The organism is Candidatus Nomurabacteria bacterium (genome assembly GCA_023898645.1).
Classification (GTDB): Bacteria; Patescibacteriota; Saccharimonadia; order Saccharimonadales; family Saccharimonadaceae; genus UBA2112.
On sequence record CP060232.1, the window covers coordinates 920,127 to 977,797 of the forward strand.

Below are 57,671 nucleotides of genomic sequence, written 5' to 3' on the forward strand. Positions count from 1 at the left end.
ATCAGCAACCAGACGGTCGACTTCTTTTTCAACTGACTTCAAGTCATCTTCGGTAAGAGTTTTTGCTTCTTTTTGTCGTTTGGCTTCTTGCAATGCATCTTGTCGAGCTGCACGTAGCCCTATGCGTGCCTCTTCGACTTTTTCGCCTACTTGTTTAACCAATTGCCTGCGACGCTCTTCAGTTAGCGCAGGAATTGGCACACGCACAACACGACCGTCATCTGAAGGATTCAAGCCAAGTGACTGATCATTACGGATTGCAGCTGAGATAGCAGGAATATTTGTTGGATCAAATGGTGTAATTTGCAACTGTTGAGATTCCGGTGCAGTAACGTTAGCCACCTGATTAAGCGGCATATGCGTGCCGTAAGCCTCGACCTTGATTCCATCAAGCATACTAGGCTGAGCACGACCGGTCTGCACTTTGCGTATTTCTGCCTCAAAGTGCTCTAGAGCACCTGCCATCTTTAATTCATACGTATCTATATCAAACATATTTCTTCTATTAATCATACCAAAAAGTTATGCATTTGGCTTTAGTAAATTAAATCGTTCTGATTACAAAATAAAAACGCCCCTAGTTTGTGGGGCGGTTTTATTTTCGTGAATTCTATTCGTTAACGCCAAGTTCAATACGTTTGAACTGTGACACGCGAATGTTTTCACCGGCCTTTGTAATTTGCTCTTTGATGCGTTCACCGACTGTCTTGCTATCATCAAGTACAAAAACTTGTTCGTTTAAAACTTGTTCGGCGAAATGTTTTTTCAACTGGCCTTCAACAATTTTCTCGGCCATTTCTGCAGGCTTGCTTTTTAGTGAGTCGCTTTCCAGCAATTCTTTCTTCTTAGCTTCCATAACATCAGCAGGAACGTCCTCCATTGTCGAATATACAGGAGACATAGCTGCAATCTGCATAGCCATCTGATGTGCAAATTCCTTAAATTCAGGAAGCCTTGCTACGAAGTCTGTTTCACAGTTTACTTCCACAACTACACCGATGCGTCCAGAGTGAACATAGCTTTCGATGATACCTTCACGCGTCTCACGATCGCCCTTTTTCTCAGCCTTAGTCAACCCTTTTTTGCGGAGTGCCTCAAGTGCCTTCTCGAAATTACCGTCAGCTTCGACAAGTGCCACCTTGGCATCTGTTAGACCGATGCCAGTCAACTCTTTAAGCTTCTTTATGTCTTCAATAGTAACGGCCATTATGCCTCCCCCTTCTTTGTCTTACCTTCAGCTACAGCAGCACTAAAATAATCGAGTAACAACTGCACGCCCTTTATTGCGTCGTCATTTCCTGGCACAACGTAACTGATTGGTGTTGGATCGGCATTAGTATCGACGATACCTACAACTGGGATACCAAGCACATTCGCCTCTTTAACTGCGTTATGATCAGTCAATACATCAACGACAACAATCGCGCCTGGGCGACCGTTCATGTCTTTGATGCCACTATATTTATGATTAAGCTCTTCAATCTCCTCACCAAAACGCTGAACTTCCAACTTGCTATAGCGCTTTTCTAGATCACCGCTTTCCATTCGTCGCTCAAGATCCTTCAGTTTTTTGACTTGCTGATTAACGGTACTGACGTTTGTTAGCATGCCGCCAATCCAACGCTCGTTGACATATAGCTGACCAGTCTTTTCTGCAGCAGCTTTAACGGCATCCTTTGCTTGCTTTTTTGTACCAACAAACAAAACTTGTTTGCCACTTGCCACTACATCAGTAAGAAACGGTAGTGCAACATCAAGCGCGGCTACTGTCTTAGTCAAATCAATAATGTGACTATCCTGACGCTTACTATGAATATATGGCGCCATCTTTGGGTGCCATCGGCTCGTTTTGTGTCCAAAATGAACACCAGCTTCGAGCAGCTGTTTAATATCGACTGATACAGTCATTGAAACTCCTTCTTTCCTCACCGCTGGCCCTGATATTTCAGGAGCGTGCTAACGGTTGTGTCATTAAAACTATTACTGAGTAATCTTAACAGAGGTGGTCAATTTCGTCAATATATAGATAAATACATATCAATCCCTCTGGTACACATATTGCCATAAGTGCTATACTGAGCTCGTTATGAAAAATACTTTCCGTATCGCAGCAAATAGAATTTCAGTATGGACAGGTAGCGCCATCGTTTTTTTGGGAGCAGTCGCAATTGTTATTATCTGGGCGTTAACCGGTCCAATTTTTCACTATTCCGACACCTGGCAATTAGTCATAAACACCGGCACAACAATCATCACGTTCTTAATGGTTTTCCTTATTCAAAATACGCAAAATCGTGACAGCAAGGCGGTGCAATTGAAGTTAGACGAACTTATTCGTGCAACAAAAGGCGCTCGCACTACGTACGTAGGCCTGGAAGACTTAAGCGACACTGACCTAGAAGAACTGGAAAAAGAATTTAAACTCCTCGTACAGAACCCCGGTACTGTCCGTGCTCTCAACAAACTACACGCTAGGATTGAAGCAGAAAACGCTCGACGCATGAGCCTACGCGGCGCCGCTTCACGTATGCTGCATCACACACAGACAGTTACCGTCGTTGACGACGCTGAACTAGTAAAAAAATAATTCGTGTACCAACCCTTTGACTTTTACCCCTAAAAGCGCTACAATACATCAGATATGAAGAGTAACCTACACCCGGCAACGTACCGACCGGTCGTTTTCAGAGACGACACGGCAGACTTTGCCTTCCTCACCCAATCGACCGCTGCCAGCGACGAAACCGTAAAATGGGAAGACGGTAACGAATACCCTCTGATCAAGGTACACATTTCAAGTGCCTCTCACCCATTCTTCACTGGCGAAGAAAAAATTATCGACACCGAAGGTCGTGTCGATCGCTTCAAGGCCCGCGCCGCCGCAGCTGAAGCACGCAAGGAACAGCTTGCGAATAAAGCCAAGAAAGCAAAAGCAGCCTCTGACAAAAAAGCTGCCGCTTCAACAGCTGAAAAATAGCGTACAAAAAGAGGCCTCAGACAGAGGTCTCTTTTTGTTACAATAAGAATATATGCCAAAAATTGATTTGAATATAAATGACCTAAACACCGAGAAAAAAGAGCTTGGCGAATTTTTGGCATCCCCCGACGCATATAGCGCCTCAGACTTCACGGCAAAAAATAAACGCTTCACTGAACTCGAAAACATCATAAAAATGGTCTCTCTCCGTGACACCTTAGAACAGCAATTTACTGAGGCAAAAGAACTAGCCAGCGGTAACGATGAGCTTGCCGAACTTGCTAAAACTGAGGCGGCAGACATCGAAGAAAAGCTTTCTAAACTCGAAGACGAGCTCTTTATCATGCTCGCCCCTCGCGACCCCAACGACGATAAAAACGTAATCGTAGAAATCCGTGCCGGTGCTGGTGGTGACGAAGCTAGTCTATTTGCAGCCGAGTTATATCGCATGTATCTTCGTTACTGCGAAGCTCATGGTCTAAAAACCGAACTCATCAGCGAAAGTGCTAACGATACAGGCGGCTACAAAGAAGTTATTTTTAAAATTACAGGCGCTTCACCATATGCGCAATTAAAGTTCGAAAGCGGCGTACATCGCGTACAGCGCGTCCCGGCCACCGAATCACAAGGTCGTATCCATACTAGCACCGTCACTGTCGCCGTATTGCCTGAAGCCGAAGAAGCCGATATCGAGATTAATCCAAGCGACCTAAGAATTGACATCTACCGAGCCAGCGGTCACGGAGGCCAATCCGTTAACACTACCGACAGTGCCGTACGTATCACCCATATTCCATCTGGCATGGTGGTGACGAACCAAGACGAAAAATCTCAGCTCAAAAACAAAGATAAAGCAATGAGCGTGTTGCGCAGTCGACTGCTACAACAAAAAATCGATGAAGAAAACGCCAAATTAGACGCTGAACGCCGCGGGCTTATCGGCACTGGTGATCGTAGCGAAAAAATCCGTACGTACAACTTTCCACAGGATCGTATCACCGACCATCGCATTGGCTATAGTCGTAGCGCCATTCCTGCCGCTTTGAACGGCCAAATTGATGACATAATTGAACACCTCCAAACCTATGAACGAGAACTTGCTGCCAAAAACACCAACATGTAACAGTTGGCTTCACGGAGCAACAATGCTTCTCAAGCAAGCAGGCATAGCGTCAGCCCGATTGGATGCCGAACTCATTCTTGCTCATACTATACGCAAGCCCCGCACATACTTACACGCACACGGCGATATGAAGTTAAGTGATAAACATAATGAAATTGCCAGCGCTCGATTGGAATTACGCTGTAATCATACACCAATCGCGTATATAACCGGCCACAAGGAATTTTATGGTAGACAATTCAAGACAACACCAGCCGCTCTAGTGCCACGTCCTGAATCTGAGGCCATCATCACCCTACTTAAGGACAAAGTACTACGTAATATTACACAGATATCAGGGAAAAAAATTCATCTCGTAGATGTTGGAACCGGAACGGGCTGCCTAGGGATTACCACTAAGCTTGAATGGCCGGAGCTAGAAGTTGTAATCATCGACAATAGCATTCATGCGCTCAATTTAGCAAAAGAAAACGCCGCGCTGCTCAAAGCAGATGTCCGTACTTTAAAAAACGACCTTCTCGGTGACTTCGGTATGCCAATTGATATTATTATCGCTAACCTCCCCTATGTCGACCATGGTTGGGAAGTATCTCTGGACACCCAAGCAGAGCCGCCCGAAGCTCTCTACGCCGGAAACGGTGGCCTAACACTCATTTATAGACTACTTGACCAAGCAGCATTACTACTGAAACCGAACGGATATATCCTTCTAGAATCCGATCCGCGCCAACAAGATGAAATTATAAATCACGCTAAGTCACTGAAACTAAACCACGAATATACTGAGAATTTTATTACAGTATTTAGTCGTTCGTAGAACTTGGATACGTTTCGAGAGTTACGTTCAAACTTAACGTTTTGCCGTTTCGAAGCACCGTAAGAGGAACGGTTTCACCACTACCATATTCTGATATAAGACTACCTAAGCTACCCTGTTGACCCACTTCAATGTCACCAACCTTCGTGATAATATCCTTATCTTTGATACCAGCCTTGTCCGCCGGGCTACCACTAATAACACTCGGACCGCTGTCTGAATTGACATATGCGCCCTTCTTCACTGACAAATTGTAATGTTTTGCCACTTCTGGTGTGATAGTAATGTAGTTTACGCCCAGATAACCACGTTCGATTTTGCCCGTTTTCTCTAGATTTTTAATAATTCCCTTTGCTGAGTTAATGGGAATTGAAAATCCTATACTTTGAGCATTTTGTGCAACGGCAGTATTAACACCTACTACCTGACCGCTCAAATTTACAAGCGGCCCACCTGAATTGCCGGGATTAATAGCAGCATCGGTTTGTATCAAATCAGTCAAATTCTCAACAGAACTACCGTCGCTAGCAGAAACTGGTCGCCCCGTTCCCGAAATAATGCCACTCGTGACGGTATTTTGATACTGGCCAAGTGAATTACCGATGGCTACTACATTCTGTCCTATACGTACGGAGCTGGAATCACCTAGTGTTGCAGGCGTTAAATTACTTACACCATCCAATTTAATGAATGCAAGATCGTTTAACGGATCGGTTCCAACGACGTGCGCTTTGTCATATACGGTACCGTCACTTGTAATGACAGAAAGCTGATCACTACCGGAAATCACATGCTTGTTCGTAAGAATATAACCATCCTTACTGATGATAATACCGCTACCAGCACCCTCTTGGGTTTGAGTGCCGAGGTACGATTGCGTTACTCCCTTTGTAATAATAGAGACGACGCTCGGTCCGACCTTACTAGCAACCGCCGATATGTCTTTCTCATTCTTACTGACAATCGCGTTACCATCTGACACCGTACTGCGGTCTAATGTACTAAAGCTATTGAACTGCGAGCCAACATAACCGCCGCCCAAACCGGCGGTGAAACAAGCTGCGAGCAAAAGTATTAAAGCAACACTTTGCTTACCAGCCCCAAATCCCTTCTTACGAGTAACTGCTTTATAACTCGTCACCGCTTCCTGTGATGACTGTTTTTCGTTCTTAACTTCCATATTCCCACTCTACCTTGATTAACTTATATTTCTCTTAAACGCTTCCGATTGCCGCATGGTTAAGACGAGTTAACAACAGAGCTGCCAATAAAACCACCGTGAAAATAAGCGGTAGCATAATATCGTTACGTCTGATAGTTTCATGTTTTATGTACGAATGATACGCCCTCTCTACTAGAAAACTCAGTGCTGTCAAAAGTAGGGTTGCCTGAGGCACTTTAATTTGCGGTGCAAAGAATAGAGGGTACGCTATAGTCCAGTGATACACTAACCATCCTATCTCTGCAAAAACAAATCCCCAGAGCAAACTCAGAAAACGAATGTCGCTCTCTGAATGCGATACAAGCACGTGTCGTGCACACGAATAACCAATAAGCCACATAGCGATAACAACGACTGATGAGGGCCACTCGTAAGAAACACTTGCAAGTGCCATGGTACCGACAACAACTGCCACACCCGCCTGAATAGCGATATCGTTCACCTTAGTGCGTGGCTTTAAGAAAAGAAGCCAAAGACTATAAAGTACAGCAAGGCTAATCTGTACAGTCAGTCCATTGCCATCTGTTGTCTGACCCGCAAGATATATCAATACGACCGTTCCCGCACTAACAATCATGTCTACCATATTTGCCTCAACATGCGCGAACCAATATCGCGGACGAACAGCAAGTACCCGCCATTTACTCAGCAATACCAGCGCAAGCGCCAGCCACGGCGTACCGGTAGCGAGAACAGATATTAACACCGCTACCGCAAGCCCAACATTCAAAAGGATATATATCCCCTCACTCAAAAACGATCGTCGTCTGACTATTCGCAGGAATTCCATAAGTATTCTTAGTATAGCATGTATCAGTTGGAAGACGCTGGCTGTTTGCCGACTATAAGTACGAATTTTGTTGTCGAGTCGACAGTAACAGGAGGATCGCCCTTGGTGATTTTAACACCGTAAAGTTGCTTAAGCTTATTGGCAGTAGCGCTATTACCCGAGCCGATTTGGTATAAGGCGTAACGCGGATAATTTCCACTCGGTGCATTGCCTATCGTACCAATCGTAAATTTGTCCGCTTCCAATTTATCAGCCTCTGTCTGGGCCATACCAGCAACACCTGAGGCGTTATAAACAGAGACTACCGCCGCTTCTTGAATAATGGGGTCAGAGGATAATTTTTGATGAACAAAGGATTGTAACTGACTGTAATCATAAGTGCCTGCCGACGGTTCAACGACACTTTGACCATCAACATTACCCGTCGTCATAATAAGGTCATTAGGATCATTGAGACTGATTGATTTAATGTCGCTACCCTTAATATCCTGCGCCAGCGAGACAAGTGTTCTAAATTCTTTTGCCTGGAATGTCGTGCGGAGGTTATTACCGAGAGCGTCAATAATAGCCGATACCTTGCTGAAATCTGATAGCACGCCTGCGCTGAGAGCCTTTTGCTGAAGTGCAACGATAATTTTCCGCTGGTTATTTTCACGATCAAAGTTTGATTGAGCAAGCCCCCACGTTGGCGCCGCATCCCCACGTGCCTGCGCAAGATAAAGTACATGCTCAGCATCTAGAACTGCTGGTCCTGGGGGATAATCAATAAAGTGTCCACGCGGCGGGCAGCGCCTTAATCTTTCCGCGTAACTAACCCTCCAGTTACCCGCACCACACTTCCAGTCAAAATTACTATCCATGATGCTACCTGGCTTAACGCCGTATGGCACTGCGCCATCGCCTTCAATATTGACAGTAATCTTGCCCCCAACGGCCTTAACGAGTTCTCGCATGACCGTGTAATTAACATTAACGCCATATTGAATATTTAACCCGAATATTTTTCCTATGAAAGCACCCGCCTCTCCTAAGGCTTTCCTATCTGCTGCAACGCCGGTGCCATCATGAACACACGAATAATAGACGTTTATCTTACCCCGATAACCGGACGCACAAGCTCGATCATATTGCACATAGAGATCTCGCGGTATGCTTACCATGTAAGCGTTCTTTTTGTTTTGATTGATGCTCAAAATCATCATTGAGTCAGTTAAATTACCGCCTTGATGACCGGGATCGTCTTCGGACGTACCCAGTATCAAAATATTACTACGCCCATTCGCATCTTGTTTAAGTGGTTCGTTTCTAAAGAGATCTAAGACACTTCCCTGAAATACATTACCGCTCGCAACAATCGTCTTGAAGCCGACATAAGCACCTATGCCCACTGCCAGTATAAGCAGGACGAGTGCGAAGCGCTTAACCCACTTCACACGATTAGATTTTTGTGCCGGACCTACCTGCCGCCGGTGCCTCCGTTTAACCGGTTGCTGATTTTTCTCTTCTTCATCTAAACCTCGCAGAGAGGCGTCTATCTCCGCGCGACTAATACCACTCCTGGTAATTTTCGAAGCCTCCTCCTTGTGAACAGACTCCTTCGGCTGCCCCTCAAGACTCTGAGGGCTTTTTTCGCCGCTAATAATACCACCGACCCTTCGCTCAGGTCGGCGAGACACAAAACCATCCATTGATGTCTGACGTTTCGCCATAAATACTTAGTTTATCATACAAAACTTTGACGCTTATGGATAGCTCTATGACTGGAGTATTCCAAAAAATTCATATATAGTAGATAGGCATGAACCAAACAATTAGTCAGAGACACCCCTGGATAAAAGACTTTTCTAGTCTATTATTTTTTGTTTTGGCCGTTATTCTAGGTACAATCCTCATCAACACCTTCGTTTTTCGTAGTTTTAACGTTGAAGGCCCTAGCATGGAAAAAACTCTTTACACAGGCGACCGTCTGATTGTCGACCGCTTACCTGTCACATGGGCTCAACTGCAAAACAAGCAATATTCTCCAGAGCGTGGCCAAATAATCGTGTTTAAGAATCCTCAATACACTGCCGGCAATCCGGATGAATACATCGTAAAGCGTGTCATAGCTTTCGCAGGTGAACATGTCGTCCTAAAAGATGGCCACTATACAGTATATAACTCCGCTCATCCAAACGGATTTAACCCTGACGACGCAAATCACGGCGAGCCTGGAAGTCCAACAAGCGGTAGCACGGATGTTATAGTCCCAGACGGTACCCTATTCGTCAGTGGTGACCATCGCCAGGGCAATTATTCGTTCGATTCAAGAAACGGACTCGGTTTCATACCCCTATACGACGTCATCGGACCAGTTAGCGTACGAATTTTCCCATTCACCGCCGTTAGGACGTTTTAGTCCAGCTGCTCTATCTGAGTAATTTTGTTATTCGATCAAAGTCGCCGTCATCTTTAAAAGCTATGACAATTTGCCCTGCGCCATGAGTGTTAGAACGTATTTGAACCTTCGTTGAAAAGCGTTTCGTCAGGCTTTCTATGGCTTCGTCGTGACCGTGCACAGTAACGTCATCAGGTTTGTCTGACTTTTTTGTCTTTTTTAAATCTACTACATATTGTTCAATCTTTCGAGCGCTCCACTCATCGCGCAAAATCTGTGGCAAAATTGCTTCTATAATTTCAGGGTCAGCATTAATAAGCGGACGCGCCTGGCCTTCAGTAAGGCTACCCTCTCGCAGGGCCTTCTTCACACTTTCAGGCAAACGCAACAGACGTAACGTATTGCTAATTGCACTGACTGACTTTCCACCCACACGATGACCAATTTCATCTAACGACAAGTTAAACTGATCACGCAATTTTAAGTACGCCGTAGCCGTCTCAAGCACATTAAGATCTCGTCGCTGCAAATTCTCAATCAATGAGATCTCTAGCTTGTGCTGATTACTCATAGTCCGCACTATAGCGGGTACTGTCTCCAAGCCTGCGCGACCAGCGCCCCGAAAGCGTCGCTCTCCAGCAACGATCTCATACTTTCCGTCCTCAATCGGCATAACGACTATCGGCTGAATAATGCCATGTTCTTTAATCGACTGGGCCATTTCTTCTAATGCCTGCTCGTCAAATGTCCGACGAGGCTGGTCAGGATCAGCTACGATATCTTCAAGCTTGATATCACGTAAGCGACTCAACTGACCATCTACCGCAGCCGTTGGGTCCAATGATTCATCTATCAAATCCGTAGGAATAAGTGAGTCAAATCCCCTACCGAGACCCTTCTTCATAATCATTGCCTCGCCTCCACGCGATCAATTACTTCCTTGGTGACAGCCTTATACGCCCTTGCGCCCTTGCTCCAACGATCGTATGCGCCAATGGGCACGCCATGGCTCGGCGCTTCGGCTAAACGAATATTTCGTGGAATCGTAGTGGTGAACACTTTGTCGGCAAAATGCTTTTTAATCTCTGCGTGTACTTGATTACTTAATGTTGTGCGTGAATCCATCATAGTCGGAAGCACTCCTAGTAGCTCCAGTCCGGGGTTCATACCCTTTCGAACCAGTTTCATAGTCTCTAGAAGCTGTCCAAGGCCCTCTAGAGCGTAAAATTCCGCCTGCACCGGCAGCAATATGTACTTTGCCGCGATTAGTCCATTTACCGTAAGTAAGCTGAGACTTGGTGGATTGTCAACGATAATGTAATCGAACTGACCCGCAACAGTAGCGAGCGCAGTCTTCAGTCGTGTGAACTTGTTTTGCGAACTAGCCAACTCCACTTCGACATTCGCTAGATGCGCGGTAGTAGGTGCAAGCGACAAATTTTTATGCTCGGTCTTCAGTATCGCTTGCTCAAGTGATGCATTTCCGAGCAATACTTCGCCCACCGTGACCTGTAAATTAATTTTATCTATTCCTAGTCCGCTAGTAGCGTTGCCTTGCGGGTCAAGATCCACAAGTAGTACGCGGTTACCTGATTTTGCCAGGTAGTACGCAATATTCACAGAGCTCGTCGTCTTACCGACGCCGCCCTTCTGATTCGTAACCGCAATAACAGTAGTGCTATACCCCTCGCTCATTTGTTCCAGTATAGCATGTGCGTATACAAAAATCCCCGCTTAAGCGGGGATTTTTGATGTTATTTGATCGAAGTTACTTCGATTTTACTATACTTTTGGCGATGGCCCATTTCCTTGTGAACGCGCTTTTTCGCTTTGTAGCGGATTACACGGATCTTGTCGCCTTTAACTTCAGCTTCAATCACCTTCGCGCTTACCTTTACGCCCTTTACTAATGGCGTGCCCACTTCGGTCTTGTCACCGTCAATGGTTAGGAGTGCATCAAGTGTGAGCTCTTTAGTTCCATCCGGGAGGCGATCCACCAGGAGGGTCTCTTTTTCGGTGACAATATATTGCTTGCCGCCGACCTTGATTACTGCTTTCATACTGTTTCCTCGTATGTTAATTTATACAATCTAACCAATTTTAACAGATAAGGCGCCTCTTTACAAGTAGGAGCTATAGTGCGTAGTTTTTCTATTGCCGATTCACAATAAGCTGATTTGCGTGCAACCAACCATGTACATTACCACAGTCCAAATACTCACCCTGCGCCTTCACGACATTCACCACTCCCTTATCAAGCACGTATTGGCTTATGACCATAGTTAGGTAGTATTCACCCGATACGTCCAACCGGGAGTAATTATACGCCCTCGTCATGACTTCATAATTCAGCACATAATTGCCGTGGTTTATCTGATTGCTCGGCGCTTGATCTGGTCGTGGGTAGTCTACGATGCCGCTGAATCCACCGGTGTCTTCGTCAAAATCTATCACACCATAGCGACTAACTTGATCCATGGGCACCTCGGATGACATCAAGCCCACACCGCCTTCTGGCGTATCGGCGAGCAGCCGGGCAAACTCCGAACTACCGTCAGGATTATGGCAAAATGCATCACCCATGACAAACAGTACAGATTCGTCTTTCTTCAACTGCGGATACACCAAACCAACCGGTATTGCTGTCCCATATTTGTCGCTTGAGTCTTGCTCCACATAGTGAAATGTGACGTTTTGCGGAGGTCGAGCCAACTCTATAAGGTCTTGTTTGCGATTGTACTCCAAAAAAGTGTTCAAACGCTCGTTGTTCGAATAGTAGTCCTGTATTTGTCGACTTCCTTTGTTTACTACGAAGAATATTTCTGTTATGCCTGCTTTTATACAATCACGAACCACGTAGTCTACAATTGGCCGATTGCCTATAGGCAGCATGCACTTCTCGATTGCTTTAGTAATTGGCAGGCGTCGGGTCCCCCAGCCTGCGACGGGGATAATGGCTTTTGTGACTGTACTCATGTGTGTCAGTATACAGGACTTCCGTACTTGAATGCAGTACTAGATTTGTCCCCCCGAATACAAAGTAACGAGTGCGACTGCAACGAGCGTCAAACTAGCAGCTTTATACAAGCCCTGATGATACCTCCATGATTGGCGAATAGGACGCGGCAATTGTCGTCGATATGCATAAGATGCAAGTGCTACAAAAGCTACAAAAACCAACAGCATAAACGAGCTCAAGACCGCAGAATTCATTGATTGCAATGCGACACCAAACTTCGCCATGGGACTTATAGCGCCAAGAATTGGCGCATTCGTATTACCGGTCGTCGCCGCTCCAGCCACTTGCGGCGCATCGGCCGGTTCGCCGTATAGAGCCACAATGAGCGTTGTAGCCTTCCCGTCAAGGCGCCCGTCGACAACCGCAAATCCAACATCCGTATAATTCTGACTAAGTATATTGCTCCGGTGCTCAGGAGACGCCATCCAGGCTGCAATTGCCGCGTCTGCCGAAGCAAAATTCTTTGCCAAATTCTCACCAGCAAATGCATAGTTGTACCCCACTTTGGCAAACCAATGCCATGGCGTCGTACCATCTGGTGCAACGTGGGCCCAATACTGTTCATTGAACATATTCTGAGCTTTCAAAAATGCCGCTTTCGAAAGTGTCGTGCTATACGACAACCCTGGCTCGTTGTATTGATGCCGTTGATTGTTTGTATCATTCAAAAGCCCAACGGGAGTTATAGGGGCCTTTACTCCCAAGATCGACCCAGATGCAGACAAGTTAGAACTAAATAATGAAAATGTGACGACAACCAAAAGTACGGTCAAGCCATACCACCGTACCATGTGCGGCCGAAACTGATTCCCCTTGTGGGGAACAACAGCCATTTTGACATGGTGTTTCATCTGATGATGAAGTGGGACTCTTTTTTTCGATTTTTTTGTTTTTTTCATACTGGTGTACTACTTAATTTTAAGTATAGCATTTACACATAAAAAAGCGAGAGGCGTTACACCTCTCACTTTTTATGGCTTATCTAGCCTTGTTATGCGTTAGCTTGGCTAAAGCGACCGTATAGCCATCGTCCTAGTGCAGCAACTGCTGCCAAGATCAGTAGCCACCAGTACCAAGCAAGTCCGAAGATGTTCCATACACCATCACTATTTTCAGTCGATGTACCCAGAACATTCTTGTTTGAGTTTGAATTGCTCTTGCTGTCAGTTTTCTGTGTCTCCGTACCCAGGACATCACTATTGTCAGCCGTGTTTGTACCGTTTGCAGAACTGGCACCAGTTGTTACTTGGTACACAGGAGTGCCATTGTCGGTACTACCCTTCTTTACTACCTTAGTCGTCGTACCGTTCACCTCATCACTAACAGCCACAGGAGAACCATGTGATACCGTACGGAAGTAGTATGTCGTACCAGGAGTAAGGCCAGTAACTAGTACAGAGTGGTGTGTTACTCTGTTGGAATCTTCCACCGTAGAGAAAGCGTAACCATAGTTCACATTGTTATCTACAAGGGTGCTGTGCGATACCGTATCGTAAACCACACGAGACGTCGTAGCTTCATCGGTATCCCATTCGAGAACAAATGAATTTGTTGTCGCATGAACAGATGCCTCGTTGGTAATGATGGGAACACTTGGGGCAAATATGCCGCTATGATTACCAGCTTGGTCGTATGCGATAGCCTGGAAGCTAGTGCCTTGCGTTAGTACGAATGCGCCAGTGTATTCAGTACTACTTTGATTCGGCATAGTTCCGTCTGTTGTGTAGTAAATCGTATCGGTAGCATCACCCGTACTCAGAGTTACGTTTTGGGTGCCATCTCCATTATCACTATATGTTGCGGATGGAGTTGATGGATCGATACGATCTAATGTCACGCTTACCCAGTCCGACCATTGACCGACATTTCCAGCCGCATCAATAGCGCGAACACGGTAGTTATACGTTCCATCTTGGTCGCGTATGGAACCTGATCGTTCCGAAGCACTAACAGTGGTCGTAAAGTCATATGGAGTGGCCTTGTCAGCATCTGCTTGGTACTGATAGTGGTCAAAATTCGCATCAGTACTATCATTCCAATCAACAGTGACATCACGCTCGTTGACAAATGCATTCGTGCCAAGATCTACGCTATTCTGCAAGATATGAACACCGCTCACTTGTGCTGGAGGTGTGTTATCCACAGTCACAGTCACGGACTGCTCAGAACCACCGTCCCTATTGCCAGCAGCATCACGTGCAGCGAGGAAAATCGTGTAGGTGCCATCTGGCAAGCTAGAGGTATTCCAGTTATAGTCTGCAACGTTGGCAGTATTTACAACTCCCGGACCAGCTACGACATGGCCGCTAGAATTTTTAATAACGAGATAGTAGTGATCAGGATTAACATCGGTTACCGAACCGGATACCGTGACTGTACCCCTAACAACGTCACCGTTACTTGGTGAAGTGATAGCAACTACTGGAGCCATGCTATCGATAGTAAAATGCTGCGTAACAGTCCTGTTATTACCAGCATTGTCATTAGCGCCCGCCTTTACATAATAGTTGCCATCCGTAAGACCCGACGTGTCACACGTTGTGCCATTACAGAATACAGCTGGGTCACCATTGTTGTGATACACATGAATAACTGGCGTACCGCTAATGCCGCTTGTACTGTCAGTTGCTGAAATTTTAATTTGAGACAGTAAACTCAGTGGTGCGCTAAAGTCGGTTGGAACCACGAAGCTTACATCGGGACGAGTCTTATCTATAGTAAACGTATACTCGGTTGAATTACCCGCCTTGTCACGTACAACCATGCGGTAGTTGCCATCTTGCAGCCAGAATAAGCCAAAGTATGCACCCGTATACGTCTTAAACGGTGTCGAATCGCTGCCATGATACAAATCCGTCTGTGCATAGTTTGTATCAATTGCATGCACACTTATCTGTGTTGCGTTATTGTAATACGCTTTTGGAGCTGCATTATCAATAGTTGCCGTTGGTGCAGTATTGTCGACAGTTACTTTCCATAGTTCGCTCCACGGGCTTGTATCGCCGTAAGCGTCTATGCCGCGGACTCTCCAGTAAAAGACGGTGCCGCCAGCAACATGGTTAGCTGTTTTATGAGTAGTTGAATATTCATGATCCCAACGTAAACTAGTTAAATTATCGTAATCGTAGCTCTGATACTGATACTTCACCGCACCTGGTACCGAAGACCAAGAATTCGTAATTAATGCGCCTTTAACAACAGCATTGTTCGACGGTGAAATTAGCGTCGGAGCCACTTCGCACTTAATTTTATTGAACGGACCAGGGTTACTGTATAGATTTGTGGTGACATTCATAAACGTGTTGTCACAAGCGTCCAGTACAAACGATGTCGTATCATTTTCAACGCCGACAGGTCCGCTCTCAAATGTATTCCCAGAGATAAATGCACTATTTGGCGCCGTAGATGCGTTTTGACTAAATTTAACACCATTTGTTGAGCAGCTAATAAACGTATTATCTGATACGACACTATTACCTACACTATCCAGCTTAACGCAACTTTCGGCATTCTTTACGGTATTTCCATTTACAGTCACCGTCGTACCGGGTACATAATACACACCCATACCGGTACCTTGGTGAACTTTTACAATATTATTACTGAGATTGACGGAACCAAGTGAAAACGAATCATCCGACCACACGAGTAAGCGACCAGTTTGTGCATTGATGTTGTTTCCCATATAAGCTACGTCCATCCAGCGATAAGCCTCTAAAAAGTTTGAGGCGGTGGAATGAGTCAGCCTATTGCCGGTAGCGGTGTAATTTTGGCCACTTGTACCTCCTTGTGCTTCAGCGAAAACAACAGAATACACAGTGCCGACAGCGGAACCATCGTAGTTTTTGAACGTATTGTTCTGCAGAACAAAGCCGTCGAAGCCTTGGTTTAGGAAGATAGCCCCACGGCCAGCGACACTCTGACCATCAAAGACATTACCCACAAACGCGAGATCCTTATAATTACCGTTGTCGCTGACGGTAACATCGTAGTTACCGTAACCATTTGAATCTCCTGTAAAAATAAAGTTCTTGAACGTTAGACCATCAAAAGTTGCATTCGATAGGTCTAAACCATTAATTGTTGGTCGATCATAGCCTTTGACGGTTATATCATTCTGATAAGTGCCCGTAGCCCGTACATCGTTGTATGCGCCAGATTCTACCAATACAACGCCTCCAGCGGATACATGAGATAAGCCATCTTCTACTGTAGAAAAGGCATTGATGCCATAATAGTAGTACTTGCCATGGAAGTATAGTTCTGGATAAGTGTCCGGATGTGAAGTAAGATATGTATCTAGTACACTCCATGAGCCATTAACCGCAACGGTATCCGTAGAATTTGACGCTTGATGGCCACTGAAAGAATCACTCGTCATACCCGTAGTCAAAGCGCCTGAGTTAGATTCAAATTGATACGCTATCGAATCAAGACCACCCTTATGATCAGTCAGATATTTTGCACTATTGTACTCTACGACGGCGCTAGGTGTATTTGCTTCAAGGCCATATGCATGCGCCCATAGACCGTCAAGATTTCGTACGACATTATGCGTAAGAGTAAGACCAGTCACCTGGTGATTCACTAGAACGCCGTACGCACCATGTCCGGCAGGCCATGCGGACTGACTAGCCACAACACCATCGATAGTATTGTGATCAATGCTAATGTTAGCACTAGGGCCATTATTACTATCACCGACGTAAATAGCCTTATTACTGCTAGTATTTGTGTCTTCGCCAATGTTATTAAAAGTATTATGATCTACTGAAATATTAGAAGAAGTCTTGAGAATATAAACTGCCTGGATTGCACTACTGCCGGTATAGGTCGTACCTATGTTTTCAAAGGCATTTCCAGTTACTACAACGCCGTTGACATCGTTAATAAGTACACCAGCCGTACCTGTTGGGTTCGTAATGGTTAGACCACGGATAATCGCATCGTCGTGTGAAACAGTAATCTGGCCGTTAACTGTAACGTTGTTTTTGCCGTGATCCGATTTAATAGTAACTCCACTTGCGACAGTAAAGTTCTCGTTATACGTACCGTTGGCAACGTGCACAGTACCACCATCGGTTGCCACTGCAAGCGCATCAGTAAAGTGTTCACATGGAGCAGCGTGCGTGCAGTCGGTCCCTGAACCCGTTGTACTCACATAAGCATCCGTACCCGTTGTTGCATTGACCGTCTGAGCAAAAATAAACGGCACGCTCGAAGTAGCAGTACTCAGCGCAAGCATAAAAGCAAGCCCACCGTTCAAGATTCGTTGATATAGTTTCTTAGACACGAACTTCATACACACTCCTTAGTCTGCCAGCAATCCACACCATTACAAGGGCGACTTCTCAATTAACTCTCAACTTATTGACGTCATTATATCACAAAACTCTAATGTTGACAAGAGCCGGCTTTGATTTTATCCGTACAGTAATCTGTCGGCTTAGACGTCTCTCGTCTCGAGTTCGCGAATCCTGCCGTGACCCAGGCCATAGTAGTGAGCAATTTCATGCCAGAGTGTCCGCTTAATCTGTTCGAACAGCTCGTTTTCGTTGCGAACTACTCTTAAAATTGAATGCTTAAAAAGCGTAATTTTGTCCGGCAATACAAACGTGTAGCCCGCGCCTCGCTGCGTCAAAGGAATCCCCTCATATAAACCAAGTAAGATCTTGTTCTCTTCGCGCAGCTTCATCTTCACCTTTTGCTCCTCGGTGGGCTCGTCTGCCATGACGATGGCGACGTTATTTAACCCCCTTATATATTCCTGAGGCAGCTCGTCCATTGCGCGTGTAATTAAGGCGTCGAATTTTTCATCTGTCAGTTCGTACATACTATATTATTTATAGTAATCTAGTCTTCGCTAAAGGTAAACCAGTTTGGGTCATCTTCGATATCTTTGACGATTGTATTCCAGTGCTTTGTCAAATCATCTCCAGATACGTCGTTCAGAAATGATTCAGACTCACCCTGTTCTGCGGCAATATCATCACCAAGACCGTTATCAAGCGGATCTTGCTGTCGAAATTTGATGTGATTTTTGTGAAATATACCCATGTTTTTATCTGATTTATTTGTATATTTACATTAGCATAAGTACGATAAAATGTCAACTCTGCTACACTGGTATCATGTTAGCCTTTAATCACATGCTCGCAGGGTCAATTGTCGCCGTTGTCGTACCGGCACCACTAGTACCTGTCGTTGCGTTCGCGTCGCATTTCGCGCTCGATTTATTTCCACATGCATACGGTGAGGAACCACCCTATTCACGTTTTCTAAAGATACAAGTTGTAATTGATACGCTAGTTTCTCTTGCCGTTATCCTGTTTCTACTTCTGCTATTCCCAGATAAATATCTTATCGTTGGCGTTGGTGCTTTTTTTGGCTTTTTGCCCGATTTATTATGGGTTTTTTGGCGCAAAGGGATAAAGTGGCTAGATAAATTCCTTGATTGGGCCCATTGGATTCAATGGGGTGAGCGGCGATATGGCTGGATCTTCGATGCGTTTTACGGCATGGTTATGTGCATTACACTCTACATCTTGGCTGGCCAGCCTTGGGGTTAATTATTCAGAGAGAAGCTCGCCCCGCCCAATCGATCCCCCACCCCTAAAGGCTTCGCCTACGCTCGCTATCGCTTGAAGCGCGAAACATAAGGACTGTCGGTAACATAGAACCGCCACGACACGTCTTTTGCCTGTGATATGCCTATTCGCGTCGTTTGAGTTATTGAATCTTTAGGCAGCGCAGGTTGCGCTATAAGCCGTAAATCACCCCTACGGAGATCATGTCCGTTCATCGACTTGTCTACACCGAGCGCCTGGCATAATTTCGCAGGACCATTCGTGGCTTCTAGTCCTATTTTTCCACGACGTTTTTCTATAATTTCCGCTCCTTCAAGCGGTTCTACGGCCCGAATCAACACCGCAGCCCCGTGTCCGTCCTCTCCAACTACGATGTTGCAGCAATAATGCATGCCATAGGTAAAGTACACATACAAATGACCTGGAGGACCAAACATCACTTCATTTCTTGGCGTCTTACCCCTAAAACTATGACTCGCAACATCAGTTTGATCATAAGCTTCAGTTTCAACAACTCTCACGCGAATTATTTTTCCATCAATCTTACGCTCCAAAATACAGCCTAGTAGACGCGGAGCTGCATCCGTCGCCAATTCGCCAAGGAACTCTAAACTGCTCGATGTCACTTTTACGCCTTTTCTAGTGAAAGTCGTAACTCAGCGCCCTCGACGGTAGCCGTTGCCTCGTACGTATATTTACCGTCAGAGACCTCTTTAGCGAGCGTCTCTGTAGCAATCGTATCTGAGTGTTCATCGATAGCATTTTGCAACTCATCCGCCCCTGTAGATAAACTTAGTTTGATACGATCATCCACATTAAGTCCGGCATCCTTACGTGCAGCCTGAACATGACGGATAACCTCACGAGCCAACCCTTCGCGTCGTAGTTCTGGCGTAATGTTTAGATCAAGCATTAATTCGTCACCCTGAACAACTTTTTTAACGTTTAACTCTTCGGTTAAAATATCTTCAAAATCCACGAACTCGCCAAGAGTTGGAACTGTAATATTTGCAAGTGGCTGCCGGATTTTGACTCGCTCTTTCGCCCGTATACTAAGAGCCTGATTTACATATTCACGAACCGTCTCCATGTCTTGTACAACCAATTCATTTATATGTCCGGTCTCTGGCCAATCAAGCAAATGAACGCTTTCACCACCAGTTAGCTTTTGATACAGTTCTTCGGCAAGGAACGGCGTAAATGGTGCCAAAATCATACTTAGCTGGACTAATACATAGTGAAGCGTATTGTATGCGCTGTTCTTATCGTCGTCGTCCTCACTCTTCCAAAAGCGTCGACGACTACGACGAACATACCAGTTACTAGCATCTTCAATAAATGGCAGTATCGGTTTCAACGCATTTGGTAAGTCATACGCATCCATATGCTTCTCAACCTCTAAGGTTAATTGATGGACACGGCTAACAATCCATTGATCAAGTGGGTTCGACAAACTTTCCGATGGATCCTTTAACTTGCCGTCAAATTCCCACCCATCGACTTCGGCGTACATCGTGAAAAAGTCATACATATTCCAAATCATTGTCAGCTTACGCGCCACATCACCCACATCTTTGTCTTGCAGGCTAAAGTCTTCACCGTTAAGTACAGGTGAACTTAGCAGTAAGAAGCGTAAGCTATCGGCAGAAAACTTGTCCATTAACTCATTTGGATCAGTAAAGTTACCAAAGCTTTTGCTCATCTTACGGCCATCATTGCCCGCCAAAGTACCCGTAGTAATGACATTCGTAAATGCGTTTCGTCCAAACAAGCCAACGTTTACCGCATGTACGTAATAAAACCATGCTCGTACCTGACCTACGTATTCCACAATGAAATCGCCTGGGAAATTCTGTTCAAATTTCTCTTTGTTTTCAAATGGATAGTGGAACTGCGCAAACGGCATACTACCGCTTTCAAACCAGCAGTCTATGACTTTGTCGACACGCTTATAGTGCACACCCTCTAAATCAAACTCGATATCATCTACCCAGGGGCGATGATAATCTTCCAACTCCTCGCCGCTTAGTTCTTTCAGCTCAGCGTAGCTACCAATAACCTTGACATGCTCTTTGCCGTCTTCATCAACACCCTTCCAAACTGGCATTGCCGTAGCCCAGAATCTGTCGCGAGACAAATTCCAGTCTGGCGCTGTTTTTACCGTATTTTCGAAACGACCGTGTTTTATATGTGCCGGAAACCAGTTAATATTCTCAGTATTCTGTTCGAGCATCTCTGTACGCTGGCCATCAATATCCATAAACCAGCTCGGATGTGCACGATACATCAAACGATTACCGTTGCGCAAGTTATGCGGGTATTCGTGTTGAATGTAATCGATTTTCCAGACTACGCCACGTTCTAGCAACGTTTTAGCGATTGTCTTGTTAATTTCCCATACATTTTCACCCTTCCAGTCGCCCTCGGTATAGGTGCCGTATTCATCCAGAACATGAACGACAGGAATTTTATTTACCTTTGCCATATCGAAGTCTTCTTCACCATATGCCGGTGCTATATGGACAATACCCGTACCGTCGTCGGCACTTACATAATCGGCGTGCCAAATCTTGTGTGCATTACCGCCACGATCATCAAATAGTGGCTCATACGACGACCCAACAAGCTCCTCGCCTTTCAGCTTTTGGATGATTTCATACTCGAGTACACTGTGTTTTTCATCTGTAAACACTTTTTCGACTAAGTCCTCTGCGACAATAAATTGTTCACCGCCAACCTTCACTTCAACATAGTCAAAATCCTTGTTCACAGCTAGCGCCGTGTTACCTGGCAACGTCCATGGCGTCGTCGTCCAAGCGAGCAAAATAGAGTCACTACCAATGAGTTTGAATTTTACGTAAACACTCGGATCGGTTACAACTTGATATGCACCGGCATCCATAGTCACTTCGGCTTTACTAAGTGGCGTTGCCCATTTCGTGTCGTACATGAGCACCTTTTCACCTTCGTAAATCTTGCCCTTTTCATAGAGTTCTTTAAATGCCCACCAGACAGATTCCATGTAATTTTTGTCCATCGTCTTGTAAGCGCCCTTAAAGTCGACCCAACGGCCAATTCGATCAATCGTCGACTCCCATAAGTCTCCTGTTTGAATCATACTTTCTCGTGCAGTCGTAATGTATTCGGCTAAACTAATCTTTGTACCAATCTCATGACGATCAGTGATGCCAAGCTTTTTTTCTACGAAGTTCTCGGCAGGTAAGCCGTGCGTATCCCAGCCCCACACACGTTCGACGTGTTTACCCTTCATCGTCTGGTAGCGTGGCACCGCGTCTTTCACGATAGAACTAAGTAGCGTTCCATGGTGCGGAACACCTGTAATAAACGGTGGCCCGTCATAGAACACATATGAGTCTTCAACCGGTCGCTGATTTATCGATTTTTCAAATGTCTTCTTTTGTTTCCATTGCTCAACGAGATCTTTCTCATATTCTAATGCTCGTCGTCTTGTTCCCGATTTGAACTTCATTTTTGCTCCTTAATATAAAAATCACTTCTTTCGACCATCAGATCCCTTGCGGGAGGTACCATCTGATTTCCAAAAGAAGTGATTCTTTTAGCGCTTGCTTCGTGCGATCTGACGTGCCGCGGACGTTGGGTTCTAATTGGTTGCCCGTTCTTCCCAAGGCTCGCGGATGATAGCCGCTCGATCGCCTCTGTTATTGATTATACCAGATTGGCTTAGGCAAACAATCCGTTGCCGTATTTTAGTACGATAGTAGTAATAATGATAAAAACAAGCACGGCCATAGTAAACTTATCGAAGTCCTTTTCTATCCAGGTATGAGCCACTTTTTTAAATCTAGCTGGCAAAAATAAATTATCTTCGCGGATATTATATCGAGTAATAGAAAACCAGACCATAATTGTCGTCAACGTCACTAGTAAACACCACGGACAAAGCGCTTGAATAATAAAAATACTGATATACGCAAGAGTCAGCGCAAATACAAGACCAAGAGTGTAGAAAATCTGTGCCGTAAACATGAATAATCTTGGAAATCGAATACCTGCCAAGCCAGCAATGGCCACTGTAATTACTATTGGCTCACTCATAAGTCCTATGAAGCTATTCGGAAAACCAAATAATTCATTCGTCGAGTTTTTCGCAACTGTAGCACAGTTAATAACAGCATTAATGCTGCAACTTAATGCCGTATGCGGATTCTGAGCTAAGTCAAATGCATCAATTGAAAGTACAAATGCAGCCGTAAGGCTACAGATAGCACCAATTAGCATAGTAGTGAATATCCAGCGATTATCGCGGACTTTTTTGTCTTCATGAGTCAAATAATTTCGAATCTTACTCAACATAATAGCTAACCTCATCTATCAGCGGCAGCGGTATTCCACGCCACATATTACGTACTTGGCCGTCCTCAGCTGTTGCTATAACGGTCGGATATTCAACGACATCATATAAGCTACACACTTCTGCCCCTTTTCGACTTTCGGGATCAACTTCTTCCAATTTTTGATGTGTTCGCCGTTCAAAATCATGCAAAAAATTAGTCACATCACGAGCATGGTCGCTCCTTGACTGATATATTACCATGATACTCATTTCTTCTTGTTTCCCCTACGACGTGAAGCCAAGATCGCCTCGAACTCATCGAGTGTCTTAAATTCATAATAAACACTCGAAAAACGAACATACGCCACTTCATTTCGCTTGGCAAGTTCATCGAGCACCAATTCACCAATAGTCTTCGATGGTAGTTCCAATTCACCAAGTGCGTATAGATTATCTTCAACTTCACTTACTATTTGCTCGATCTCTACTTCACTAGCAAAAAACTTACCAACCGATCGATTGATAGCAGTAGACAACTTCTCTCGATCATACAGCTCACGAGTGCCATCCTTTTTTATAACGGCAAGATTCGGCTTTTCAATTCGTTCATAGGTAGTAAATCGACGACCATCTGGCGCTTCACGGCGTCGGCGGATTGTGATTCCGTCACCAACCTCCCTAGATTCAATGACTCGGCTGTCCCCGATATTAATTGACGCACTCATAGCACCCCTTATTCTTCGTCGTTGGTTTTTTTGTGTTTTTTACGACGACGCAGGAATGCAGGCGTATCAGATTCGTCATCTTCCTCTGCTGGCGTTTCCCACATATTGTGCGTTGGCTCTTCGGCAAAACTTGCCTGCGGATCATTTTTATCTAAATCTAGATTAACACCCTCTACCGCCTCATCGCTTACACCGCGAGCTTCAACTTCATGCACTCTATCAGCCGATGAATCAAGAGAGACGTCTTGCTGCTGGAAAAAATCACTGTCAAAACCTGTCGCGATAACTGTAATAATCAGTTCATCTTCGAGTTCAGGTTTAAGCGTTGCTCCAAAAATTATATTTGCATCTGGAGATACAGCGCTAGTAATGATTTCGGCGGCTTCCTGAATTTCAGACATGCTCATATCGTAACCACCAGTAACATTGAATAGCACGCCTTTGGCACCATCAATCGACACCTCAATTAGCGGTGACTCGATAGCTTGCTGCGCAGCCTGTGCAGCGCGATCGTCGCCACTTGCACGTCCGATGCCCATCAATGCGCTACCAGCATTGCTCATAATAGCCTTAACGTCTGCGAAGTCTAGGTTAATCAGACCGTGCTCAGTAATGAGCTCAGAAATACCTTGAACACCTTGGCGAAGTACATCATCGGCAATTTTAAATGTCTCTAAAAGAGGCGTTCGACGATCAATTGTCTGCAATAGTCTGTCGTTTGGAATAGTAATGAGCGTATCAACTTGACGTCCTAATTGGTTAATCGCCCAATCAGCATTAACACGACGTTTCTCTCCCTCGAAGCTAAACGGCTTAGTTGCGACACCCACCACTAAAATTCCAAGCTCTCTTGCGATTTCAGCGACAACATAACCCGCACCGCTACCCGTACCACCACCGGCACCAATAGTAACGAAAATCATATCAGCACCCTCAAGAGCCTGACGTATGTCATCTCGAGATTCATTTGCAGCTGCTTCACCGACCTTTGGGTCAGCACCTGCGCCAAGTCCACCCGTAGTAGAGCGGCCAAGGTGTAATTTAACATCAGCCTTGCTGTTATGCAGCGCTTGGGCATCTGTATTCATGGCGATAAACTGAACGCCAGTAAGGCCCGCATCTTTCATGCGGTTGACTGCGCTACCACCAGCGCCGCCCACGCCAATAACTTTTATACTCGCAAAAGTCTGAATCTCGCTTGGTTTTACTTCCGGCATAGTTGCTCCTACGTCTTATTCTCCCCTAGTATATCATCTATGTATGTAAATCGAGATGACTTACGTACGAAAACGCCCAAACAACTGCTTCATTAGGCCGCCAGCTTGTCGGGCTGCTGTTTTTGCTCCGCTCCCGGAGTGTGCTAAATTACGACGACTTGGCTCTTGTGCATCAAGCAACATCAAGCCAGCTGCCGTTGCAAACTGCGGTTCGTCCAAGTGTTCCGCCACACCGCCAAATCCAGACGCAGAGCCCAACCGAACTGCGAGCCCTAGTGTATCCTTTGTGTAATTAACGATATTTTTGAGCCTAGAGCCTCCACCCGTGAGGACAACACCACTGGGCAGTTTTGCATGTCGACCAGCCTTTTTTAGCTCCTTAATAATGGCTTCAAACAATTCCTCTAAACGCGCCTCTATAATTTCGTCAACATCGGCACGCGAGAATTCATGAGTTTCCTTCTCGTGTTTAACTGTTACTATGTCACTTCCCGTCTGAGCGGTAGCGGATCCATGCGTCAATTTCACCTGTTCGGCAATTTCCGGATCAGTTTTTAGACCTATGGCTAGATCGTTTGTAATATTACTACCGCCCACTGGAATGACGCCTACATATTGCAGGTCTCCCTCTTCAAATATTGAGATTCCCGTAGTAGCACCGCCGAAATCAATGACGGCAACGCCATTTTCAATCTGCTGTTCACTCAGAACGGCCTTGGCCGCAGCTACGACGCTTGGCGTAATAACGTTAGGTGTAACCTTAGCAAGTTCAAGTGTGCTATGAAGTGCGGCAACCTGAGGAGCCATCGCTGACACAACATTCGCATTAACTTCCAGTCTTGTACCCGTCATACCGACAGGATCTTTTATGTTGTCTTGTCCATCCAGGTGATAACTGTGAGGTACGACTTCAAGAATTTCTCTGTTTGCCGGTACCTTGCCTACGGTCGCTACCTCCTCTAGACGTACGACGTCGTCTGGTGTAACGATATGATCCATAGCGCCAACTGCCACCATGCCATCAGTAACCGTACTAAGAATATGTGACCCATTGATACTGATAGCGGCAGAGTTAACTTCGTATCCGCTCATTCGCTCAGCAGCACCAAGCGCCTCGTCAATGGCCTGCGCAGGGCCATTAAGATTAACAATCGAGCCCTTGCGCATACCGCTATTTATAATTTCACCCGTGCCAACTATAGTTGGCGTGCCGGTCGTAGCGTCGAGGTGACCCACGACACAACGCACGGTAGTTGTACCGATATCAATACCTACGGCATATCGAGAGCTATCTTGCATGCATAGTATTATATAACGACTTTGAACTATTTGGAACAGGCGTAAGGGTTTTAGATCTGTGTAAGTACTTCGACACCGTCTTCCGTAATGAGAACAGTGTGTTCAAAATGTGCAGCTAAACTACAGTCACGAGTTAGAATTGTCCAATTATCGTCAGGATCCGTAATCACCTTCTCTCCACCGAGAGTCGCCATTGGCTCAATCGCGATTGTATCTCCTGGCTGTAACAAAATGCCCGTACCCTTGCGTCCATAGTTAGGTACGTCCGGTGGCATATGCATCTCCAGCCCAACCCCATGCCCTACTAAGTCCCTAATAACGCCAAGCTTTCCGTCGGATAATACTTTTTCGACGGCCGCACCAATATCTCCAGTATAAGTACCCGTTCCTTTTATTGCGTCAATGCCTGCATAAAGACTACGCTCGGTCACGTTAATCAAATGCTTTATCGCTCCAGTAGGCTGCTCGCCAACCACCATAGTAAACGCACTGTCTGTCTTCATATTTTTATAGGTTATGACCAGATCAAATCCAACAATATCGCCCTTTTCAAACACGTATTCTGTCGGCACACCATGCACAATCGCATCATTAACACTAATACATATTACGCCGGGGAAGTCTGGTACGGGTTCTCTGTAAGTTGCAGTTGCTCCGTGACGAATAATTTCATTTGCAACCCAACTGTCAATTTCTTTTCCGGTCATCCCAGGTTGAACATATTGCTTCAAATCTCGCAGTATCGTGGCTAGTATTTTACCGCCCTCGCGCATAGCTTGGATCTGCTCACGGGTCTTACGTGGCTGAGCCATTACGTCAATCCGTTCGCTTCAAGCTCTTCCATGATGCGATCATGCACCTGGCCAACTGTACCGACACCATCGATATGTACAATACTGACACTTTCCTCGGTCAAATACGTCAATATCGGATAAATTTCCGTTCGATAAATTTTCAATCTCTCATCAATAGCAGCTGGAGTATCATCCACTCTGCCTCGAACTTCTAATCGCTTCATTAACTCACTCTTAGGCACCTCTAGCACGATGACTAGTTTGATATCGCGACCATGATGAGACTTATGCTCGATCAACCACTTAGCCTGACGCATTTCGCGCGGAAAACCATCAAGGATCAATCGATTGATATTCTTCGACCGCTTAATTGCATCACTAACCAAGTTATTAACCGTTTTCGAATCAACCAACTTCCCGGTCTGCATATCTTTTATAAGTTCAATGTCGCGTGAATCACGAAGCAATTGACCTGCACTAAGCCATCGCCAACCGTTTCGAGCTGCCAACATCTGCCCTTGGACACTTTTACCAGCTCCGGCCGGACCAAAAAATACAATCACACTCCCTCCTTTAACTTAGCGCTTGTTTTACAATTCTTGCGACAACAGCACCATCGGCGCTGTTACCAACTTCCTGCTTAACGGCACCTATAACTTGCCCCATCGCTTGCGGTCCATCTGCTCCAAGCTCGGAAATTTTAGCTTCGACTATTTCACGAACCTTTTCTTCGCTCAACTGCTTAGGTAAATACCTCGACAAGACTTCTGCCTCTTTATGTTCACCCTCTGCTAGTTCGGGCCGTCCATTTTGTTCATAGATAGCAGCGCTTTCGTTGCGCCTTTTTACTTCTCGAGCGATGATTTTTTCAATATCCTCATCACTCAAACCTTCGTCTCGCTTACCCTGAGCAACTTCTTCATTCAAAATTGCTGCCTTTAAATTACGTAACGTATCACCCACAAAACGATCGCCGCCCAGCAGAGCGGCTTTCATATCGTCTTGTATCGTGGCCTTAAGCACCATTTGCTAACGCAGTCCCAAACGAGCTTTAGCTAGTTTTTCTGCCTTTCGCTCCTTACGGATAATTGCCTTCTGGCGTCGCTCAGTCTTACTGATGTCCTTACTAAAGCGCATCGATGATTTTGCTTCAGCTAAAATACCACTTTGCAAAACTTTGCGGTTAAACCGGCGAATGATATTTTCGTTCGCCTCTTTCTCGTCTTTACGTGTAACTTGTACCATATGACTTGTATTGTAACAGGAATCTTCCCCTGTTGCAACTCTTTAGTCAGAACATCTACTGTCTTTCTAGCCTCAATAAGCGTCCCTCGATGTTGCGATGTCCCTGCCATTCATTAATTATCGGATGGTACCAAACGGTTACCCTTTCGCCAGTCTCAACAAAAAAATGCTCCGGCGCGTTAAAAGCGATCATATACAGTCGCTTTCCATCCAGATCTTGCAAGCCTAATTTTACGTGCTGCTGATCCGTGCCCATCTTTTTAACATGTATTACTCGCAAATTCTGAGTGCTTAATACCGGTTCCGGGTTCCCATTGCCGAATGGCTCAAGTGTAGCAATCTGATCAACCAATTCTTCAGTTACGTGCCATAGTGACGATACGGCGTCCTCATTCGGTAAAAGTAGCTGTTGCTGATTGAACAATTTTTTTGTTCTATAGTACTCATTAACCCTTTGGCGGAAAGCTGGAATGTTTGAAGTAGGCAAGGTTACACCTGCGGCAAATTTATGCCCTCCTCCTTTTGTGATAACGTCGTCTGCAAAACGTATAGCATCCGCCGCGCTAAAGTCCCCGTAGCTTCGTGCCGAGCCTTTCGCTTCATCACCCATCTCCTCCAACACGAATGTGGGTTTTTTGTATTTTTCTAAAAGCTTTGCAGCTACTATTCCAATGATGCCATGGCTCCAACCAGAGCCGCTAACTACCAAAACATTATCATCTATATATTCATTAGCCTGTACGATAGCTTCGTTGAAAATTTTATTCTGTTCACTTTTTCTCGTAGTATTTAATACATCGAGTTTTTGAGCAATATTAAACGCGTCTGTCATTTTTTTTGCTGTCAATAGATCAAGAGAGTGTTGTGCTGTTTCCAACCTTCCAGATGCGTTCATTCTTGGGCCCAAACCAAATCCAAGGCTCCTGGCAGATAAATTATCAGGGGTGACCCCAGAAACGGCCATTAATGCCTTTAACCCTGCGCGATGTGTTTTAGATAAAACCTTTAGTCCCCAATACACGTTTGCACGATTTTCATTTGTAAGATTTACAACGTCACATACCGTTCCTAGTGCTACTAAATCCAACAGCCACTTCTCTTGGCCTTCAGGTAAACCATCGAGTTTTTTCTGAAGAGCTTGAACTAATTTAAACGCAACGCCCACGCCCGCAAGGTCTAAAAATGGATACAAACTGCCGCTATATTTTGAGCCTGGCTTCAGAACGTAGTCAATATATTCGTCTGGATAGTCAGCAAGAAGGCGTTTGGGATTTATGACAGCAATTGCCGGCGGTTGAACCGCCGCCACATTGTGATGATCCGTTACAATGACATCTACGCCCAGTTCTTGTGCACGAATAATTTCTTTCTCGCTAAGACTGCCGCAATCGACTGTAATAATAAGCTGAGCGCCACCTGCAGCTATCCGTTCAACGGCACCTACGGTTAGACCATATCCTTCCACGAAACGATTCGGTATAAACGCATCAACGTTTGTGAATCCAAATTTTTCTAATGCGTCTAGCAATAATGTAGTGGCCGTAAGACCGTCGATATCGTAATCTCCGTAAATTGTTACTCTCTGCTGGTGCTTTCGAGCCTCAACTAATCGGCCTACCGCCTTATCTACGTCCGGTAGCAGATACGGGTCGTGTTTTTTATCATAGCTTGGATTCAAAAAGGCATCACGCTTTTGGCCGACTAGGCCCCGTGATGCCAAAATTTGATCAAAAAGACTCATTCCTATAGGTCAGACGCTGTACGTTTTGGCCTAGCCGACTGCTGCTGTGACTTAATCACTATACTTTGAAGTTCTTTAAAAATAGCGAATTGCTTATTGGTTGAATAAATCTTCGTATTGCCCTGTTTTTCACTTGTTAAAAAACCTATTTTCTCAAGTCTCTTTAACTCTCGCTGGATATTACCGGGATCTTCTTTTATTAATTTCGCCAATCCACGAACATGAGTACGAAAGTCAGGATATTTTGCATAGACAACAACGATTTTTCGCCGCACTCTCGATGTAATAAAAACGTCTAGCATACTCTCCCTTTACTAAGTCACCTGCCTCTTTTGTTACTCTCTATCTTACACTTTCTTACAACAGTAAACAAGTAGATTTTTCGATTTCTATCGCCAATTCAGGATAATTTTGTTTATCTTAGCAATCGTCTCTTCGTGACTCGGCAAATCATTTTGATCGTAATAATGATTCGTGTCTAGGTAATTCGGCTTCACATCGAGAATATGAAGCTCGTCAGCCACTAAGTGAACCTTGTCGACCATTTCTACACTCGCTATCGGAGCCGCGATTACAAGACGTTGCATACGTACGGGTTTCAAAAAGTCCATTGCGACATCGAGAGTCGTCGTATCATTCAAACCATCGCTAACCAACACTACCGTGTGGCCTTGAAGTAGATCGTAATTTATGACACCACCATCACCTATGAGACGATTTATCCTGTGGAGAGCCTCTCGCTTTTGCTCTTCAAAATACCCATGATACTCTGTTTCGTATTCGCCCAACTCGCTTGCAGAAAGGCCGCTATTGTGCGTGAATGCCCCTGTTTGCGATATAGCACCAAATGTTTGACTCTCGCCCGGAACCTCTACCTTCTCCGACACGAGAAGAGTCAAAATACAGTGCAACCTCTCAGCTATCGGCTCCCCCACAGCGACACCGCCGTCACCAAGTGCAACGATAGCGACATTTTCATATCTATAGGTATCAAACATCTGTCGAGCTAGTTGCTCACCCGCTTCGGCTCGACTATGGAAATACATCATACGATACCAGTATAATGTATGACATGCACTATTTCGAGGTGGCACCTACGCAAATTGTCCGGCTCGATAGCGAGGTTCTTACCTACGCTCATTCGAATATCCTTAAACAAGGGCACATTGTCCTCATTGAAGTCGGGCGTAAACAAATTCCTGGAGTCGTTATTAGAGAAGTCAGCAAACCAACGTACACCACCAAGCCTATACTCGAAATAATTGAATCAACCCCTCTGCCACTTCCACTCATTCATCTCGCTAAATGGATGAGTGGATATTACGCAACTCACTTAGCGCTTGTACTGCAGACCCTTTTACCTCGAGGACTTTTAAAAAAAAGGCGTCAAAAAAATTCTTTGAAACTCCCTAGTAAAGGTGCCCGAATAAAAATTGTGCTCAATACAAATCAATTAGCAGCGGTTAACACTATCGACCATGCGCTGCCTGGAACACTCCTACTACACGGTGTAACAGGTTCAGGAAAAACTGCAGTTTACATAGAATCGGCAAAGCGAACTCTAGAATCTGGAAAATCTGTCGTTGTTCTTCTTCCTGAGATCGCGTTAACGACACAGGTAGTAAATCAATTCTCGGCGCACTTCGACAATGTCATCCTTGCCCATTCAAAGCAAACTGAAGCCGCAAGACATACGGCATGGCGTGACATTTTAAATAGTACAGAACCCTGTGTTGTCATAGGTCCACGCTCCGCTCTCTTTATGCCGTTGTCTAGCGTCGGGCTCATTGTCATTGATGAAGCGCATGAACCTAGTTTTAAACAGGAACAATCTCCTCGATACTCCGCTCTACGAGCCGCGAGCGTGCTCTCTACTCAACACAAGTCTAAACTAGTCTTAGGAAGCGCAACACCGTCCGTCAGCGACTATTATGTTGCAAGCACGTCACATAAACCTATTGTTGAAATGAACTTCACTGCTCGACCATCACAACCACCGCTTATCACTGTAGTTGATATGAAAAAGCGAAACTATTTCAAACATCACCGTTTCTTATCGGACATTCTCATTGATCAATTGCGACAGACACTTTCAGATGGTAAGCAGGTTTTAATTTTTCACAACCGACGAGGTAGCACCAGTATGACCTTGTGCGAAAAGTGCGGTTGGCAAGCAATGTGCGAAAAATGTTTCGTTCCACTTACACTACATGCAGACGCCCATAAACTCAGATGTCATATCTGTGGACTCACTGAATCAGTTCCGACAAGCTGTCCCATCTGTCATAGCCCAAGTATTATTCATCGAGGAGTTGGAACAAAGCTGATTGAGTCAGAGCTAGCAAAAATCTTCCCTCGTGCGACTATAGGTCGCTTCGATGGCGACAGCGATGCCGATCAAACATTAGACACCCGCTATAAAGATCTACACGATGGATCCATCGATATTATTATTGGAACGCAAATCGTCGCAAAAGGCCTAGACTTGCCGCATCTACGTACAGTAGGTGTCATCCAGGCTGATACTGGGCTTAGTTTGCCAGACTTTTCAGCGACAGAACGAACCTTTCAGCTTCTCGCCCAGGTTGTCGGACGTGTCGGCAGAAGTAATCACGAGACTTCTGTAGTCGTCCAAAGCTACCAGCCATCCAATTTCGCTATTAAAGACGGGTTAGCTCAAAACTTTTCGGAATTTTATAAAAAAACCATCATAGAACGTCGTCGGGCTAACTTCCCTCCTTTTACGTTTCTTCTTAAGTTGACCTGTGTTTATAAAACAGAAGCTGCGGCAATACGCAATGCTACAAGCCTGGCGCAAACTATTCGCACATATTTTCCAACAGAAATCGAGATACTCGGTCCAACTCCGGCATTCTATGAGCGCCAGCGAGACACATATCGTTGGCAACTAGTCCTTAAATCAAAAAAACGTTCGCTACTCGTCGATACCCTAAAATATCTACCGCCCACTCATTGGCAATTTGAACTCGATCCCATCAGTCTCTTGTAAGTAGATTTGCTATACTAGTATCAGATATATGAAAAAAGAAGACATCATCACATTACCGAATGCTCACTTACGGCAAAAATCACGTAAAGTTCACACTATTTCCGATAATACACTTGAGCTTGTAGAAAATATGACAAGCGCCGCGATTGACTGGGAAGATTCACGACCGCATGAAATTAGCGCAGCACTAGCAGCAGTACAAATTGATCAACTCGAACGAGTCGTTATCGTCCGTAGCGATTTTGAACATAAAGACAATCAAGAATTTACCGTGCTTATTAATCCCGAAATTGTTAAGTACGAAGGCGAAGTCACGATGGACTACGAAGGCTGCCTAAGTGTTAAGGATATCTATGGAAATGTTCCACGTTACAGTAAGATTCGCGTACGTGCCCTCAACGCCAAGGGTGAGCCTGTTCGATTCAAAGCAGACGGCTTCCTTGCTAGGGTTATTCAGCACGAGATTGATCATACAAACGGAATAGTGTTCATTGATCACATTCGGGACAACAAAGAAGCCTTTTACGAACTCGACGAGAAGGGTGAGCTGCAGCCAATCGATTACGATACTCGTATCGCTAGCAGCGACTTATTCAATGACTAAAATTGTATTTTTTGGCAACGAACGTCTCGTTAGCGGTTTAGAAAAAACTTCAGCTCCTATACTTTGCGGGCTTATTGAACGCGGCTACGACATAGCCGCAGTCGTCTCTCACTACACATTCGGAAAATCGCGAAACAACCGTGAGCTCGAAGTAGCAGAGATAGCAAAAACGTACGGAATTCCACTTTTCACCCCATCCAAACCAGCCGAAATAGCCCAAGAATTAAACGAACTTCACGCTGATATTGCCGTGCTGGTCGCTTATGGACGCATCGTAAGCCAAGAGATAATCGACATGTTTCCAAAGGGTATAATAAATATCCACCCCTCATTACTCCCTAGATACAGAGGTCCGACGCCGATTGAGGCCACAATCCTAAATGGAGATGATCGAGCGGGCGTTTCCATCATACAACTTACCGCCGGCATGGATGAGGGCCCGATATATTCACAAAAATCCCTAAATATCAGCGGTACTGAAACCAAATTTGAACTATACAAAAAAATCGAAGAGACGGTAACACCTTTATTTTTTGAAGTTTTCCCTAAAATTATCGACGGAACCCTAAAACCTGAGCCACAAAATAATAATGAAGCGTCATATTGCAAGCTCATACAAAAATCAGATAGTCGCGTCGACTGGAATAAATCCGCTCTTGAAATCGAACGAGAAATACGGACGTTTTTAGGGTGGCCTCAGAGCAAGACAAACCTTGGTAAAACTGAGATTATTATCACTAAAGCGCATGTAGTATCGGGAGATTTACCTATCGGAAAAGCCGTACGACAAGACCGAAATACCTTACTCGTAGGCACAAGTAAGGATTTATTGTCTATCGATGCGCTGAAGCCCCTTGGAAAGCAAGAAATGCCGATATCGGCATTTCTTGCTGGTTATCAAGATCGCTTAGATATCTAAGCGTCTGAGGGCGGCTGTTCGCCATCGATACCGAGTATAGCGTCACGATTCGTCAATATTTCAGACTTCAGTTCCTCAAGAACACCCTTCACGACATCTCTGTAATCAGGCCGATTAACTTCTAGCCATTTGGTTGCGACATACTCCGACTTCAGATTTGGATCTGCAGGATCTAACCTAAGCGCCTGCTGCATTCTCTTAAATATTTCATCGTTCATATAATCCTGAACATGGACTGACAACCAATTATCAACTGTGGTCATGTCTTTATCAATGATCTTTTCAAATTCCTCTAACTGCAAATCACTTAAGCCTTCGGACAATCTAGTACCCACCCTTAGCTCTAGTTCTTCGTAAATATGCCGTAAAAATGCTTGTTTTTGGTCATCTGGCATATCGCTCAGTCCGATATCAGCCAGGAATTTCTCATCTAATTGAAACATGGTATCTCCTTACACCCAGTATACACTACGTCATCAACTATCAATCAAGACAGTGTTCGCTTCTTGAGCTCGCGTGTAAACAGCTCGAGTGTGTCGCCCACTTCTAGCAACATTTTTTTGCCAGTCTTTAGACTCAACCCACACATCTCACCCTCAAAAACCTCTTTAGCCTCTTGCTGCTCCCTTTGGACGCTAGTTACTTCTACTTCCGTCAATTGCTCACCATTTCGTTTTACGCGTGCAAGTACACTTGGTGCGATCTTGCCGCTCGTCACTTCACCACCGGCAATAATCGAATCTTTCAAAGTTCGGAATACACCTTTGACCGTCAATGTCCCTATTTCAGTTTCAACAACCTCCGGAGCAAGCATCAACTCCATAGTCGCCTTCACGTCGTCTAGCAGTTCATAGATAACTTTAAACATTCTCACTTGAGCTTTATCTCGAGCTGCAAGTCGTTTTACAGCCGGAGGTAGCTCAACATTAAAACCATAAATAATCGTCTCGCCATCAGTAGCTAAACGTATGTCATTTTCAGAGATGTTACCAACACCGCTTCCAATAACACGAACTGTCACTTCGTCTCCCGAACCCAACAACCTAAGGCTGTCGATAACGGAAGTAAGCGAACCTTGGACATCAGCCTTCACGATAACCTTCATTTCTTGAGATTCTCGCTTCTGAGTCATCATTTTTAGCAAGTCAGCACCAGTAACGTTCGTGCTTGCCGCTGCTCTTTCTCGATTTGCTCGAGCACGTTCAGTCAGCTGACGCGCCTCTTTCTCATTTTTAACAATAACAAAAGCATCTCCAAATTGTGGCAACTCTTTGAAACCAGTAACTGTTACTGGTGTAGAAGGTCCGGCTTCTTTAAGTGTTTTGCCTGTAAAATCCAGTAGTGTTCGTACCTTACCATATGATGTACCTGCCACCAAAAAATGGCCCGCCTTCAGTTTTCCCTGCTCCACCAGAAGTCTTACGACCGATCCGCGACCCTGCTCCATGTGAGCCTCAATCACAAGACCTTCCGCAGGAACGTCTATATCTGCCTTTAACTCCTCTATGTCAGCGACCAACAGAACCATGTCGAGAAGCTTATCGACATTCTGCCCCGTCTTAGCACTAACCTCGACCATGACAACATCACCACCCCATTCCTCAGGATTCAAATCATATTCAGTTGCGAGTTGTGTTTTAACCAGCTGAGGATTAGCTGTTTCTTTATCAATTTTATTAATTGCAACGACGATTTTCGCATTCGCACTTCTTGCAAAACGAATCGCCTCAACTGTCTGTGGCTTCACTCCGTCATCTGCAGCAACTACTATAACAACTACGTCAGTCAAAGCAGCCCCATGCTGCCTTAATGCAGCAAATGCCTCATGACCAGGAGTATCTAGTAATGTAATGGCGTGGCCTTTGCGTATCGTCTGGTAAGCACTGATGTGTTGCGTAATGCCGCCGGCCTCGCCATCAACTGTTTTTGTTTTTAAAATTGCATCGAGCAAACTCGTTTTACCATGGTCAACGTGCCCCATGACGGCAACTATCGGTGGCCGATCAACTGCGTCTGCGGTGAGCTCATGCTTGCGTCTCTCCGCAACCACAGCTTCTTTTTTTTGAATCTCAACTTCCAAGCCCAATTCTTCGACAATTATTTGGGCAGTTTCGTAATCAATGCGCTGATTAATCGTGGCTGCTACGCCGTTCTTAAATAGCTCACCTACGAGCGTCGTAACTGGAATATTGAGCGTCTCGGCGAGCTCGCTCACGGTAATCGATTCGGCGATTACTACTACTTTCTCTGCCATAAAAAACGCTCCTTTCCATGTCTGTTAAACGTTGTTACTAATGCATCAAACGTTGTTAACTTAACACTACGCTCTTGTTACTTTTTTTTACTCAAACTTAGTGAAATCTTGCGACTGTCTTTTTCGATATCAAGTATGACGAATGACTTACGCTCGTTCAGCATAAACACCTTTTCAGGATCTGCATTATCGCCATCGCCTAGCTCACTTACGTGCACCAAAGCTTCAACCGCAGGACTAATTTGTACAAATGCGCCAAATGGGGTAATCCGAGTAACGGTACCTTCGACCGCATCTCCAGCCTTAAACTTCTCAACCTCATCAAGCCAAGGGTCAGGTGTAAGCTGCTTGATTGAGAGACTCAGACGATCTTTATCAATAGAGATAATCTTCGCTTCTATCGTATTACCGACCTTTACATAGTCGGCAGGGTTACTTACACGCTCCCAACTAATTTCGCTAATATGAATCAAGCCCTCAATTCCATCGACGTTAACGAAAGCGCCGTAATCAACGACTCCTGTTACTACACCCTTAACCGTATCACCGATCTTTAAGCTTTCAAACCTCTTAGCAAGACCGTCTTTTACAGCCTCTTTCTCACTAAAAATAAGCTTGTTAGCTTTGCGGTCACTGTCAAGGATTCTGACCTTAAGAGGCTTATTAATCAAACCATTAAGCCGCTGAAGTATTTCGTCTTTGTCGCTGCTGCCAACACGTGGGTAATGTTCCGCAGACAGTTGCGATACTGGCAAAAAGCCTCGAACACCTTCGTATTCAACTAGCATGCCGCCACGATTAGCGTCATAAGGCACAATCTCTATAATCTCGCCCGCCTCTTGCTTTGCGGCAACTTCTTCCCATCCGCGATCCTTAGCAGCCTTACGCAGGCTAAGAAGCGAATAGCCGTTCTCGAGTTCCTGATCAACAACACTAGCTGTAACTTCGTCACCTTCTGAAAGCGAACGAGAGAATCCAACCTCTCGGCGAGGAACAAATCCTACACCCTGTGCGCCGAGGTCAATCAATACCTCATGTTTTTTAAGCGAAAGCACCTTGCCTGTGATGATTTCACCTGTCGTTAGTTGTTTGACACTTGCATCAGCCTGAGCGAGCAAGTCATCCATTGTTATTGTGGCATTAGCCATAAGTTTTTTTATGAGTCTCCTTAGAGTCTCATAAACTCCTTCCTAATAATATATTTCTGAGACACTCCAATAGAGCACCACGAGATTGCTTCTATTGTAACACTAGAGGTGTGTTTCGTCTACCTACGAAGCAATTCGGCACGAACTTTGTACGACTGAACATACGAAACGGCCGCGGCCGTCAAAATAGCAAATATCATAGCAACTGATAAATCTTCGCTTGGACCAGTGGTTGGCAAGGGAACGGTCGAACTACTCTGTTTTTTCGTGCTAGGAGTTTTAGTGCCGCTCTTTAATGGTGACTGCGTAGACTTCGGATTAGTAGATGCCCCCTTAGGAGTAGTCTTTTTTGCCACCGACGGCGACGAGCTACTAGTCGCAGGTGAGGGCTTCGTCGTATTACCATCCTCTCGACTCCTCAACACATAAATACCTCCGACTACAAGAATGATAAACGCTACGCCTACCAACAAAAAAGAAGTTGTCGATCCACTCTGTCTCGTTCGCATATGGTTCATAACAATATTCGCTCCCTCTGTTTCACCTATTATAATACAGTCGTTTCACAACATAGGCAACTACCTACTGTTTGCGAGTTTGTCGTGATACACTTAGAAGCATGATAGTAGCCGTCGACACCGGAGGGACAAAAACCCTCGTAACGCTCTTCTCTAGTGAGGGTGTTGCAGGTAAAATGATTCGATTCCCTACTCCAAAGACAAAAACTGATTATCTAGATATGCTTCGTAAAACGCTCCGCGACAATTACGGCGGTCAACGCGTCGAAGCAATTGTCATTGGTATGCCAGGTATAGTCCAAGACAACATCGTTGTCTGGTGTAATAGCCTAAAATGGAAAAATTTCGATATAGTTAGCGAACTTAAGGGAGTTTTAGGATCCGCACCGATATTCATAGAGAACGATGCCAATTTAGGAGGACTTTCAGAGACAAGATCTCAAGCCCCGGTGCCAACCTCTTCTCTGTATGTCACGATAAGCACAGGAATCGGAACGGGTATTACCACAAATGGAAAGATTGACCCTGGTCTCAGACTCAGCGAGGGTGGAAGGATGCTCGTTGAATACGAAGGTGAAATCCGGGAATGGGAATCATTCGCAAGCGGACGCGCCATCGTTAAAACATACGATCGCTACGCACGCGACATTAAAGACAAGAAGACGTGGGACGAAATTGCAGATCGCATCAGCCGAGGACTTCTAGCTGCAATCCCCCTCCTGCAAACAGAAGTTATTATATTCGGAGGCAGTATTGGTACGTATTTTAGCCATTATTCGAACCGTCTCGAGGATATTCTTCAAAAACACTTACCCGCACATATACCCTGTCCCGCTCTCCTTGAAGCCAAACACCCCGAAGAAGCGGTAATTTATGGATGCTACTATTATGCCGTCGATACACTCGACAATTAAGCGGCTGCGCCTAGATTTTCCTGAGTTTCAATTCAAACTAGCAGGAGAATACTGGTGGTCTGCTACTACTCGCACCATTTATATCGACCCGCAAACAGAACATAACCAAGAATTTACCCTGCATGAACTTAGCCATGCACTCTTAGGGCACAAAGGGTACGAGAGAGATATCGAACTTCTCAAACTAGAACGCGACGCTTGGGAGTACGCCAAAGACTCACTCGCAGATCGATATGGAATCTCGATTGATATGGATATTATTCAAGATAATCTCGACACTTACCGACAATGGCTCCACGCTCGAAGTTCTTGTCCGAAATGTGAAGCAATCGGCGTCCAGACAAGAGACTCTTTATACAGATGTGTTTCCTGCGGGCACGGATGGAGAGTCAATGAAGCCAGACTATGTGCACTTCGTCGGTACTCTTTGCAAACAAAATAGCCCTCCACAATACAGTAGAGGGCTATTTTACTGCCTAAAGTCGCTTAAGCGGCCTTCTCAGCAGTTTTCTTGCTGCGGCGGCTAATCAAGCCACCCTTGCGCCCAGCAATGCGAGCCAGTTCAGGATTAGCGGCGAAGCCACCAGTGTGACCAGCTTTACCACCCTTGGCACCAATTTTAGCGTAAAAATTAGAACCGTGTTTTGCTTTGTTCGTTTGTGCGGCCTTTACGCCGCCAGCTTTAGTTCCTGCCATTGCAAGTCTCCTTTACTATGAAAGACCCGCCTACAACTGTAGTCGAGCCCTCCGATTACCTCACATATGCTATGTGTATGAATTAATTTTAGCATAGCATAGCCTTTTTGTCAACGTTTACAACAAGCTTTTTCATGATTTTGCTAGTGTTGCATATATTCGCACGGTGCTATATCATAGGGTAAGTTCGTTGTCCAAGCGAATCCAGATCAACGATATGATCTGTAAGGCACCTGTTTGGGCTTATCAAAACACACATAAGTCCACATATAAAAACAACCACTGCTGCGAGCGTGGTTGTTTTTATTGCTGGAACTTCATCAATGGAGCAATATCATTACAAAAAGAAGTGCTACAAGAATAATACTAAGCAAAAGCACCATTCCAACACTACCTGATTTCAAAACATACTTCCTAATCTGGTCTCTGACATCTCCCGGCTTTTCACGACTTCGTAACCATACATTCATCGCCCATGCCATTAATATAACGATGGTTATAAGCAATATAGTCGCGATAAGGCCAACCTTAATTACGAGGAGCACAATAATTGCCGCCATAGCAACAACCGATATGCCGCCCTTGGCAATCGTAACTGCAACACTAGTAATGTCAAAAGTGTGCATTGAATTCTCTACCCGTGATGTCATCGTACGATGTATATCTACATCAATAATGGATTTTTGGGTGTGGTGCCTTCCGAGCTGCTGCAGCATATCCAACAAGAGTCGTAAAATAATTAAGTAGAGAGAGATAATCAGCCCGTACAATACTAATACCGTAAGACTTATTGGACTACCGTCAGACATCTGCATAATCGTTTCATTATACAAGAATTTTCGCCAAAAAAAGAAGAGCTTCCTATTCGGAAGCTCCCCTTATAATTCGGCACCGTGCTAGTTTCCCACTTGTGGCAGTATAATCGCCGCAGCTAGGCTTAACTTCTGTGTTCGGAATGGGAACAGGTGTTTCCCTAGCGCCATGGGCACCGAAGCCGGGCTTCCAGACTCTCGACCCGATTATTCATTCAATCGGCGGTCCGAAGCCTCGCTTCGATGTCCATTTTGGGGCATCTGTTTTACAAATGACTCAAAAAGAACACACGGATACATTATCAAAGATTGACGATGGTGACAAGCACCAATTACTAGTTAAGTCTACCTCATCACCCCTGTTAACATTATAAAATAATGTTAACGTCGGTGACAAGGACATAAAAAGGCAATGGGACTATTAGTACGCTTCAGCTCCATACATTGCTGTACTTCCACCTTGCGCCTATCAAACAGATCATCTTTCTGTGTCCTCATAGGGAAATCTAATCTTGAGGTTAGTTTCGCGCTTAATATGCTTTCAGCGCTTATCTAGTCCGAACGTAGCTACTCGACAATGCAGCAGGTGGCCACAATCGATACACCAGAGGTTCGTCCACCCCGGTCCTCTCGTACTAGGGGCAGATCCTCTCAAATTTCCTGACGTCCATACCGGATATAAACCGAACTGTCTCACGACGTTCTGAACCCAGCTCGCGTACCACTTTAATCGGCGAACAGCCGAACCCTTGGAAGGTGCTCCCCCTCCAGGATGTGATGAGCCGACATCGAGGTGCCAAACAGCGCCGTCTATGTGAACTATTGGGCGCTATAAGCCTGTTATCCCCAGGGTAACTTTTATCCGTTTGCGCTATCGATCCCACATTCATGTACAAATGTACGTATAGCGGGTCACTTGCTCCCACTTTCGTGTCTGATTGGAATGTACTCCTCACAGTCAAGCTGGCTTATGCGCATACACTATCACTTCGATTTCCATCCGAAGTTAGCCAACCTTTGAACGCCTCCGCTACTCTTTAGGAGGCAACCGCCCCAGTTAAACTACCCACCATACACGGTCCTGTAACCAGATAATGGTCACAGTGAGATCAAGATCACAACAAGGCTGGTATTTCACCTTTGGCTCCACAAATACTGGCGTATCTGCTTCAAAGCCTCCCAGCTATGCTACACATGTTGTAACCCGGATCAATGTAAAGCTGTAGTAAAGCTCCATGGGGTCTTCTCGTCCTGGTATGGACAGACGGCATCTTTACCGCCAATGCACTTTCACCGAGGCCTTCGCTGAGACAGTGCCCACATGATTACTCCATTCGTGCGGGTCAGAACTTACCTGACAAGGAATTTCGCTACCTTAGGACGGTTATAGTTACCGCCGCCGTTCACTGGGGCTTCAGTTCGCACCGTGAAGCACTCCCCTTAACCTTCCAGCACTGGGCAGGAGTCAGCCCCTATACATCCACTTTCGTGTTAGCAGAGACCTGTGTTTTTGGTAAACAGTTCCGTGGGCTCTTTTGCTGCGGCCCCCACATCGTTAGATACGAAGGTATACGCGTTCAAAAGAACTAAATCAATCATGATTTGTTACTTATCTCAGAAAAAATCTATTGGTTCATAAAAAAGGATTTTTCGACCTATCATTCATCGAAATGAATGCAGGCGTACTCATGCGACATCGTTACTTGTCGCGTTTAACCTTGTTTCGTTCAATACTCTTGCTGAGTGAACGCGGCTCATATCCACCGAAGTGGGGGCAGACCTTATCCCGAAGTTACGGTCGCTGTATTGCCGAGTTCCTTAGCGAAGGGTCTCTCGTAAGCCTGAGTCTACTCGACTCGAGCACCTGTGTTGGTTTGCGGTACGGGCGGCTATAACCACGCGCACACCTGCTTTTCTAGCCAGTGCCTTCCCCAGAATCGTCACCCCGAAGGGTAACTCTCACTCCCTATGCGTTCCCGCTAGGTTGGACGGATAAACCATTAATCCGCTCCGAGTATCTCACCGTGAACAGTGTGCAAATTATAACCGGTTCAGGAATATTAACCTGATGTCCATCGCCTACGCTATGCGCCTCGGCTTAGGCCCGACTAACCCTGAGATGATTAACATGGCTCAGGAAACCTTGCTCTTACGGCCGACAGGATTCTCACCTATCTTATGGTTACTCATTCCAGCATTCTCACTTCCTAACGCTCCACTGTACTTTCCAGTCCAGCTTCACTGCAGATAGGAACGCTCCTCTACCACATACGTATTACTACGTAGTCCATGTCTTCGGTAATATACTTTAGCCCCGTTACATTTTCCACGCAAGATCTCTTGACTAGTGAGCTGTTACGCACTCTTTAAATGAATGGCTGCTTCTAAGCCAACATCCTAGCTGTTTAAGAAATCTCACCTTGTTTCCCACTGAGTATATATTTAGGGACCTTAGACGATGGTCTGGGCTGTTTCCCTTTCGAGCGCCGAGCTTAGCCCCGACGTTCTAACTGCCAATGTACCACCAACGGTATTCGTAGTTTGTTAAGGGTGGGTAGGATTGCTCCCCCCAGTCCTTTACAGAGCTCTACCCCCGTTGGCTAATTTAATTGACGCTAGCCCTAAAGCTATTTCGAGGAGAACCAGCTATCTCCGAGTTCGATTGGCATTTCACCTCTAACCACAGGTCATCCGAGCACTTTGCTGCGTACGACGGTTCGGCCCTTCACTACCTGTTACAGTAGCTTCAGCCTGCCCATGGTTAGGTCACCCGGTTTCGGGTCTAATCCCTAGTACTAATTCGCCCTATTCAGGCTCGCTTTCACTGTGGCTCCGTCACTTGACTTAACCTTGCACTAGAAATTAACTCGCTGGATCGTTCTACAAAAAGCACGCCGTCACCCCGAAGGGCTCCGACTCTATTGTAGGCACAGAGTTTCAGGATCTATTTCACTCCCCTCCCGGGGTTCTTTTCACCTTTCCATCGCTGTACTAGTTCACTATCGATCGAATATTATATTTAGCCTTGGCTGGTGGTCCAGCCGGATTCAGACAGGGTTTCTCGTGCCCCGCCCTACTCGATAAAACACATATAAGGTCAACGTCGCTTTCGCGTACACGGCTTTCACGCCCTTTGGCTAGTCATTCAAACTATTCTGCTAGCAACGTCGATTTTTTACCTTATCCAGTCAGTGATAGCTGCTGGTCGCAAATCAGATACCTGGAACGAATTCCAGTTCTCTGACTTGGTCTTGTGTAATATCACAACCCCTTATAAGCATTGGCCTATCAGCCGTATCTACCTGTAAACAGGCAAAAACTTGTAAGGTTTGGGCTCTAACGGTTTCGCTCGCCACTACTCCCGCCATCGTTATTTACTTTCTTTTCCTTGACCTACTAAGATGTTTCAGTTCAGTCAGTTCCCGCCAAACACCCTATATATTCAGGTGCAGGTGACATGGTATGAACCATGCCGGGTTTCCCCATTCGGACATTCCCGGATCAAAGCTTGATGACAGCTCCCCGAGACTTATCGCAGTCTTCCACGTCCTTCGTCGGTAATATTCGTCTAGGCATCCACTACTGTGCCCTTGAGTACCTTTTTATGCATTGACTTAACTAGTAATTGGTAATTACCAACTACTTTGCCGTCAATCTTTAAAAAATTTTCTTACATCATTGAATTGTTAACGTCCTGCGTTCTCCACGTTTGAGAGCACACTTGAAACTATCGCCTCGATAATTTCTATCTGTTCTCAAAACAGCTTTATCATCCTAACACTCGTCAAATAGACTGTAAAGGATAATTTTGTTGTGTTTATTGCATCAAAAAGACATCTCGTAATCTGATCTTTTTGTCCCTATCGCCAGAGGTTCTCCACGAACGTACGCCTTATCACATGTTATTGTATCGCAATTAGTCGCATTTTGCAAGTAAAATACGATACAAAATACCCCTTAAATGGTGGGCGATGAGGGACTCGAACCTCCGACCTCGTCATTATCAGTGACGCGCTCTAACCAGCTGAGCTAATCGCCCCCAATTTAAGGGGTATTTTATAAATTCATGGTGGGCGCTGAGGGGCTCGAACCCCCGACCCTCTCGGTGTAAACGAGATGCTCTAGCCAACTGAGCTAAGCGCCCGAACTATTTTAACTTGGTGGAGTAGAAACGGACTTTCACCCGATCTACCCCATATGGTGGAGACACAGGGACTCGAACCCTGGACCCCCTGCTTGCAAAGCAGGTGCTCTAGCCAACTGAGCTATGTCCCCATAATGTATCAGCCAACTGGCCAATAAACTAACTTATTTTACCTTATATCCTTGAGGTTTTCAAGAGTATAGGTTATAATCCGCTTATGAATTATAAATTTAGTATCGCATGGTTTGTCGTTGGCTTTCTCATAACAGTCATCGGTGGATTGTTTATGAAGTACCATCAGTTCGTTGCTGATAACTTTGGCGGCGGTATCGGCAGCTATGATCGCTACAAGCTAGCGGCATTAATTACTATTGCCGCCGGGCTAATCGCAATGGTAAATTTACACACCGTCATATTAGGCTGGATTTTTAACGGCCTCTTCAGCGGTATCGCCAACGGTTAAATAGTAACGTCCACGAAAAATACCTCCCATATGGGAGGTATTTTTCTATTAACAATTTAGTTGTGCATATCATCGTACAGATTACCTAATTTTGAACCTAGTCTTGTCCCGAAGGACTAATGTTAGTAAGTAAGTTCAATTTACTAACAAGACCGACCTAGCTTCAGTAAATGATTTCTCGATTTACTGGCATAACTCTCCCTAGAAAGGAGGTAATCCATCCGCACCTTCCGGTACGGATACCTTGTTACGACTTAACCCCAATCATGCCCCCCACCTTAGGCCGACGAATCGGACTTCGGGTGTTGGTCACTTTCATGGCTTGACGGGCGGTGTGTACAAGATCAGTGACGTATTCACCGCAATTTGCTGACTTGCGATTACTAGCGATTCCGGCTTCAAAGAGGCGAGTTTCAGCCTCTTATCCGAACTGGGACTAGCTTTGGTGCGATTTGCTCCACCTCGCGGCTTCGCTGCGCATTGTACTAGCCATTGTATCGTGTTTCTAGCCCAGGATGTAAGGGTAATACTGACCTGACGTCATCCCCTCCTTCCTCCCTATTACTAGAGCAGTCTGAATAGAAAAATACAACTATTCACAAGGGTTGCGCTCGTTGATGGACTTAACCAAACATCTCACGACACGAGCTGACGACGGCCATGCAACACCTGTCACAGGATTCCAAAAGGCACACTCTGCTTTCGCAGTGCTTTCCTGGATGTCAAACCCTGGTAAGGTTCTTCGTTTATCATCGAATTAAAGAACACGATCCACCGCTTGTGCTGATCCCCGTCAATTCCTTTATGTTTTAGCCTTGCGGCCGTACTCCACAGGCGGGATACTTAACGCGTTAGCTTCGCTACCGAGGGGGTCGATACCCCCGACAGCTAGTATCCATCGTTTACGGCGTGGACTACCCGGGTATCTAATCCGGTTCGCTCCCCACGCTTTCGTGCCTTAGCGTCAGAAATGGTCCAGTAACCTGCCTACGCCATTGGTGTTCCTTCTTATATCTACGGATTTCACTCCTACACAAGAAATTCCAGTTACCTCTACCACTCTCGAGTTAGTGAGTTCGAACAATAGTCTGATGGTTGAGCCACCAGGTTTCACTATTCGCTTTACTAACCGCCTACGCAACTCTTTACGCCCAGTCACTCCGGATAATGCTTGCACCCTACGTATGACCGCGGCTGCTGGCACGTAGTTAGCCGGTGCTTATTCATGAGTTACCGTCATATTCTTCACTCATAAAAGCAGTTTACGACCCAAGGGCCTTCATCCTGCACGCGGCGTTGCTCCATCAGGGTTGCCCCCATTGTGGAAGATTCCTTACTGCTGCCTCCCGTAGGAGTCTGGACCGTGTCTCAGTTCCAGTCTGACTGATCATCCTCTCAGACCAGTTAACGATCGTCGACTTGGTAGGCCATTACCCTACCAACTATCTAATCGTACGCAGGCCACTCCCAAAGCGGATAAATCCTTTAATCCGAAGACCATATGCGGTATTAGACACCGTTTCCGGTGCTTATCCCTCACTTTGGGGCATGTTCCCACGCGTTACTCAGCCGTCCGCCACTCGACAGCACTTTCACTCTTTACTTCTCATTCCTCTTTTCGCTAAAGATGCGACCGATTTTCTAAAGAAAATCCTCGCTTCCCATCTCGAACCGAGAGAAGTAAACAGTGAAAGCCTGTTTCCGTACGACTTGCATGTATTAGGCACGCCGCCAGCATTCATCCTGAGCCAGGATCAAACTCTCCATAAAATGATACGTTTAGCACGTATCAAGCTCAAATAAACTGACGATGATATTGCACAACTAAATTGTCAATGTACATAAACCATCTGTTCAACTCGCATTCGTTGGATATTGCCTTTGTGTCTCTCAAATCAGACTGGCAATCAGACTGTTAACCATCATACCTCTAAAGAGTGGGTACGTCAAGGGATTTCTTTACTTATTGTGTCAAAAAGAAAACAAAAAGGCCCACAGCAAGGCCAATAAGTGCACCAACCGCTACTTCAAGTGGCTCGTGACCCTTTGCAGTACGGGGTATTCGAATGTTGCTTTTCTGCTCTTTTATAAGGGATCCTATTGCAATGCCCTGTTCCCCTGACGATCGACGAACCATTACAGAATCATACATAACAATAGCCGCGAATAGCGTAGCAATCGCAAACGACTCCGTATTCGATCCTCCCGTAAGGCCTATTATCGTTACAAGTGCAACAGCTGCAGCGCTGTGACTACTTGGCATGCTGCCAGATTTGTAAAGCTGGCGAACGTCTATCGCCCCTTGTTTTTTTACACTATCTATTAGCAATTTGGCACTCTGGGCAACGAGCCAAGCAATAACAATTGATAAAATGTACGGTGACAACGGGGTCACTATTCCGCTCCCTCACCCTCTAACACTTCTTCTTCATCACTTTTCTCTGGCATAAGCCCCAGCGAAGAGACAGCATCACCGTCACGGAGTTTCATTATACGAACTCCCTGCGTAGTACGTCCGAGTGTAGGAATATCTTTGAGACCAACACGTATCGCCTGGCCCTTATTAGAAATCATTAACACTTCACTCGCAGTTTCTTCAAGTGTGCGTACAGCGACTATCGGACCTGTCTTTGCAGTCACTACTGCCGCCTTGATACCGATTCCACCACGCTTATGCGCTGGGAAATTCGCAACTTTAGTCGCCTTACCATATCCATTCTGACTTACGACCAGCAGAGTTCTCTCGTCATTCGATACAATGTCCATACCTACTACGCTGTCATTCGGGCGTAACCGTACACCTCTAACTCCTCGTGCGGCACGACCCACAGGGCGCGCGTCCTTCTCATTAAAGCGTATAGCTTGACCAGCAGATGTAGATATTATCACATCGTTTTCACCAGTTGTCTTTTGGATCCACTTCAGCTCATCACCTTCATCAAGCTTAATTGCAATCAATCCGTTGGTACGAATGTTGGCGTAATCCTTAAGTGGTGTTTTCTTAACTGTACCTTTACTAGTAGCCATGAAGAGGTAGCCGTCATCTTTGGCATCCTTTTCATGTCGAATAATCGAAGTAATCTTCTCTTCTGGCTGTAGCTGCAAGAGGTTAACCGCAGCGACGCCTTTGGCTGATAGACTAGCGGCAGGTACTTCATAGGCCTTGAGGCGGAATATACGACCCTTATTCGTAAAGAATAGTAAATAATCATGCGTACTCGCCGGAATAAGATGATCAATGATATCTTCTTCCTTTGTAGTCATGCCCCTCTTACCCTTGCCACCACGATGCTGACGACGATACTCACTTACTAATGTACGTTTGATGTAGTTTTCCGTTGTAAGAAGTATAACGCTGTCTTCCTCTGGTATGAGCTCTTCGTCACTAAACTTACCAAGCTCATGATTAATCATCTGACTACGGCGCTCATCTCCGTACTTTTCTTTCATTTCCAAAAGTTCAGTCTTGATAATTTTTAGAATCTCTTCTTCATCAGCAAGTATTGCTTCTAGCTTCGCTATCAATTCATGAAGTTCCTTGAGTTCATTCTCTATCGCCTCACGCTCAAGTCCAGTTAGACGGCGTAGCTGCATCGCAAGAATTGATTTCGCCTGAATTTCACTGAGTTTAAACGCCTTAATGAGCTCAGCCTCTGCGATATCCGTCGTTTTACTTGCGCGAATTATCTTGATAACTTCATCGATATTATCAAGCGCAATCTTATAACCTTCGAGAATGTGAGCACGCTCTTTGGCTTTACGAAGTTCAAATTCAGTTCGACGACGAACAACTTGCTGTCGATGCTTCACAAACTCACTCAAAATTTCTTGCAGCCCTAGAATTCGTGGTTGAATACCATCAATCAAAGCTAGCATATTAAAATGAAAGCTTGTTTGGAGCGATGTCATCTTAAAGAGTTGATTTAGTACTTTCTTTGGATATGCATCTTTTTTAAGTTCAACAACTACGCGAACCTTACCGCGAGCTGATTCGTCACGTAAATCACTAATTGTCGTCAACTTCTTATCTTTAACAAGCTCAGCAATTTTTTCAATAAGCGTTGCTTTATTTACAGCGTAAGGCATTTCAGTTACTACAATACTGTGACGCCCCTTCTTGCTCTCCTCAATATTTGCTACAGCCCTAATCGTAACGCTACCGCGACCCGTCTGATACGCCTGTTTCATTGGAGCGCCACCGTATACAATTGCTCCTGTTGGAAAATCTGGGCCTTTGACATGTTTCAAAAGGTCATCAACAGTCGCCTCTTTATTGTCGATTAATTCAATCGTTGCATCTACCAGCTCACCTAAATTGTGCGGCGGAATGTTGGTGGCCATACCGACAGCAATACCTATCTGACCGTTCAATAGCAAGTTTGGCAATCTTGCCGGTAGAACAACCGGCTCTTGTTCGGATCCATCATAGTTATCACGAAAATCGACTGTCTCTTTTTCGAGATCCATAAGCAACTCGTTACCAGCACGCCCAAGCCGAGCTTCAGTATAACGACTTGCCGCTGCCGGGTCGCCGTCCATGGAGCCAAAATTTCCCTGGCCGTTGACTAGAGGGTAGCGCATCACCCAATCTTGAGCTAGACGAACCATTGAGTCGTAAATTGAGCTATCACCGTGAGGATGATACTTACCCATCACCTCGCCCGCAATACGAGCCGATTTAGCAAATTTACCACCAGGCCTGAGGCCCTGTTCACCCATTGTGTAAAGAATGCGACGATGAACTGGCTTCATGCCATCGCGCACGTCAGGAAGTGCACGATCAATAATGACACTCATTGAGTACTTAAGGAAGCTATCTTCCATTACATCTTCAACGGTTCGATTCTCAAGTGTTTTTGAGTGTGTCTGCACCGGTGCTATTATTTCACCTTCAATTGGTATGTTCCTGTCGTCAGTATCCATAATTAAACGTCCAATTCCTCGAGATTAACATCTTTTGCGCGCGACTGAATAAAGCTTTTGCGAAGCTGCACTTCGTCACCCATAAGTTTAGTAAAGATTGCATCTGCTTTTTCAGCATCATCAACTTTTACCTGGATCAATACGCGGTTTTCCGGATTCATTGTCGTATCCCATAACTGATCCGCATCCATTTCACCAAGTCCCTTGTATCGCTGAATATCTGAAAGCCCAGCCTGCTTATTAATACCATCCCCTGGGTCGATTGCAGTTCCGCGCTCTTTTCGTTCTTTAATAAGTCGACGAATAATATCGTCTCGCTCTTCGTCACTGTAAGCATACCAGCGCTTATTGCCGCCTGCTTTTAGAAGAAATAGGGGCGGCTTTGCTAGATATACATGACCGCCGTCAATGACGTCTCGCATATAACGGAAGAGGAACGTTAACAGCAAAGTAGAGATATGACTGCCGTCAACATCGGCATCAGTCATAATGATGATTCGATGATAACGAAGTCCGTTCATATCGAACTGATCACCTATACCTACACCCAAAGCTTTAATAAGGCTAACAATCTCATTGTTATTAAGCATGCGGTCCAATCGAGCACGCTCAACATTCAGTACCTTTCCGCGTAGTGGCAAAATTGCCTGAGTCTTGCTATCGCGACCAGACTTAGCCGAGCCGCCAGCTGAATCACCCTCTACTATATAAATTTCCGAGTCAGCAGGATTTTTACTACTACAATCCGCAAGCTTGCCAGGTAGGCTAAGACCATCGAGAGCGCCCTTGCGAATAATATTATCGCGAGCAGCGCGTGCAGCCTTACGGGCGCGAGCAGCAAGCAAGGATTTACCAACAATCTTTTTAGCAACGGCAGGGTTTTCATCAAGATAGTACGAAAAGTATTCACTCATGACCTGCTCAACATATCGTCGAACCTCTGGGTTACCAAGCTTATTCTTTGTCTGACCTTCAAACTGAGGGTCTGGCAACTTCACAAGGATAATCGCAGTCAATCCTTCACGAATATCATCACCGGTCAAATTCTCTTCTTTCTCTTTGAGCAAACTTGATTTTCGTGCATAATCATTGATTACTCGAGTAAGGGCCGTACGAAAACCTATTAAATGTGTACCTCCGTCAGGAGTAAGTACGTTATTCGCAAAAGGCTTTACCATCTCGACGAATGTATCGTTGTATTGCACAGCAATCTCAACCATCGAGTCCTCTACTTGCTTCTCTACATAAAAAACACTGTCGGCAACAACATCCTTACCAATATTGAGGTGTTTAACATAACTCTGAATACCACCCTCAAAGTAAAATGCTGCGCGGTCTTTAGTTCGCTCATCACGGACTGATACATATACACCCTTTGTGAGATAAGCTTGATGCCGCAAATAATCAACGACCCATTTATAATCAAATTCTATAGTCTCTTTAAAAATTGTAGGGTCTGGGTAGAATGTTATCGTCGTTCCCTGTGGACGATCAGTTTTCCCTACCTTCTTCAGCGGTCCAGTTGAGGCACCTTGAGCAAATTCAATCCTGTACAACTCGCCTTTTTTTACAACCTCAGCAACGAGCTTTGTTGACAGAGCGTTTACTACACTCGAGCCGACACCGTGAAGACCCGATGATACTTTATACCCGCCACCGCCAAATTTACCGCCAGCATGAAGAACAGTCAGCACAGTCTCTAGTGTGCTAAGGCCCGTCTTTTCATGTTTATCAACCGGTATACCTCGTCCATCGTCAGAAATGGTAATGCCACCATCTTCTAAAATCGTTACGTCAACTCGCGTTGCATAACCGGCAATAGCCTCGTCTATACAGTTGTCTGCAATTTCTTTAATTAAATGATGTACGCCATCATAGCCCGTACTCCCGATATACATACCTGGACGTTTACGAACCGGCTCCAAACCCTCTAATACTTGGATTTGAGACGCATCATAGGTATCAGCACTCTGTTTTTTTGCCATCTTCCCTCACTGCTGTGGCTTTTCGGCCATTTACATTTTCCCCATTATACCGCAAAACTATTACTCACTCAAGCACTTGTATTGAACACAATTCTTATGCTAATCTATTTAGCAAGAGGTCAAAGACACAAACAAAAAAATATCGTGTTTAGGAAGTTAGTATCGAATTTACCCTACAGCCCTGCTCTCATTACTGAGATTGGGTTCTACGCGGGACGACTTCGTGATGAAGACATAACTCGTCGAGTCACGGTTCTATTCGTAGTGCTGGCACTCATTATGCAGTCACTCGCCATATTCTCTCCCCCAGAATCGGCAAACGCATCAAGTGAACAAGATATTATTCGTGGCGGTGTTAGCGATTTGAACGATTTCCTTACACGCTACGATCATAATGAAAATGACGTGAAAGACATATACAGCGCTGTCGGCATTAGCCGTGCCGAAATAGCCGCTGCACGACCTGAAACAATCACTTCGATTAACAATACTTATATAATGAGTCGCTACGGTCAGCTCAGCTCAGCTAACAAGGAAATTAGTCTATCCTACCAGCGTAGCGTCGGCGGTATCGATATACGCTACTTTAGTCCGCTTTCCGCGATATCTGGTCAAAACCAATCCTTCAAGGGATGGGCCGGACATTCCGCCATTTTAGGTTGGTTCGGCATAGTACAGGCGAGCGGTAGCTTAGCTACACACGGTATCCCAACTACGTTTGCACCATACGGCGCAAACACTATGCAGGCAATTAAAACTATATCGGCGCAAAATCTAACAGAGGGAAAAACTTCTGAAAGCGTGACAGCAAAACCCATGGATAAAATAAGCTATACACTTCAGTTATCAAATCCTCGATCGATAACAGTAAATGATAGTTTTAGTGTACACATAACGGATATATTGGAATACGCAACGCTTATTGATACAGGCGGAGGCAGCTTTAACCAAGAAAGCGGAACTTTAAGTTGGCCAAGCGCTGAACTGGCGCCTGGAGGCGTGCAAAAACGAACATTTGTAATTCAAATGCTTTCCGATCTGCCGTCAACCGGAAGGGGTATCAGCAACCCCGAATCTTATGATTGCAAAATCACAGTAGCCTTTGGAAATGCTTACGTGACTCAAGTTAGCTGCCCAGTATCAAAAGATTTCGAAGCCGCACTAAGCCAACTACCTGGAGTCGGCATAGGAGGAAACCTCATCTTTATGACTGTTATTCTATTCTTAGCTCTGTTCTTCTCTATAAGGACAAGACAGTTAAAAAGAGAGTTGCAAATTATCCGCCACAATTTCAATACAGGTTTAATTTAGAAAAGTAAGGTGGCGAAAGTGACAGAAAAGAGACGAGAAACAATCAATCTACGAGAACAATCCGTAGATGTAGAGCAATTTGGCGAAATCGCTCATGAGCGTCATGAAGCAATGAAGAATGCCGTAGAGCGCGCTGAACGCAAGCAGAAGTCACATCAATCGGAAAGGGAAATGCTTGTTGAAGCCCGAAAACTCGCGGCGGAAGTTGAAATGTCTAGCACGGACAGCTCAACTTCTAATCGAACTGAAAAACGTCGAGGTCCGATCACAAAAAAACAGCTCAATTCAAGTTTCAAGTCCCAAATGAGATCAGCAGAGGAAGATATGACTGCGACTGAGCGCTTTACTAGTAGACTCATTCACGCTAAACCTATCGAAAGAACGACAAACATCGCTGCCTCAACGATTGCCCGACCAAACGCGATGCTTAGTGGTAGTATTGCGGCATTCATCGGCATAACTATTGTTTATTTCATATCAAAATACTATGGTTTCCAGCTTTCGGGTTTTGAAACAATTTGTGCATTTATTGTCGGATGGATTTTGGGTTTGTTATACGACTACTTCTCTGTGATGTTTCACGGACGCAAATAATATAATTTACCGAAGCCTAATACTCACCTCTTGCGATTCAGATTCGGAGTCGGAATCTGTACTAACAGAATTTTCTCTTGGAGCACTAGGCTGATCCGATAAATTAACTATCTGTTGAGGCTCTGTTGGTTGATACGTTATTGATGAAGCACCGTTCGCAAATGACTTTTGCGTCTGACGAGATTCCGTTGTCTGTACGGGTCGTGCAAGCGAATTCGAAGTTGGTTGCGCAGCAAGCTCCGAACTTGCCGTTGCCACAGGCCGCCCAGACGCAGATGCAAACGTAGGCGGTCTATTTATCGTACTCGCCTGCACAGGAGCTTGCGTAGGCCTCTGAGCTGCTTGCGGAGGAGATGTGGTCAGATTTTGTCGCTTCGCCAGCCATTCATCCAAAAAGGAGCCGCCACCAGAAGGCTTCGACTGCGGAACTGGCTGTCGACCAGGACCAGGCGGAATCGTAGGACCCGGAGCCTTAGGCGACTCCAAACGAGCGAATATCTCCCTTTCAACAGCAGCACGTGTGAAACCATATTTCGTCGCCGACAATCGCTTCATTGCATCAGCAAGTTGCTGATTAGATTGAGTCATAGGTGGCAGCAAAGACATGCTAAATGGTGCCGACGGCATACCATTAATCATGACAGATGCGATCGCCTGATAATTAGGCAACTTGGTTAAATCTTCGGCATCAAACACAGGCTGGAACTTTTTCACCATTAGCTCCGCATCGGTCACTCCTATGCGACCACTGATAACGGTTCCTACGTTTCCGATAATAGCCTCTCGAATTTTGTCAGTCAGCTGAGTCATAAACTGATTACCAAGCACCAGATTCAACCGATACTTTCGAGCCTCTGATAAAATCGATTCGAAACTTTCAGTTGCAAAGTTCTGAAACTCATCCACGAACAAACAAAAGTCCTTTCGATCTTCTTCAGCCATATCTGCTCGGCCCATCGCGGCAACCTGAAACTTCATGACAAAAATCATACCAAGAAGTTTTGAATTCAACTCACCCATCTTACCTTTAGAGAGGTTAACAAGGAGTATCTTATTGCCATCCATGATGTCTCGAAGATTAAAACCACTCTTCCTTTGACCCATAATATTTCTCATCATAGTGTTAGACATGAAAGGACCAAATTTACTTACAACCCAACTTGTCACCTCACCCGACTCATTAGACCTCTGGGATGCTGGATATTCTTTAGTCCAGAAATCAAGCACGTTTCTATCAGTTACATACTTGAGTTTTGATTTCATAAAAGCTTCGTCGACCAATAATTTCGGAATGTCGATAAATGTTCCACCGTTTGGATCTGACATCAAGAGAAGTGCACAGTTTCGGAAAATATGCTCCAAACGCGGACCAACAATACCGGTGTGGCCAGGATCGTACAAACTATACAGCATATTGATAGTTTCTTGTATTAGAAAGTCCTTTTGGTCCTCTGTCTCCCATTCGAAAAGGTTAAGTCCTATAGGACTATCGAGATCACCAGGGTTAAAGTATATGACGTCCTCTACGCGCTCTTTCGGTATATTCGCAAGTAAACTCTCCACTACATCGCCATGAGGATCGATAAAGGCGAACCCTCGACCGTCATGCATGTCCTGGTACGCAAGATTTTCTAAAAATACAGATTTACCAACACCGGTCTGACCTATTATGTAAGTGTGTCGGCGACGATCATTTTCGGTAAGTCTAATCTCCTTCTTTATACCCCTGTACTCATTAATCCCAAGCAACATACCGCTTTCAATAAGTTCAGTTGGTCCATCCACCTGTTTCGAAAGCTGGCGCTTCACCTTAGATGTTGGAATGCTATTTTGATCTGGCAGATGAAATATCGTTGCCATTTCAACACTATTGAGAATATTTTGTCCTACCGACTGCGGGAAAAAGCGAAAAATAAATGCCGTAACAAGTTCTTCGATGTCACGAGAGGGATTAAACTTAAAGCCGTTATAACTAGGCGAATCGAATAATGCAAATGCAGCGACGATATTCTTCAAAAGCCCCTGTGAATGTTCTGTTGTGTTCGATGATACAACTACTCGAATTAAGACTTCATAAGCCGGATACCTTGTTTTCTCTTCGATGACCTTTATCATCTCTTCTTCAAGCGAGGTAAGCTGTTTTTGCTCAGACTTCTTTTCGTCATGTGTTTCAGGCGGTTTCCATAGAAGTTCGGCTACATCTCCCGCGCCCTTTATACCTAACCCCTTTGTCTTAGATTTATCTTCCTTAATTTTCTTTGCCGCATCAATAGACGATCGCACCCAGCCCTCACTCGCCGGACGCATTAGAAATTGAATCGCCACCCCGTCTTCCCTAGAAGCAGCCGATAGTGCATTCAATAAAGCGCGAGCGGCGTCCCTCTTTGTCTCCTGATAGGTTGCAATGGGGTACACAAACTTTTTCTTGAGTGTAAACTCACCCCCGATAACACCGCTCATTTTACCCGCTTCACTGAAAACGTTGTGTTCACTGACCTCTTCTAGACGAGCGGACGGATACGCAGCAGCGATTGCCTGCTTTACCACGTCAACAAGAACAATCGGAACAACCGCGTAATAATACACAAGTCCTCCTTTTGCCACTATCTCAAAAGATAAATGCCGTTGACCATATATTCTGTTTTTGAATCCCTTAGTAGCAGTACTGGCGATAATGTTATACATAACCTGCGCCTCAGATAAAACCTCTTCGGTCAAATCCCGCTCATCTCTCTGGCCTTTTTCTATATCCTCACTAGACGGAGGTAGGTGTATAAACATCGGAACCATTTTAAGGCCACGTTCGTAATTTTTCGCCTCACGTAAAGTTCTTTTATACTGGCTAAACACAACAATAGTCAGAGCTGTGCTGACAAAGACTATCACAAATGCCGCTATAAAGACTCCTGCCATACTTCTATTCTAGCGCAAGCGGTTAATTTGAGGTACCTAATTCTTTACCATATCGCTTACGCAAATAATCAATCTGCAATTTATTCACCTCCTGCTCACGACGATAAGGGTCGTTTTGAGTTTCTGCTATTATTCCTTTTGCCCTATCAACCCATTCCTTTTCAATCAAATCATCATCGCTCGCAATTGTCGGGCCAGAATTGTCATCTTGCATT

53 protein-coding genes, 3 tRNA genes and 3 rRNA genes (2 of these 59 cut by a window edge) are annotated in these 57,671 nt (G+C 45.1%); 14 read left to right on the forward strand and 45 right to left on the reverse strand.

Features of this window, described 5'->3' with window-relative positions; all coding sequences use genetic code 11:
- The 3 genes from frr to rpsB all read right to left on the reverse strand — a co-directional run.
- A protein-coding gene (gene frr / locus H6797_04835; GenBank protein USN96372.1) for a ribosome recycling factor crosses the window boundary here: on the reverse strand, positions 1-495 show its 5' portion. The gene continues 60 nt to the left of window position 1, outside the view; the window shows 495 of its 555 coding nt (coding positions 1-495); the start codon lies at positions 493-495; the stop codon falls past the left edge of the window.
- 115 nt (positions 496-610) lie between these two features.
- A complete protein-coding gene (gene tsf / locus H6797_04840; protein USN96373.1) occupies positions 611-1,207 on the reverse strand; it encodes an elongation factor Ts in 597 nt (198 codons plus the stop codon).
- Positions 1,207-1,908, reverse strand: coding sequence for a 30S ribosomal protein S2 (gene rpsB / locus H6797_04845; GenBank protein ID USN96374.1), 702 nt, complete (start codon positions 1,906-1,908; stop codon positions 1,207-1,209). Before rpsB ends, tsf begins: the two co-directional genes overlap by 1 nt.
- A 178-nt stretch (positions 1,909-2,086) precedes the next feature.
- On the opposite strand from rpsB, the gene H6797_04850 reads away from it, so the two are divergent.
- Genes H6797_04850 through H6797_04865 form a run of 4 tightly spaced genes read left to right on the forward strand, consistent with a single transcriptional unit; the run spans position 2,087 to position 4,917 of the window.
- A complete protein-coding gene (locus H6797_04850; protein USN96375.1) occupies positions 2,087-2,587 on the forward strand; it encodes a low affinity iron permease family protein in 501 nt (166 codons plus the stop codon).
- A 54-nt stretch (positions 2,588-2,641) separates the two neighbouring features.
- Positions 2,642-2,977 (forward strand): type B 50S ribosomal protein L31, encoded by a 336-nt coding sequence (locus tag H6797_04855; GenBank protein USN96376.1) that lies wholly within the window; start codon positions 2,642-2,644, stop codon positions 2,975-2,977.
- Positions 2,978-3,029: 52 nt separating this feature from the next.
- The gene (prfA, locus tag H6797_04860) at positions 3,030-4,100 is read left to right on the forward strand and encodes a peptide chain release factor 1 (GenBank protein ID USN96377.1); all 1,071 of its coding nucleotides are present in this window, start codon (positions 3,030-3,032) and stop codon (positions 4,098-4,100) included.
- A gap of 22 nt (positions 4,101-4,122) precedes the next feature.
- Entirely contained in the window at positions 4,123-4,917 is a 795-nt protein-coding gene (locus tag H6797_04865; protein USN96378.1) for a peptide chain release factor N(5)-glutamine methyltransferase, read from the forward strand.
- Here the strand turns inward: H6797_04865 and H6797_04870 are convergent.
- The 3 genes from H6797_04870 to H6797_04880 are packed head-to-tail and all read right to left on the reverse strand — an operon-like array spanning position 4,904 to position 8,638.
- Entirely contained in the window at positions 4,904-6,097 is a 1,194-nt protein-coding gene (locus H6797_04870; protein USN96379.1) for a trypsin-like peptidase domain-containing protein, read from the reverse strand. The two genes, H6797_04865 and H6797_04870, sit on opposite strands and share 14 nt — an antisense overlap.
- 34 nt (positions 6,098-6,131) lie before the next feature.
- On the reverse strand, positions 6,132-6,929 hold the full coding sequence (locus tag H6797_04875; GenBank protein USN96380.1) for a hypothetical protein: 798 nt from the start codon (positions 6,927-6,929) through the stop codon (positions 6,132-6,134).
- A gap of 23 nt (positions 6,930-6,952) precedes the next feature.
- Positions 6,953-8,638: an LCP family protein gene (locus H6797_04880; protein USN96381.1), complete on the reverse strand. Its 1,686-nt coding sequence runs from the start codon at positions 8,636-8,638 to the stop codon at positions 6,953-6,955.
- A gap of 89 nt (positions 8,639-8,727) precedes the next feature.
- Here H6797_04880 and lepB point away from each other — a divergent pair, with 89 nt between their 5' ends.
- Entirely contained in the window at positions 8,728-9,327 is a 600-nt protein-coding gene (lepB, locus tag H6797_04885; protein USN96382.1) for a signal peptidase I, read from the forward strand.
- A gap of 10 nt (positions 9,328-9,337) precedes the next feature.
- Here lepB and H6797_04890 read toward each other — a convergent pair whose 3' ends face one another.
- From H6797_04890 to H6797_04925, 8 genes are all read right to left on the reverse strand, one after another.
- Positions 9,338-10,216 (reverse strand): ParB/RepB/Spo0J family partition protein, encoded by an 879-nt coding sequence (locus tag H6797_04890; GenBank protein USN96383.1) that lies wholly within the window; start codon positions 10,214-10,216, stop codon positions 9,338-9,340.
- On the reverse strand, positions 10,213-11,001 hold the full coding sequence (locus H6797_04895) for a ParA family protein (GenBank protein ID USN96384.1): 789 nt from the start codon (positions 10,999-11,001) through the stop codon (positions 10,213-10,215). Before H6797_04895 ends, H6797_04890 begins: the two co-directional genes overlap by 4 nt.
- A gap of 59 nt (positions 11,002-11,060) precedes the next feature.
- Positions 11,061-11,366, reverse strand: coding sequence for a 50S ribosomal protein L21 (gene rplU / locus H6797_04900; GenBank protein ID USN96385.1), 306 nt, complete (start codon positions 11,364-11,366; stop codon positions 11,061-11,063).
- Between the two features lie 91 nt (positions 11,367-11,457).
- On the reverse strand, positions 11,458-12,282 hold the full coding sequence (locus H6797_04905; GenBank protein USN96386.1) for a hypothetical protein: 825 nt from the start codon (positions 12,280-12,282) through the stop codon (positions 11,458-11,460).
- A gap of 39 nt (positions 12,283-12,321) precedes the next feature.
- Complete coding sequence (locus H6797_04910) at positions 12,322-13,224, reverse strand: hypothetical protein (protein ID USN96387.1); 903 nt, start codon at positions 13,222-13,224, stop codon at positions 12,322-12,324.
- A 92-nt stretch (positions 13,225-13,316) separates the two neighbouring features.
- On the reverse strand, positions 13,317-17,627 hold the full coding sequence (locus H6797_04915; GenBank protein ID USN96388.1) for a chitobiase/beta-hexosaminidase C-terminal domain-containing protein: 4,311 nt from the start codon (positions 17,625-17,627) through the stop codon (positions 13,317-13,319).
- Between the two features lie 144 nt (positions 17,628-17,771).
- Entirely contained in the window at positions 17,772-18,158 is a 387-nt protein-coding gene (locus H6797_04920) for a metallopeptidase family protein (GenBank protein USN96389.1), read from the reverse strand.
- A gap of 20 nt (positions 18,159-18,178) precedes the next feature.
- Entirely contained in the window at positions 18,179-18,382 is a 204-nt protein-coding gene (locus H6797_04925) for a hypothetical protein (protein USN96390.1), read from the reverse strand.
- A gap of 74 nt (positions 18,383-18,456) precedes the next feature.
- On the opposite strand from H6797_04925, the gene H6797_04930 reads away from it, so the two are divergent.
- Complete coding sequence (locus H6797_04930; GenBank protein USN96391.1) at positions 18,457-18,894, forward strand: hypothetical protein; 438 nt, start codon at positions 18,457-18,459, stop codon at positions 18,892-18,894.
- A gap of 65 nt (positions 18,895-18,959) precedes the next feature.
- On the opposite strand, the gene H6797_04935 is transcribed toward H6797_04930, so the two are convergent.
- The 14 genes from H6797_04935 to H6797_05000 form a co-directional block, all read right to left on the reverse strand.
- Positions 18,960-19,538, reverse strand: coding sequence for a DNA-3-methyladenine glycosylase (locus H6797_04935; protein USN96392.1), 579 nt, complete (start codon positions 19,536-19,538; stop codon positions 18,960-18,962).
- A gap of 2 nt (positions 19,539-19,540) precedes the next feature.
- Entirely contained in the window at positions 19,541-22,402 is a 2,862-nt protein-coding gene (locus tag H6797_04940; GenBank protein ID USN96393.1) for an isoleucine--tRNA ligase, read from the reverse strand.
- Positions 22,403-22,614: 212 nt separating this feature from the next.
- Positions 22,615-23,247, reverse strand: coding sequence for a vitamin K epoxide reductase family protein (locus H6797_04945; GenBank protein USN96394.1), 633 nt, complete (start codon positions 23,245-23,247; stop codon positions 22,615-22,617).
- The gene (locus tag H6797_04950; protein ID USN96395.1) at positions 23,237-23,497 is read right to left on the reverse strand and encodes a hypothetical protein; all 261 of its coding nucleotides are present in this window, start codon (positions 23,495-23,497) and stop codon (positions 23,237-23,239) included. Before H6797_04950 ends, H6797_04945 begins: the two co-directional genes overlap by 11 nt.
- Entirely contained in the window at positions 23,494-23,952 is a 459-nt protein-coding gene (gene nrdR, locus H6797_04955; GenBank protein USN96396.1) for a transcriptional repressor NrdR, read from the reverse strand. The genes H6797_04950 and nrdR overlap by 4 nt, the downstream gene beginning before the upstream one ends.
- Before the next feature lie 8 nt (positions 23,953-23,960).
- A complete protein-coding gene (ftsZ, locus tag H6797_04960) occupies positions 23,961-25,169 on the reverse strand; it encodes a cell division protein FtsZ (protein USN96397.1) in 1,209 nt (402 codons plus the stop codon).
- Between the two features lie 60 nt (positions 25,170-25,229).
- Positions 25,230-26,468, reverse strand: coding sequence for a cell division protein FtsA (gene ftsA, locus H6797_04965; protein USN96398.1), 1,239 nt, complete (start codon positions 26,466-26,468; stop codon positions 25,230-25,232).
- 50 nt (positions 26,469-26,518) lie between these two features.
- Complete coding sequence (gene map / locus H6797_04970; GenBank protein USN96399.1) at positions 26,519-27,280, reverse strand: type I methionyl aminopeptidase; 762 nt, start codon at positions 27,278-27,280, stop codon at positions 26,519-26,521.
- The gene (locus H6797_04975) at positions 27,280-27,825 is read right to left on the reverse strand and encodes a nucleoside monophosphate kinase (GenBank protein USN96400.1); all 546 of its coding nucleotides are present in this window, start codon (positions 27,823-27,825) and stop codon (positions 27,280-27,282) included. The genes map and H6797_04975 overlap by 1 nt, the downstream gene beginning before the upstream one ends.
- Positions 27,826-27,835: 10 nt before the next feature.
- The gene (locus H6797_04980) at positions 27,836-28,288 is read right to left on the reverse strand and encodes a GatB/YqeY domain-containing protein (protein ID USN96401.1); all 453 of its coding nucleotides are present in this window, start codon (positions 28,286-28,288) and stop codon (positions 27,836-27,838) included.
- Positions 28,289-28,291: 3 nt separating this feature from the next.
- Positions 28,292-28,507 carry a 30S ribosomal protein S21 gene (locus H6797_04985; GenBank protein ID USN96402.1) on the reverse strand — a complete coding sequence of 72 codons (216 nt, stop codon included), beginning with the start codon at positions 28,505-28,507 and terminating at the stop codon, positions 28,292-28,294.
- 55 nt (positions 28,508-28,562) lie between these two features.
- Entirely contained in the window at positions 28,563-30,248 is a 1,686-nt protein-coding gene (locus tag H6797_04990; protein ID USN96403.1) for a DHH family phosphoesterase, read from the reverse strand.
- Between the two features lie 2 nt (positions 30,249-30,250).
- A complete protein-coding gene (locus H6797_04995) occupies positions 30,251-30,550 on the reverse strand; it encodes a winged helix-turn-helix transcriptional regulator (protein ID USN96404.1) in 300 nt (99 codons plus the stop codon).
- Between the two features lie 87 nt (positions 30,551-30,637).
- Positions 30,638-31,297: a hypothetical protein gene (locus H6797_05000; GenBank protein ID USN96405.1), complete on the reverse strand. Its 660-nt coding sequence runs from the start codon at positions 31,295-31,297 to the stop codon at positions 30,638-30,640.
- Positions 31,298-31,320: 23 nt separating this feature from the next.
- Between H6797_05000 and priA the strand changes: the two genes are divergently transcribed.
- From priA to fmt, 3 genes are read left to right on the forward strand one after another with little or no spacing between them, the layout of a single operon-like run.
- On the forward strand, positions 31,321-33,258 hold the full coding sequence (gene priA / locus H6797_05005; GenBank protein USN96406.1) for a primosomal protein N': 1,938 nt from the start codon (positions 31,321-31,323) through the stop codon (positions 33,256-33,258).
- A 28-nt stretch (positions 33,259-33,286) separates the two neighbouring features.
- Positions 33,287-33,862: a peptide deformylase gene (gene def, locus H6797_05010; protein USN96407.1), complete on the forward strand. Its 576-nt coding sequence runs from the start codon at positions 33,287-33,289 to the stop codon at positions 33,860-33,862.
- Positions 33,855-34,781: a methionyl-tRNA formyltransferase gene (gene fmt / locus H6797_05015; GenBank protein USN96408.1), complete on the forward strand. Its 927-nt coding sequence runs from the start codon at positions 33,855-33,857 to the stop codon at positions 34,779-34,781. Before def ends, fmt begins: the two co-directional genes overlap by 8 nt.
- On the opposite strand, the gene H6797_05020 is transcribed toward fmt, so the two are convergent.
- The 4 genes from H6797_05020 to H6797_05035 all read right to left on the reverse strand — a co-directional run bounded on the left by H6797_05020 (position 34,778) and on the right by H6797_05035 (position 38,701).
- Positions 34,778-35,224 carry a hypothetical protein gene (locus H6797_05020; GenBank protein ID USN96409.1) on the reverse strand — a complete coding sequence of 149 codons (447 nt, stop codon included), beginning with the start codon at positions 35,222-35,224 and terminating at the stop codon, positions 34,778-34,780. The genes fmt and H6797_05020 overlap by 4 nt on opposite strands.
- A gap of 44 nt (positions 35,225-35,268) precedes the next feature.
- On the reverse strand, positions 35,269-37,035 hold the full coding sequence (locus H6797_05025; protein ID USN96410.1) for a translation initiation factor IF-2: 1,767 nt from the start codon (positions 37,033-37,035) through the stop codon (positions 35,269-35,271).
- Positions 37,036-37,112: 77 nt separating this feature from the next.
- Positions 37,113-38,183, reverse strand: a complete 1,071-nt coding sequence (locus H6797_05030; protein USN96411.1) for a S1 RNA-binding domain-containing protein — start codon at positions 38,181-38,183, stop codon at positions 37,113-37,115.
- A gap of 119 nt (positions 38,184-38,302) precedes the next feature.
- Positions 38,303-38,701, reverse strand: coding sequence for a hypothetical protein (locus H6797_05035; GenBank protein ID USN96412.1), 399 nt, complete (start codon positions 38,699-38,701; stop codon positions 38,303-38,305).
- A gap of 101 nt (positions 38,702-38,802) precedes the next feature.
- On the opposite strand from H6797_05035, the gene H6797_05040 reads away from it, so the two are divergent.
- Positions 38,803-39,615: an ROK family protein gene (locus tag H6797_05040; protein ID USN96413.1), complete on the forward strand. Its 813-nt coding sequence runs from the start codon at positions 38,803-38,805 to the stop codon at positions 39,613-39,615.
- Complete coding sequence (locus H6797_05045) at positions 39,590-40,057, forward strand: ImmA/IrrE family metallo-endopeptidase (protein ID USN96414.1); 468 nt, start codon at positions 39,590-39,592, stop codon at positions 40,055-40,057. Before H6797_05040 ends, H6797_05045 begins: the two co-directional genes overlap by 26 nt.
- Before the next feature lie 44 nt (positions 40,058-40,101).
- Here H6797_05045 and H6797_05050 read toward each other — a convergent pair whose 3' ends face one another.
- From H6797_05050 to H6797_05080, 7 genes are all read right to left on the reverse strand, one after another.
- Positions 40,102-40,311 (reverse strand): hypothetical protein, encoded by a 210-nt coding sequence (locus H6797_05050; protein ID USN96415.1) that lies wholly within the window; start codon positions 40,309-40,311, stop codon positions 40,102-40,104.
- Positions 40,312-40,631: 320 nt separating this feature from the next.
- Entirely contained in the window at positions 40,632-41,126 is a 495-nt protein-coding gene (locus H6797_05055) for a hypothetical protein (protein ID USN96416.1), read from the reverse strand.
- Positions 41,127-41,194: 68 nt separating this feature from the next.
- Positions 41,195-41,304 (reverse strand): 5S ribosomal RNA (rrf, locus tag H6797_05060).
- 219 nt (positions 41,305-41,523) lie between these two features.
- Positions 41,524-44,726: ribosomal RNA gene (locus H6797_05065) — 23S ribosomal RNA — on the reverse strand.
- 359 nt (positions 44,727-45,085) lie between these two features.
- Positions 45,086-45,162: transfer RNA gene (locus H6797_05070), tRNA-Ile, on the reverse strand.
- 28 nt (positions 45,163-45,190) lie between these two features.
- Positions 45,191-45,267 (reverse strand) — tRNA-Val (locus H6797_05075).
- Positions 45,268-45,321: 54 nt separating this feature from the next.
- A tRNA-Ala gene (locus tag H6797_05080) sits at positions 45,322-45,398 on the reverse strand.
- An 86-nt stretch (positions 45,399-45,484) separates the two neighbouring features.
- Between H6797_05080 and H6797_05085 the strand changes: the two genes are divergently transcribed.
- The gene (locus tag H6797_05085) at positions 45,485-45,730 is read left to right on the forward strand and encodes a hypothetical protein (protein ID USN96417.1); all 246 of its coding nucleotides are present in this window, start codon (positions 45,485-45,487) and stop codon (positions 45,728-45,730) included.
- A gap of 202 nt (positions 45,731-45,932) precedes the next feature.
- Here H6797_05085 and H6797_05090 read toward each other — a convergent pair.
- The 4 genes from H6797_05090 to gyrB form a co-directional block, all read right to left on the reverse strand.
- Positions 45,933-47,500 (reverse strand): 16S ribosomal RNA (locus H6797_05090).
- The 16S, 23S and 5S rRNA genes sit together here with 3 tRNA genes alongside, the layout of an rRNA operon.
- A 193-nt stretch (positions 47,501-47,693) precedes the next feature.
- A complete protein-coding gene (locus H6797_05095; GenBank protein ID USN96418.1) occupies positions 47,694-48,125 on the reverse strand; it encodes a divergent PAP2 family protein in 432 nt (143 codons plus the stop codon).
- Positions 48,125-50,653: a DNA gyrase subunit A gene (gene gyrA, locus H6797_05100; protein ID USN96419.1), complete on the reverse strand. Its 2,529-nt coding sequence runs from the start codon at positions 50,651-50,653 to the stop codon at positions 48,125-48,127. The genes H6797_05095 and gyrA overlap by 1 nt, the downstream gene beginning before the upstream one ends.
- Positions 50,654-50,655: 2 nt before the next feature.
- On the reverse strand, positions 50,656-52,638 hold the full coding sequence (gyrB, locus tag H6797_05105; GenBank protein ID USN96420.1) for a DNA topoisomerase (ATP-hydrolyzing) subunit B: 1,983 nt from the start codon (positions 52,636-52,638) through the stop codon (positions 50,656-50,658).
- A gap of 144 nt (positions 52,639-52,782) precedes the next feature.
- Here gyrB and H6797_05110 point away from each other — a divergent pair, with 144 nt between their 5' ends.
- Positions 52,783-53,949, forward strand: coding sequence for a hypothetical protein (locus H6797_05110; protein ID USN96421.1), 1,167 nt, complete (start codon positions 52,783-52,785; stop codon positions 53,947-53,949).
- A gap of 18 nt (positions 53,950-53,967) precedes the next feature.
- A complete protein-coding gene (locus H6797_05115) occupies positions 53,968-54,543 on the forward strand; it encodes a hypothetical protein (GenBank protein USN96422.1) in 576 nt (191 codons plus the stop codon).
- Between the two features lie 6 nt (positions 54,544-54,549).
- Here H6797_05115 and H6797_05120 read toward each other — a convergent pair whose 3' ends face one another.
- Positions 54,550-57,456, reverse strand: a complete 2,907-nt coding sequence (locus H6797_05120) for a TraM recognition domain-containing protein (GenBank protein ID USN96423.1) — start codon at positions 57,454-57,456, stop codon at positions 54,550-54,552.
- Positions 57,457-57,478: 22 nt separating this feature from the next.
- On the reverse strand, positions 57,479-57,671 hold the final stretch of the coding sequence (locus H6797_05125) for a hypothetical protein (GenBank protein USN96424.1). The gene runs 215 nt beyond the window's last position; 193 of the gene's 408 nt are visible here — the last part of the coding sequence; its start codon lies beyond the right edge, outside the window; it ends in the stop codon at positions 57,479-57,481.

What these genes read in the sequence shown, in the direction of transcription:
- tsf (USN96373.1), bottom strand. Translation starts at nt 1,207, where the DNA reads ATGGCCGTTACTATTGAAGACATAAAGAAGCTTAAAGAGTTGACTGGC.
- rpsB (USN96374.1), bottom strand. Translation starts at nt 1,908, where the DNA reads ATGACTGTATCAGTCGATATTAAACAGCTGCTCGAAGCTGGTGTTCAT.
- H6797_04850 (USN96375.1), top strand. Translation starts at nt 2,087, where the DNA reads ATGAAAAATACTTTCCGTATCGCAGCAAATAGAATTTCAGTATGGACA.
- H6797_04855 (USN96376.1), top strand. Translation starts at nt 2,642, where the DNA reads ATGAAGAGTAACCTACACCCGGCAACGTACCGACCGGTCGTTTTCAGA.
- prfA (USN96377.1), top strand. Translation starts at nt 3,030, where the DNA reads ATGCCAAAAATTGATTTGAATATAAATGACCTAAACACCGAGAAAAAA.
- H6797_04865 (USN96378.1), top strand. Translation starts at nt 4,123, where the DNA reads ATGCTTCTCAAGCAAGCAGGCATAGCGTCAGCCCGATTGGATGCCGAA.
- H6797_04870 (USN96379.1), bottom strand. Translation starts at nt 6,097, where the DNA reads ATGGAAGTTAAGAACGAAAAACAGTCATCACAGGAAGCGGTGACGAGT.
- H6797_04875 (USN96380.1), bottom strand. Translation starts at nt 6,929, where the DNA reads ATGGAATTCCTGCGAATAGTCAGACGACGATCGTTTTTGAGTGAGGGG.
- H6797_04880 (USN96381.1), bottom strand. Translation starts at nt 8,638, where the DNA reads ATGGCGAAACGTCAGACATCAATGGATGGTTTTGTGTCTCGCCGACCT.
- lepB (USN96382.1), top strand. Translation starts at nt 8,728, where the DNA reads ATGAACCAAACAATTAGTCAGAGACACCCCTGGATAAAAGACTTTTCT.
- H6797_04890 (USN96383.1), bottom strand. Translation starts at nt 10,216, where the DNA reads ATGATTATGAAGAAGGGTCTCGGTAGGGGATTTGACTCACTTATTCCT.
- H6797_04895 (USN96384.1), bottom strand. Translation starts at nt 11,001, where the DNA reads ATGAGCGAGGGGTATAGCACTACTGTTATTGCGGTTACGAATCAGAAG.
- rplU (USN96385.1), bottom strand. Translation starts at nt 11,366, where the DNA reads ATGAAAGCAGTAATCAAGGTCGGCGGCAAGCAATATATTGTCACCGAA.
- H6797_04905 (USN96386.1), bottom strand. Translation starts at nt 12,282, where the DNA reads ATGAGTACAGTCACAAAAGCCATTATCCCCGTCGCAGGCTGGGGGACC.
- H6797_04910 (USN96387.1), bottom strand. Translation starts at nt 13,224, where the DNA reads ATGAAAAAAACAAAAAAATCGAAAAAAAGAGTCCCACTTCATCATCAG.
- H6797_04915 (USN96388.1), bottom strand. Translation starts at nt 17,627, where the DNA reads ATGAAGTTCGTGTCTAAGAAACTATATCAACGAATCTTGAACGGTGGG.
- H6797_04920 (USN96389.1), bottom strand. Translation starts at nt 18,158, where the DNA reads ATGTACGAACTGACAGATGAAAAATTCGACGCCTTAATTACACGCGCA.
- H6797_04925 (USN96390.1), bottom strand. Translation starts at nt 18,382, where the DNA reads ATGGGTATATTTCACAAAAATCACATCAAATTTCGACAGCAAGATCCG.
- H6797_04930 (USN96391.1), top strand. Translation starts at nt 18,457, where the DNA reads ATGTTAGCCTTTAATCACATGCTCGCAGGGTCAATTGTCGCCGTTGTC.
- H6797_04940 (USN96393.1), bottom strand. Translation starts at nt 22,402, where the DNA reads ATGAAGTTCAAATCGGGAACAAGACGACGAGCATTAGAATATGAGAAA.
- H6797_04945 (USN96394.1), bottom strand. Translation starts at nt 23,247, where the DNA reads ATGTTGAGTAAGATTCGAAATTATTTGACTCATGAAGACAAAAAAGTC.
- H6797_04950 (USN96395.1), bottom strand. Translation starts at nt 23,497, where the DNA reads ATGAGTATCATGGTAATATATCAGTCAAGGAGCGACCATGCTCGTGAT.
- nrdR (USN96396.1), bottom strand. Translation starts at nt 23,952, where the DNA reads ATGAGTGCGTCAATTAATATCGGGGACAGCCGAGTCATTGAATCTAGG.
- ftsZ (USN96397.1), bottom strand. Translation starts at nt 25,169, where the DNA reads ATGCCGGAAGTAAAACCAAGCGAGATTCAGACTTTTGCGAGTATAAAA.
- ftsA (USN96398.1), bottom strand. Translation starts at nt 26,468, where the DNA reads ATGCAAGATAGCTCTCGATATGCCGTAGGTATTGATATCGGTACAACT.
- map (USN96399.1), bottom strand. Translation starts at nt 27,280, where the DNA reads ATGGCTCAGCCACGTAAGACCCGTGAGCAGATCCAAGCTATGCGCGAG.
- H6797_04980 (USN96401.1), bottom strand. Translation starts at nt 28,288, where the DNA reads ATGGTGCTTAAGGCCACGATACAAGACGATATGAAAGCCGCTCTGCTG.
- H6797_04985 (USN96402.1), bottom strand. Translation starts at nt 28,507, where the DNA reads ATGGTACAAGTTACACGTAAAGACGAGAAAGAGGCGAACGAAAATATC.
- H6797_04990 (USN96403.1), bottom strand. Translation starts at nt 30,248, where the DNA reads ATGAGTCTTTTTGATCAAATTTTGGCATCACGGGGCCTAGTCGGCCAA.
- H6797_04995 (USN96404.1), bottom strand. Translation starts at nt 30,550, where the DNA reads ATGCTAGACGTTTTTATTACATCGAGAGTGCGGCGAAAAATCGTTGTT.
- H6797_05000 (USN96405.1), bottom strand. Translation starts at nt 31,297, where the DNA reads ATGATGTATTTCCATAGTCGAGCCGAAGCGGGTGAGCAACTAGCTCGA.
- priA (USN96406.1), top strand. Translation starts at nt 31,321, where the DNA reads ATGCACTATTTCGAGGTGGCACCTACGCAAATTGTCCGGCTCGATAGC.
- def (USN96407.1), top strand. Translation starts at nt 33,287, where the DNA reads ATGAAAAAAGAAGACATCATCACATTACCGAATGCTCACTTACGGCAA.
- fmt (USN96408.1), top strand. Translation starts at nt 33,855, where the DNA reads ATGACTAAAATTGTATTTTTTGGCAACGAACGTCTCGTTAGCGGTTTA.
- H6797_05020 (USN96409.1), bottom strand. Translation starts at nt 35,224, where the DNA reads ATGTTTCAATTAGATGAGAAATTCCTGGCTGATATCGGACTGAGCGAT.
- H6797_05025 (USN96410.1), bottom strand. Translation starts at nt 37,035, where the DNA reads ATGGCAGAGAAAGTAGTAGTAATCGCCGAATCGATTACCGTGAGCGAG.
- H6797_05030 (USN96411.1), bottom strand. Translation starts at nt 38,183, where the DNA reads ATGGCTAATGCCACAATAACAATGGATGACTTGCTCGCTCAGGCTGAT.
- H6797_05035 (USN96412.1), bottom strand. Translation starts at nt 38,701, where the DNA reads ATGAACCATATGCGAACGAGACAGAGTGGATCGACAACTTCTTTTTTG.
- H6797_05040 (USN96413.1), top strand. Translation starts at nt 38,803, where the DNA reads ATGATAGTAGCCGTCGACACCGGAGGGACAAAAACCCTCGTAACGCTC.
- H6797_05045 (USN96414.1), top strand. Translation starts at nt 39,590, where the DNA reads ATGCCGTCGATACACTCGACAATTAAGCGGCTGCGCCTAGATTTTCCT.
- H6797_05050 (USN96415.1), bottom strand. Translation starts at nt 40,311, where the DNA reads ATGGCAGGAACTAAAGCTGGCGGCGTAAAGGCCGCACAAACGAACAAA.
- H6797_05055 (USN96416.1), bottom strand. Translation starts at nt 41,126, where the DNA reads ATGCAGATGTCTGACGGTAGTCCAATAAGTCTTACGGTATTAGTATTG.
- H6797_05085 (USN96417.1), top strand. Translation starts at nt 45,485, where the DNA reads ATGAATTATAAATTTAGTATCGCATGGTTTGTCGTTGGCTTTCTCATA.
- gyrA (USN96419.1), bottom strand. Translation starts at nt 50,653, where the DNA reads ATGGATACTGACGACAGGAACATACCAATTGAAGGTGAAATAATAGCA.
- gyrB (USN96420.1), bottom strand. Translation starts at nt 52,638, where the DNA reads ATGGCAAAAAAACAGAGTGCTGATACCTATGATGCGTCTCAAATCCAA.
- H6797_05120 (USN96423.1), bottom strand. Translation starts at nt 57,456, where the DNA reads ATGGCAGGAGTCTTTATAGCGGCATTTGTGATAGTCTTTGTCAGCACA.